The sequence below is a fragment of the Nocardia sp. NPDC059180 genome, from assembly GCF_042754945.1.
In the GTDB taxonomy this organism is placed as follows: domain Bacteria; phylum Actinomycetota; class Actinomycetes; order Mycobacteriales; family Mycobacteriaceae; genus Nocardia.
Genome location: NZ_JBHZBU010000007.1, coordinates 93,002 through 150,672, shown reverse-complemented (window position 1 = coordinate 150,672; position 57,671 = coordinate 93,002). Strand labels below are relative to the sequence as shown.

Here is a 57,671-nt window from a genome sequence, read left to right as displayed (position 1 = left end):
TCGCGATCGGCGGCCGGAACATCGCCCTGTAGACCGGGTTCGGGCATCGAGCCCGGGCCGCAGTCGGCGCGCGGCACCGAGGTGCGGCCGACGTCGAGGAATTCACGGACGCCATTGGCGATATCGGATTGCAGATCGGCCGACGCGCCGGCGGGCAGCATCATCGTGGCGATCAGTGCGACAGCGGCCAAGGCGAACGACCTGGTGCGGCGCAACTTCAACGGACGCCTCATCGCATCCCCCAACTTCCTTCGTCTCCGACTCACGCCGCCCCGGGAGACTCGTGTCCCAGACACCGCGGGCGGCGTTACTGAACGGAGCTTAATAGGGGCCCCTGGAAATTGGGGGTGTTTTCGCGGAATTGTCGTGGGTCACTTCGTTTGCTCGCTATCGAACGGCTCTGACCACCTGAAATGCGGCGAAACGGGGGAGGGTACGGGCTCTGTGGGGTATTGATCGGCGCCGAGTTGATACTCATGAGCTATCAGTGCAGGTGTATGCAGCTGTCTGGGCCGTGAGTCTTTCCGGTCGAGTCTTTCGGTCGTGCTCCGTGCTCAGCGCAGTGGCGCCGAGGCTGCGTCGAGCAACTCCTCGCACGCGTGCAGCAGCCGTGCCCGCAGTGGTGTTGCCCGTTCGGCGAGCGCGGACTGGGCGCGCGCGTACTCGGCGCGACCGGCAGGAGTCTCGATGGCGACCGGTTCGTAGCCATAGTCGGTGAGGTCGTAAGGGCTGGCGCACATGTCGAGTTCGCGTGCGGCGCAGGCGAGTTCGAAGCATACGGTCAGCAGTTCCGAACTGATGAGCGGGACGAGTTTGAAGCCCCACTTGTACAGATCCATGTTCGCGTGCAGGCAGCCCGGTTGTTCACGCAGCGGCTGATCGTCACGGGTGAGGGCCACGGTGTTACGGCCGACGGCCTCAGGGGTGAAGAAGCGGTAGGCGTCGAAATGGGTGCAGCGCAACGCCATCGACTCGACGACCGCGTCGGTCCCCGAACGGCCCAGACGCAGCGGTACCGAATGGCGCACCTCGTCGGAGCGGTACACCATCGCCCATTCGTGCAAGCCGAAGCACGACAGCTGAGCCGGCCGCGCTGCCGTCGCGCGCAAGAGTCGCGCCACGAATTCGATGGTGTCGCGCCGCTTCGCCAGGAAGGCCGGGTCGGCGGTCGCGACGACGAGGCCGTCGGCCACGGTGAGCTGGTGATAACCACGCGCGCCGACATAGCCGGGCGCATCGGCCAGCCCCGCCCCGAAACCGGGATGCCAGCGGCGCAGCTGGGCCGGTTTGTGTCCGTAGTACGTAAACAAAAAATCGATGACCGGATGCGTCGAGCCGGACGCCCGGTGCCGCAGGTATGGGCCGACAAGCTGGTCGATCCGATCACGATGCGCCCGTGCCCGATCCCGCCACTCGACCGGCGGTAGTACCCGCAGGTCAGGGGCGATGTCGAGATCGTCGTGCGTGCTCACCCGGCCATTGTCTCGCACCGGTTCCTTGGGGTCGAACTGTCAGGGTGATCCGAGCTGGAGGTAGCGGGGCAAGGCTTCTGCGAGTGTCATCGGCGGTTCCGGGTCGTGTGTTCACTCATTCGAGCCGAACGGGCAGTCGGAAGCGGATTCGGCTCGCGAATGACGAGCCGAATCCGCGAGGTTCACCAGCCGGAGCCCGAACCACCCGATCCGGTGTTGGCAAGGATGGTGCCGATGATCATCTGCAAGATACCGGCGACAGAGCCTACATATTCCACGGTGTTCCTCCGACTTCTCATCGCCGACTGTCCGGCGTAGCAGGGAATCTAGCCAGGAAAGATGCGAAATGTCGTTGTTTCATAGAAATCGCAGTTTCGGTCGAGGTCACGCGGTTGACCACACGCCGGTGGCCGCCGCTCGTCGGGCCTGGTCGGCAAAATCCGTGTACCAACTGGGCGGGCCGTCCGTCGCCTTCCCATGCGTGGCTAGCGGAAGTACGGGTAGTCCTGGACCCAGTGGAATCCGCGGTTGCGCAAGGTGAAGCTGTTCGGGTCCAGGTGTTCCAGGGTGATCAGCACCGGGCGGTCGTGCAGTTGCCCGCGAAGTATCAGCTGGTCCGGGGTAGGGCGTTCGGCGGACAGCGTCGCGAAGGGCGGCCGGTCCGCGTCGGTCGGGTCCGTCCTCGTGATGAGCTCGAGCTGACCATCGGGGTGGAAAACGGCGCGCGCCGGGACCAGTTCACCGTTCATCCGCTGGTAGGTCGCTGTCCCCGGATCGTCGAAAACGAGCCGCTGCCAACGGTACTCGTCGGTCGTCAGCGGCGGCACCAGCTGGCCGTCGAGGGTGAAATCCCGCACCTCCCAGATTCCGTACAGCGGGGACTTGGGGCTGGCGGCACCATGCTGATCTTGCCAAACCCGCCAGTTGTCCTGGACGCCACTCAGCGCGACCCAGAGAGCGAGGGCCACCTGAATCCACACCGCGATGCGGTTGCTCCTGGCGTCGGTGAACAGCGCGGGCTGCGTCAACGGCTCGCAGGCGCGTCGCCGCACGAATACGTCGACCAGCCGCCGCAGGTGTGGGGCGAGCAGAACCAGGCTTATCAGCAGCAGATGCGAGGAGAGCAGCTTCTCCGGGATGTCGAAGGTCATGTTCATCAGCAGGATTTGAGCCGTGCTCGCCAGACTCAGTGCGGCGCCGAGCACCGCGGTCCTGGGTACGAACAGCAGCAGCCCGGCCACGACTTCGACCGCACCGAGAGCGATCTCGTACGGATGGGAGCTGCCGACCTGCAGCCACATCACCGACATGGGACTGAAGTCGCCGTACGGCTGCAACAGCTGTGCCAGGGTGGGTTCGGGCATCTGGTTGGGGATCAGCTTGGCGAGCCCGAACGACAGCATCTGGCCGCCGAGGCACAGCCGCAGGAACAGCGTGAACCACGCCATCAGCCGGGGATGGGCGATACGACGGTCGAAGGGGGCCGACCACACCGCGGTGGCGATTACCGCGACAACCAGGATGCAGAACACGAGCACCCAGATGGCTGTCTGGTCGCCGGCGCCGGAGTCCGTGCGCAGCAGCGCGTCGACCCCGAAGAACGTTCTGCCCACCCAGCCGGTGACGGGGTCCGCCATGGAGGTGACCCACGGACCGCGATCGACCCAGCGACCGAGGGCGCCGAGCAGCGCGAAGGGAATCGGCGGATTGAGCAGGCAGAACAGGCCGAAATAGATGACGCAGAATCGGAACGCGATCTGCGTCAGCAGGTGCCAGCCTGCCCGCGTGGTGACCTTTCCGGCGTCGGATGGATCGGTATCGATGCGCCGGTCCAATTTCCCATCGGTACTGATCATTTCTGCATCCTCGGGTCCTCGGTGGGGTCGGCATACGGGGCCGGGCAGCCGTGATAGGTAGCTTCGGGGCGCAGTTCGTAGTGCCAGGGCTCGTTGCTGTAGATCTGGCACAGCCCGTAGTCGGCGCCGTAGGTGGACAGCCACGCAGCGGCCTCGGAGGGGCCGATGTCGACCGCGTCTCCCGAGACGTGCGCAGACGTTTCGGCAGTGGCTACCCATCGGGCGGCCTCGGCTTCCGAGCCGTACTTCGAGACCGCCTCGCGCAGTAGTTGGTCCTGGTACTCCGGGGAACGCCGGCCACTGGTGACGATCAACTCGATCCCGTGGTCCGCGGCATCGGTTGCGGCCAGACGCAGGGCATCGAGTAAATCGGGGTCGAGGTCGGACACGGACGGAATTTCGCCATCGAAGGTCGCCGCACCAGGTGGTCCATCTTGATTGCCTAGAAGAGTGTCGACAGCCCCGGCGGCCGACGAGGACAGCGACTCCGGCGACTGATAGACGAGGACACCGATGAGCGGCGCGCCGACGACGACAACGGCAGCGAGGATGGTAGATCGGATACGGCGGGTCGCTGTTCGTGCTGGTTCGCTGTGGCTCATAGCGCCAGTCAAGGCGGCGTGTTGTTGCCGGCATGTATGCGGTTTTCGATACGCCGGCGATATGCCCCGGCTGGGAGGATCGAGGGTCTATGCGCGTATTGATCGTCGAGGACGAACCCTATTTGGCCGAAGCCATCCGTGATGGGCTGCGTCTGGAAGCCATCGCCGCCGATATCGCCGGTGACGGCGACACCGCGCTGGAGCTACTGAGCATCAACGGCTACGACATCGCCGTCCTCGACCGCGACATTCCTGGGCCCTCCGGCGACGTGATCGCCGAACGCATCGTCGCCTCCGGCAGTGGCCTGCCGATCCTGATGCTCACCGCGGCCGACCGGCTCGACGACAAGGCGAGCGGGTTCGGGCTCGGCGCCGATGACTACCTCACCAAGCCGTTCGAACTGCAGGAGCTCGTGCTCCGGCTCAGGGCTCTCGACCGCAGGCGCGCGCACAACAGGCCTCCCGTTCGGGAGATCGCGGGGCTGCGGCTGGATCCGTTCCGCCGCGAGGTCTACCGCGACGGCCGCTACGTCGCGCTGACCCGGAAGCAGTTCGCGGTGCTCGAAGTTCTCGTGGCCGCCGAGGGCGGTGTGATCAGTGCCGAAGAGCTGCTGGAACGGGCGTGGGATGAGAACGCGGACCCGTTCACCAACGCCGTGCGCATCACCGTCTCGGCGCTGCGCAAACGTCTCGGTGAACCGTGGATCATCGCCACCGTCGCCGGCGTCGGGTACCGCATCGACACACCATCGGACACCGGAGGCCTGGACCGTGGATAGAGCCCCCGGATTGAGTGTTCGCCTCAAACTCACCCTCAGCTACGCCGGTTTCCTCATGGTCGCAGGTGCCTTGCTGCTTGCGGCCGTGTTGGTCTTCTACCTGTACTTTTTGCCCGGCGGTTGGATCAACGCCACCGACAGCTTCTGGATCGACCGCTCGCTCCTGCTGCGTGCCTTCCTTCCTTTCATGGCCGTAGTGCTGGGCTTCCTGCTGGTATTCGGCCTGCTGGGCGGGTGGTTTCTCGCCGGCCGGATGCTCTCCCCGCTGACTCGCATCACAGACGCCACCCGCATGGCCGCGAATGGATCACTGTCCCACCGCATCCGGCTGCCGGGCCGCCAAGACGAGCTCCGCGAACTCGCCGATGCCTTCGATACCATGCTCGCGCGGCTCGAAGCGCACGTCGCCGAACAGCAGAGATTCGCGGCAAATGCCTCTCACGAACTGCGCACTCCGCTGGCGATCACGCGGACGCTTCTCGACGTGGCCCGCACCGATCGCGACCACGACACCGGAGAACTGGTCGAGCGCCTGCACGCCGTCAACACCCGAGCGATCGACCTCACCGAAGCATTGCTCGTGCTCAGCCGTGCCGACCAGCGGTCCTTCACCCGAGAACACGTCGATCTGTCCCTACTCGCCGAAGAAGCCGCGGAAACGCTGCTGCCCCTTGCCGAAAGCCACGGCATCACCCTCGAGACCTTCGGTGACGTCACCCCCACCGTCGGCTCGTATGCCCTCCTGCAGCAGATGACGACGAACCTCGTGCACAACGCGATCGTCCACAATCTGCCGGCGCAGGGCGCCGTGTGGACCACGACCGGCGTTCTCCCCGGCAGCGTGGTGCTTACCGTCGAGAACACCGGCGAGCCGCTCGCCCCACATATGGTTGCCACCCTGACCGAGCCGTTTCAGCGCGGTTCCGAACGCATACGCACCCATCACGCAGGCGTCGGTCTCGGCCTCGCGATCGTCGACAGCATCATCCGAGCACACGCCGGAACCCTCACTCTCACACCTCGCCCGGGCGGCGGGCTCCGCGTCACGGTGCAACTACCCGCGCCGCTATGAATGGCGGGCCGGGTGGTGGCATTCAGCGGTCGACGGGCGGGCGAAGGCCGAACCTCGCCGGAACCACGGCGGCGTATGCGCCGCGGCGCGCGGGGATCTCTGCTGCCCTTCTGTCGATCAGCGCTCGCCGATCCGTTTGTGGTCTGGTTCTCGGTTTCCCAGCAGGCTTTCACGCAGGACCGGTATCAGTGCCTTGGCGCTGACCATATGGTCCTGGCCGTGGAGTACCAGGGCGTCCGGCCCCGGTATGGCTTCGGCTACGCGACGGGCGACATCGAGCAGGCCCGCCGGGCTCCGCCCGCCGACAACCACCCGCACGGGCACCTCGATTGCCGTGAGGCGGTCCAGTGGCGGCAGCTCCTCGGTCAAGGCGATGTCGTAGCGGAGTGTGGGGGCAAGAGATTTCATCGTGGTCCACCCGGGAACGAGCGGGAGTAGGTGAACGAACAGGCGTGGCATGCCGATGTCCTGCAGGAATCGCTTTATCGCGCGGCCGTTTTCGCCTCGGTCCAGCAGCGAGCCGACCTGCCGGGACAATGCGGCGTAGGAGTCTCGCTCCTGGGCGTCGTGCACATACGACGCGTCGTAGATGACGACTCGGTCGATCTTGTGTGGCAACCGCAACGCCGCCTCCAGCGCGAGTACCGCTCCGGACGAATGGCCGTAGATGTGTGCCTTCCCGCCGGCGGCGTCGATGATCGCTTCGATGTCCTCTACTTCCCGTGCGACGTCGTAGACGGGTGCGTCTGCGCTGTCTCCCCGGCCACGCCGGTCATAGGTGTACACGGTGAACTCGGCGGCGAATGCCTTCGCATCGGCCACCACGGGACGAAATGTGCGGAAGCAGATCGCGCCGGTGATGTAGATGAGCACGGGACCGTCGCCGCGAACGTCGTATGCCAGCTTCGTGCCGTCCGCCGAAAGTGTGGTCTTCACAGTGCCGTGCCCTTTCCGTTGCTCCGTCGACCGTGCTCGGGCGCGGTCTGTCACCTGTAGACGAGGTGGAAGCACAGGACTCATCGGTTCCCGAACGAACCGACCCAACCTTTTCGGGTTCCGATAGGTCTGTGGGTGTATGAAAGTGAGCCAGTCTCCTACTGCGGCAGGTACACGGCCACGTCGCGATCTTCGGCCGACCCATGGCTTATGGCCTCGCCAACCGACACGGTGCGGGGGCGGATGAGCAGAATCTCCTCCGGATTTCGGTACTCGTTCCACGATTACCTCTGTAGGTACCGATCGGTGCGGCATGAATAGACAATTGAAAGTAGTTGCTGTCAATTTGCGGACCGGATATGTAATGAACATACCCGATCGGTGTCGACCCCGAATGAACAATCCCGAAGCGCTACATATGAGGTGGTATGGAATTCGTTGTCGCCGCTGTCGTCATCCTTGCGGTATTGGCGCTGCTCAACCTGCTGATCAGCTGTGCTGTGGTGCGCCGATTGCGCGATCACGAGGAGCGGCTCGGCGCGCCAGGGAAGTCGCGATCGGAAGGTCGTGACCCCCTGATCGGTCGGCGATTACCGGCCTTCGACGCGCTGTCCACCCGTGGCGAACGTGTGTCGGGGTCGGCCATTACCGGCCCGGATCGTCTGGTCGCGTTCTTCTCCGCAGGCTGCGCTCCATGCCGTGATCAGGCAGCGGAGTTCGCCCGTCATCCGGATGCGGACCGGGTTGCGATCGTGCTGATGGAACCGGCCGCCCAGACTGATCAGGAGGCAATCCTGGCCGCGCTCGGCGACTCGCCGATCGTTGTCGCCGAACCCACCGGGAGTGCGGTCGCGGAGGCCCTCGGCGTGCACAGGTTCCCCCAGCTGGTGCTGTTGGACGAGGCCGGTGTGATCGTCGCGTCGCGGCACTCTCTCGCGGCGCTGACCGCGGGCGCTCGGTGAGGGTGGCGGCGGACGCCTTGCCGGGCGCCCGCGCACTGTCGTCGCGCCTGCGTGCTGCCTGGCGGTTGTGCTGGGAGGCCGGTAAGGCCATCACCATCGTTCACATCGTGTGCACACTCGTCGGTGGAGTGCTGGCTTCGGTGGTGGCGTGGTCCACGAAATTGATGATCGACGCGCTGGTCTCCGGGGAGGCCGGGCCGACGCTGATCGCCGCGGTCGGTGCGCTGGTGGCGGCAGGGTTCATCAGTGCCTGTGAACCACGCGCGTCGGAATACTTCAGGTCGGAGCTGAACCGCCGGGCCTATCTGGTGATGAACGACCGGTTGTTCACCGCGGTCGGTACCTTTCACGGTCTCGGCAGGTTCGAGAGCCCACCGATCCTGGACCACATCCGTTCGGCACAGCAGAGCACGTCCAATGCTGTCGGGCCCGCGACCACCGGCCTGTTCGCCGCGGCCCGCGACGTTGTTTCGCTGATCGGCCTATTGCTCACCGTCGTCGTCATCGCGCCGCCGATGGCGGTGATCATGTTGGTCTCCGCGGTGCCGGTGCTGTTCGCGCAGCTCGCGCTGGCCCGGCGGTTCGCGGACATGCTGAACACCATGTCGGCGTCCAGTCGACGACAGTTCCAATTGAGTGCGCTCAACAGCGATGTCCGAGCGGTCAAAGAGATCCGGCTGCTCGGCCTTGTCGACTTCTTCAAGGGACGTGTGCTCGCCGCGATCGGCACGGCGAATGACGCGCAGCGGGATCTGGACCGTCGACAGCTGCGGACACAGTTGTCGATGGCGATCGTCGGCAGCCTGATCAACGGGGGTGGAATCGCATGGGCGGTATGGGCGGCCGCGCGGGGTCGGCTGACGGTCGGTGACGTTTCGGCGTTCATCGCCGCGGTCGCCGCGTCGCAGGCCGCCATCTCCGGCCTGATCACCCGAATCAGCAGCGCGCACCGTGCGTTGCTCCAGCTCGATCACTACCTTGACGTGCTCGACATGGGTCCCGACCTGCCATCGCCCGCGACACCCGCTGAGCTACCGGCACTGGCATCGGGCATCGAGCTGGTCGATGTGTGGTTCCGCTACGACGCATCGCACCCGTGGGTGTTGCGCGGATTCAGCGCCCGCATCGACCATGGTGAATCGCTGGCGCTGGTCGGTCTCAACGGGGCAGGCAAGAGCACCCTGATCAAGCTCATCTGCCGGTTCTATGACCCGGATCGTGGTGCGATCCTGTGGGATGGGGTCGACATTCGCGACATTCCGGTACCGCAATTGCGCCGCAGGCTGGGAGTTCTGTTCCAGGACTTCATGGAGTACGACCTCACCGCGGCGGAGAACATCGGCGTCGGCGATCTGGCCGCCGGGGACGATGAGCATCGGATCGCCCACGCAGCGGCTGCCGCGGGGGTGGCCGAAAAGATCGAATCGCTGCCCCGTGGCTACGACACCATGCTCAGTCGCATCTTCTTCAAGGAGACGGACAAGGGCGACGCGGAGAAGGGCGTGCTGCTTTCGGGTGGCCAATGGCAACGCATCGCGATCGCGCGGACCCTGATGCGGGCGGACCGGGAGCTGCTGATACTCGACGAACCCAGCTCGGGACTCGATCCGGAGGCCGAGCACCAGATCCACCGGCGGCTGGAAACGCTGCGGGCCGGCCGCACCAGCGTCCTCGTCTCGCACCGGCTCAGTGCCGTGCGAGGCGCCGACCGGATACTCGTCCTGGCGGAGGGCAAGGTGGTCGAGGAAGGGGACCATGAATCGCTGATGGCGCTCGACGGGCAGTACGCGCGTCTATTCAGCAGGCAGGCACAAGGATATCTGGCGGCGCACACGCCGAGCTGACCTGCGATCGGTTCGGCCCGGCGTGCGCGGCGGTGCCTATTCGGTCAGGGGCAGCCCTTTCGGCAGCCGAGGCTGCTGCAGGTGTAGCCGCTGCCGGGGCAGTAACGGCATTCCTGGCAGCAGTACGACATATCGACACTGTCGTTATCGCACCAGCACTCGCGCTCCGGTGCGGTGCACGCCGACGCATCGAGCCGCGGGACGAATTTCGACAGCAGCTCGTCGCCGATTCTTCGTACTGAATTGACCATTTTTGGTTCCCCAAATCTCGCCGGGACATCCGGCGGCAATAAAATGCTAACGGGGAGTTAGCCGGTAAAGAACCGCCATGGCTGAGAACAATTCATGACACCGAGTGATGGGCTCAGGGAGAGAATTCAGGAATGCGCGTGAGTATAATTTCACTATTCGCTGTGGCCGCGCTGGCGGGTGTGGCCGTGGCCGCCCGGCGTGCACTGGTGCTGGTGAGCGTCATCGGGATGAGCATGGAGCCGACGTTGCGCGATGGCGACCGTATTCTGGTGCGCCGGCGACAACCCGCGGACCTTCGGTGCGGCCACATCGTGGTGTTGCGTGCACCCGATGCCGCCCAGGGCGCGGACTGGGAATGCCTGGGCTGGCATATCAAGCGGGTGGCCGGGCTGCCCGGGGACCCGATGCCGACCGGTGTACCCGCCGCCGACGGCACCGGTGTGGTACCCGCCGACTCGGTGGTGGTGCTGGGGGACAACCCGTTCGGCGGCGACTCCCGCAACTGGGGCCCGTACCCGATGGACGGCCTCGTCGGCACGTACGTCTGTCGCACCTGGATCAACGGCGGCGCGCGATGAGTTATGTCGTGCTGGCCTGCCGGTATGTGCTGGTGGGGGTGCTCCTGGTGTCGCTGGTCGGCAAACTTCGTGGTCGAACGGCGTACGCGGAGTTCGTCGCGGCGACCGCTACCTTGCTGGGCGACCGCGATCGCATGGCGAAAGTGCTTGCACCGCTGACGATCATGAGCGAGGTCGCTATTGTCTGTGCGCTGGTGATCGAACCCGCCCGTCGCCTCGGCCTTGTCTCGGCCGTGGTTCTGATGGCCTGCTTCGCGGTCGCTCTCGGGCGCGCTGTGCGGCTCGGTTCGGCGAGATCATGCCGCTGCTTCGGTGCGTCCACCACTCCGATGGGCATCCGGCACGTGGTCCGCAACCTCGTCCTCGCTGCGGCGGCGGTGGTCGGGCTGGCCCTCGATCTCGCCGTCGGCCCCCACCGGTACGAACTTGCCGGCCTCGCCGTCATCGTCCCGGTCGTAGCAGCATGCGTGGTGCTCACCGTGCGACTGGACGACCTGATCGACGTACTGCGATAGTGGCCACTACTCGTCGAACCGGAGCCTACGGCGCCACATCTCGGGTTCGATCCGTCCGTGTCAGAAGGCCGCGATCGTTCTGGGCGCTCGTTCTGATCGGCTTAGTGCGCGCACAACCGCGGGTTGGCCATGCCGCACAACCGCGAGTCGCGTCAGCAGGTCGACCACGGGTTCGAAGACCTGCGGTGGAAACGTCGGCGCCGGGATATCGGCACTGAATGCCAAGTCGTCGGAATGCACGACGATCTCCACCATGCGTGTCAGCAGGAAATCGTCGAGCAGCATCGGCATGCCTGCCATCGCGACAACGCGGGAGCCCGGTTCGTCGGACAGCGTTGTGCGCTGCCGAGAGATCGCCGCTTCGACCTCGCGGATCAGGGCCTTCGCGCCGGCTGCCGCCGCGGCCTCGCCACCCTGGCGAATCCGCACGCTGATTTCCGCATCCACCTCGGCGTCGAACGCCTGCGCGCGGGCGAAGAACTCGGCAACCGACAGCGGCTGCGCATCAGGTACGTCGGCCTCCAGCGCCCGGGTGACGTGGAAGATCTGCGCACCCAGGTGGCCGGCGAGCCCGTGAACGCTGAATTCCTTCAATGCACTGGGCCGGCCCCATGCTGCGGTGAGTGCCGGATCGGCGAGCAACGTCGTCGTTGAAACTGCCGCCTGCAGGTAGGCGTGTCGGATCGCGCTCAATTCCATTGCCTTTCAATCGAATCGTGTCGGTCCATGGTGAATCACACCACGCACGCGCCGCACTTCGTATCGCATGTGATCACCGACACCTGTGCCGAGCGTGGCGGACCAATCGTCGTTCATTACAAGGCCCCAACCTTTCGCGCCCGAGGGCAGTCGTCGTAGATGTGGTCGGCGCGCCCGATCGCCGGACGAGTCCGGCCGACGGCACCCATGTCGTTCCCGCCGAGCGGATTCGCAAGGTTGGCGGCGTGATCGTCGGACGCGTCGGTGGTCGGCAAGGACAGGAGACATCGGATGGATCGGCAGCAGCATTCGCCCGGCCTCGGGCAGGTCGCGGCTCAGTCCGACGACGAGATCGCCGGCCTGGAGCGGCAGATCGCTGCCGAGGTGGTGGTGATCGCTCCGACGGGATGGCAGGCACTGCGGGCCGCGTTCGCGGTGACTGTCGGCGCGGAAGCAATGGAAATCGTCTTCGCGGTGGGCGAGCGGACGGTGCCGGTGGATCCGCCGGAGCCGGTGCTGGCGTCGGTCCGGCGGCACCGCGAGCTGTCGGCGCGGCTGGACCGTGGGCCGTGGTGGCGGTTGCTGCTGTGGTCGGCCGACGATGGCGCACCCGAATTCGGATATGACTTCGGAGACGAGCCGTTTCCGGACCGGCACATATTCGCGCCGGAGGTGTATCGCGCAGATCTTGCGGCGTATCCGCGGTCCTGGTTGCCAGTCTGGCTCGCGGCCTATCTCGGCCACGCCGACAGGCAGACGCGCGGCCCGCGCACGGCCGCTGCCGCGGTGCGTGCCGACCGCGCTGCCCTGGTGTCGCCGGTGCTGATGGACAACGAGCTGCCGGAGCTTCCGGTGCTGTGGGCGAGGTGGGCGGTGCTGTCGGCGACGTTCGTCGCGGTCGGCTCGGATCGTGGACCGCGGATGCTGCCGTCGCTGGCATGGTTCGAAAGTTCCCGGCGGACGGGTTCGACGTTGTATCTGCTGCCGGGTGGTCGAGCGGTGCTCTCGGGCGGCGTGTGGAACCCGCCCGAACTGGACGCGGTGTACAACGAGGGCGCCGAGATGCCGGACTTCTATGCGGGAGCGCCGGATTGGGTGGCCGATCCGGTGCTGAACCCACGGGCTACGGCCGGGCTTCTTTCGTTTTGCTACTGGTGGGATGACGGCCGGTGGTATCGGGGGGACTCACCTGGCGCGCAGCGATCCAGTTCGGCGGTGCCCGGGGTGTGGACCGCAGACAGCGTCGTCGACATCATGTCGAGCCTGATCGCCGATCGGCCGGACCCGCGATGGCGTGCGGCGGCCGATGCGCTGATATCGGCCGCGCAGGTGGGTGTCGTCAGCCGGAACACCGTGACCGATGTATTCGACGACGAGGAACGCTTCGATATCGATGCGGCCCTGTACCAGCTCTCGATCGCGGGTTCGTCGGCACGTCCGCGACTACTCGAGATGTCGGAATTCGATGCCATCGAACGTGTTCGTGCGTACGTCGACGATCGCGGGCTGGACACCACCGGCTATCCGCTGTCGCGGTTGACCGCTGATCGGATCGAGATGGGGTGGATGGTGTACGTGCCGGTGCCGCGTGGCGAAATCGCGATCGGCCGGGCGATCTTCTACGTCGCCGACGACGGCGTCCTCGAACATTCGTCGTCGTCGATCGCGCCGTCGGAGTACGCGGCCGGGTTCGCGCAGCGCTACCGGCAACGCCGGGGTCGGTGAGCCGCAGGACTCGTCATGAATATCTCGGCGCAGCAATTGCTGTCCGAACTGCCGGGGCCGATCCAGGCCCTCGTGTTCGGTCAAGAGATTCCGGGGATGGATACCGAAGCCGGGAGGCGTGTCAGCGCGGCATGGGAGCAGGCCGGTGCGGAACTCGGAACGCTCGTGCAGCGCATCGAGGCGGAGATCTCGGCACTGCCTGCCGCGGCTCGGGAGAATCTCGGCGAGCGGATAGCCGCGAGCGCGCAGTCGCTCGGTGCGGCCACCGCCGGCTCGGGTGAGTTCTGCCGCAGTATCGGCAGGCACGCCGAGCGCAGTACCGCCGATACCGACAAAGAGCTGTACACCATGTACGCCTTCGGCGCGATGACGGTGTATCAGCTGATGCTGGCCGGTGGGTGGCATCCGATCAGGGCACTGCAGGTGCTGTCCGCGGCCAGGGCGAAACACCTGGCCCGGTTCGCGGCCTTCGTTTCCGGGCGGGCCGGTGCAGGTGCTGCCGCGGCGGCCGAGCGTGCGGGGCTGCTTGCCACCCAAGCGGGCGGGTTCGCGCTGCTCACCGCCGGGGTCGACGCGGGCGTGCAGGCCGGTCAGATGATCGGGATTCTGGACGGGCATCGCGAGACGATGGATTGGCGCTCGGTCGCCACGGCCGGTGTGGCCGGTGCCGGAGCGGGACTCGGCGGTGCGCTCGGCGGCCGTCTCGCGCAGGCTGTCCTGCCCGGCTCCGTACCAGAGTTGCTGGGGCGGGCTGTGGTCGCCGGGACAGCGGGCGTATCGGGGGTGGTCGGTGGTGCCGCGGCGGCGGCCGCGATGACCGGGGAATTCCATCTGCCGCTATCGGCGCTGTTCAGCGGCGCGGCCGTCGGAATGGCGAGTGCGCGCGCGAACAGCAGGGCTCATTCCGATAGCGGCTCGCACGCGGAACTGACCGAAGTCGGCAGGTTCCAGGAGATTCCGGGTCCGGATGGGGTGGATCGGCTCGGCCACACCGCGGGGCAGGAGGCCACCGCGCGGTTACGGGATCCGGCCCGCGAATCGGGCTCGCCGGTGGATTTCGTCGGTGCCGAGCAGGGGACCGGCGCCGGAGTCGGCGAGGCAGACGCTGTGGCAGCGCTGCGCACCGGCGAGTCCTCAGGGGCAGGAGGGGGCGAGCCGGTGAATCGGCCGGAGAGCGCCGTGCGGGCCCGTCATCAGGACGGTGGTGCTGCGGAGATACCGTCCGCGCATCCTGGCGAATCGAACCCGGCGGTGCCGGGAGAGGGATCCGGGCCGGTCGCGCACGGTGCGGCTGCCGATAGCGCGGTTGCGCACGGACCGGCTACGGACGGACCGGTTGCGCGCGGACTGGCGGCGGATGGTGCGGTTGCGCATGGACTGGCGGTAGACGGACCACCTGCGCACGGAGTTTCGGCGGACGGGCCGCCTGCGCACGGTGCGGCTGCCGGTGGACCGGCTGCGCACGGTGCGGCTACAGACAGATCGGCGGGAGATGGTGCGGCTGCGGATGGTGCGGCCGGACCCACGCACGGGTCCGGCGGTGGCGATACTGCCGAGACCGCGCTGTATCGACGGATAAATGAGCTGCGTGAGCAGGATCTGGCCGAGACTCGGGCGAGCGCCGGCGGCGAGGCTATGCATTCCGGGTCAGCGCAGGCCGCGAAGCCGGAGACGACGGCATCATTCGGCGATACGTCATCAGTGACCGATGCGGCAGCGCCACATGCAGATGCGGGTGAGATAAATCGGCGCGTGCGGGAACGTGACGAGGCGCGTGCCGAGTTGGCGCAGATGCTGGATGTATCGCCGCAAGAGGTGCGGTGGTGGGGGCGCGACGCGCTGGAACAGGCTCTCGGTGAGGTCGACGCCTGGCTGGGATCGCTGGGTGAACATGGCTGGGCTCGAATGGATCCGGTGGTGCGCGAGGGTGTGCTGTCGGACCTGGGGCCGCGCGTGGCCGAGCGCGCACGGGTGATCGCCGAGGAGAATCGGGCGTCGAGTCCGGTGCGGCAGTGGCTCGGTCCGTCCGGGTCGGCCGGCGCGCGGGCCGAGGTATCCAGTGGACAGCAGTGGACAGCAGTACGGCGGGTGGCCGCCGCCGACGGAGCCACGGAAGTGAGCGGTTTGCTGGATGGCGTGCGCCGGTACGGGGACGCCGATGCGCGGGTCGGAGCGGCGGACCGCCGGGCTGCCGATGGAGTATCGGATCCCGGTCATGCGCGCTATGCGGTGGTCTCGGCCGGCACCGGAGTGCCGCCCGGTGGGGACGTGGACGTCGGCAGTGCGGACAGAAATGCGGTGACGACGCCGATTCCCGGCGACGCGGACCAGCCCATAGTCGCCGCTCGACCCGTCGGTGCATCGTCGCAGTCGACCCCTGAACTCGGCGGGGCAACGCCGCAGCCGACCTCGGAAGCCGGGCGGGCATCATCGCGGCCGACGTCGGAAGTCGGTTCGACCGGCGCGGGTGATTCCGATGCCGCGTTGACGGACCAGACTCGCGATTTCGGCGCGAAGGCGGGTGCGGACGCTGTGGCGAAGGTCCGGAAGATGGAATTCAAAGTCCTGCAACAGGAGTCGGCGCGGGCGCAATCGGACCTCGCCAAGTGGCTGGGGTTGTCGGATACCGAGTTCTTCGGCATGAAGCCGTCGCAGCTGCGGGCGGCAGTTGAGGAATGGGTGGGCCGGGCGGAGCGTATGCCCGCGCAATGGCAGGACGCGGCGCGCCCGCACCTCGGCGCAATGGTGGGTGGTGAGGTGCGCCGCGCGATGGCGGCGGAAGACGCGCTCTCGCCCGATGGCTTGCGTGCTTCGGCGGCTGTGCCTGCGGATTTGCAGGGCCGATTGACAAATGCCGCCGGTGCCGACGCGGCCGGGATCGTGCAGCGTTGGACCCAGGCGCAGACGACCATCGAGCATTTCGTGGCCAACCCACGATTGGTATTGCGGCTCGACCTGAACGACGGCATTACCCCGCATACGGCACCCCGGATGGATGCACTCGACCAGACTCAGGTGCTGCGCGAGCGGGAACTCGCCGAGACGGGGCAGAACGGCGGCGAGTCGGCGTTCACTCCCGAGGTAGCGGATGCGCTCGGGAGAAGTGGACTGGTACTGAGTGATCCGGCGTCGCCGGTGCGGGATAGCGGTGGTGCATCGGCTGATTCGCCGGAGTCGGTGGACGCGGTCGAGCGGGCTCGGGCGCTGCGTGAGCGGGAGTTGGCCGAGATGGGGCAGGGCCGGCGTGGGGGCGAGCCGGCGCTGTCTGCCGAGGTTGCCGATATCTTGACGAGAAGCGGACTGGCACTGAGTGCTCCGGCGGTGTCAGGGCGAGACGGCGTACCTTCACCGATTACCTCGCCGGAGTCGGTGGATCCGATCGAGCGGGCTCGGGTGCTGAGTGAACGGGAGTTGGCCGAGACGGGTCAGGCGCAGCGCACGGGGGAGTCGGCGCTGTCTGCCGAGATCACCGGCATATTGGCCAGAAGTGGTCTGGCATGGGGTGAACCGACCGTGCCTGGGCCCGGGGGGAGTCCGCAGGACGGCCGCGGGGCACCAGGGTCCTTCACCGGGATGCGGGCGAGCGACGAGATTGATGGCTCCGGCAGATATTCGGCTCAGCGTGCGACCGCTGCCCCGCCCGCCGACGATGCGGGCGGGGGGTCATCGAAGGTGGCGGTGGCCGAGCGCGACAGCGTGATCCTACCGGCGGCTGCACCGGATCCGGTGGTCGTGGAAGCGTTGGAACAGTTCCGTGTACTGCGCGAGCGCGATCTGGCCGAGACCCAGCAGGCGCGTTCGGAGAACGATCCCGCCGCTGCGCCCCTTGTCGTTGTTCACGATCCGGCGCTGACGACATCGGCACATGACGCGAGTGTGGCCGAGCCGGGCGACCCGGCGCCGCGGCGAGATTCGGCGGGGGAAGTCTCTGATCCACCCGAACCAGCCGCTTCTACAAATACTTCGGGCGAAAACGCAGGCGGTCATCGTGCCGGACCCGAGGCGCATCCCGCCGACGCGGCTACGGGCCACGGATCCCGGCCTGCGGTAGATCAGGCACGCGACCCCGCACAGGCCCGATCCTCGCCGGGTCGGTCGCCGGCACCGGATGCCGCCGTATCGCTTTCGCCGCACGTCGAGACGGTGGGCTCCATCGCGTCCGAGCCCACCGCCACCGGTACTACCGCGACCGACCCGGCCGCCGATTCGACCACCACCACCGCCACCACCGCAGTCGGTGCGACAGCCGCCGGTGCCGGTTCGGCTGCCACTGCTGCTGGCGCGACCGATACCACCGCTGGTGCGACCGAACCTGGTGCCGGTTCTGCTGCCACCGCCGCCGATGCGTCTACCACCGACGTCAGTTCGGCCGATGCGGACACCGATACGCCCGCCGCTGCTGCCGGCGCGATTGACATGGGTGCCGCTTCGACCCCCGCCGCCGCTGCTGCGACCGATGCGAACGCCACCGCCGCCGGGGCAACCTCCGCTGCAGCGGAGGTTGCTGCTCCACACAATGATTCGTCCGCATCGGGCAACGCCCACGCGTCCGACCCTGTGGCACAACTCGCGGCCCAAACCTCACCGAACAGGAGCGCACCGAATCCCCAGGACCTGGCGCAGCAGCATGCCGCCGCGTCTGCGCAGGCTGCCGAGTTCCTCCACGTGTCGCCGCAGGAGCTGCGGTTGTGGGGGCCGCGGCTGGTGGAACAGGTGATCGACCAGTTCGAAGCGCGGTCGGCTGCGATGGGGCCGGGTTGGTGGGATGGGCTCGACCCTATGGTGCGGGTGGGGCTGCTGGCCGACCTCGGCGAGATGTTCGGCCGACAGCTGCGCGATCTCGCCACGGCGCACCGCGAGGGCGCGGCGGTTATGGGCTGGTTGCGGGACGCGGGATTGGAACCGGACGGCACAGCACCACCTCCCGGCAGTCGGCTGGCGGAACTGCATCGTCTGGCGGCAGCGGAAAACCCGTCGTCTCCGGTGCATCAGCTGATCGATGCACTCGGCCGGTATCTGTCGACCGCTGCCATGGTCGAGGAAATGCCCACGGCACCGGATAGATTGCCACCCCCGGACCTTCCTGATGTGTCAGAGCCGCCACCCGTGAGCCCTCCGAGGCCCGAGGCCGTGCCGCGACAGTCGCTGGGAGAATCCTGGTGGTTCAGCTCCCCGCTGCGTCCGGCATGGATTCGGTTGGGCCTCAGGCGAGGTGAGCTGGCCCGCAAGCTCGCCGGCGAGCACGGCGTATCGGTCGATCCGTGGGCGCTGTGCCCAGATTCCGCCGAGATCAGCCAGTTGCGCACCCGATTCGCCGAGGCAACGGCCGAATTGGCCGGGATGCTCGGTGTACCAACCGACGAGCTGACCACCGGCCGGATCGAGGAGGTCGCGGCGAGACCGGCATCGGACGATGCTGCCGAGCAGCTGATCGGACGCGCTCGGTCGTGGCTGCTCATGGCGGAACTGATCGAGGCCGCAGAAGGTTTCAACGGGTTGTCCGCATTGGCGAGAACGGCCGCCGGGCGAGGTGGTGCGGATCAGGGCTGGCTGGACCGGATAGTCCGGATGAGCCCGAAAGAGCTGAGCAGCCGCTGGCAAGCCCTACGGGCAATTCCGACCGGATCCGCACGGCCGCCGGGTATTTCGTCTCGCACTTCGCTGCCGTTCCAGGTATCGAGGGGCCGAGCCGAGCCGACCGCGGTATCGGCACCGCAGCACCAATTGCCCGTGGGTTTGTGGCAGTCGCCCGAGATCGTCGCGGACGAAGACCGGCGACGGACGGCCCCGCCCCGCCCGCTGGCCCCGGTCGCCGGGCCGGACGGCAGAGGTGACTTCCGCGGTCGGGACGTGCCGCGCGCGCCGGAGCCGATCAACTGCGCGCCCCTGGTCGTGGATTACCTGATCGAGGAGAACGGCAGCGAGGCGGTCGCCCGGGCGGTGGTCGAGAACCCGCTGGTTCCTGACGAAAGCCTCGGCGGGACTGGTCCATTGCCGTTGCAGACTGTGCTCGGCGCTGCTCGATGGGAATCGTTCGCAAGCTGGGACGAGTTGGCCACCCGGCTCTACGCGATGGCACCTGGTGCCGCCGCCTATGTGGTGACCGAGAGCGAGGATGCCCGTCAGGAACTTGGAAAAGGCCATGCGCAGCTGATATTTCACGACCGCGCGCAGCCGGGTGTGATCAAGCGGCGCGACCCATTGGTTGCCGGTGGCGCGAAGCGCCTGGTCTACCGGGCCGAGCTGCCCTCCTCGGTGCGGATATTCGCGGTCATCTACGACGAGCACGGTGTGGTGCAGTCGGTACCTGCTGATTCCCCCACCGCAACTGAAACCGGCCCCGCTGTCCACCAAGCGACTCTGGGCAACGGCGTCGAGCCCATTCCATCCCAAGACAACCTGTTTCCGGATATTACGAGGGTGCTGGATCGGCTCCCGGCAACTCCACGCAAGTATCACGAATTGGTAGATCGGGCTCGACAGCTGGCCGCGGACCATCCCGACGTCTGCGAGTTGAGACCGGTTCTTGACGAGGCCGGCCGGCCGATACTGAGCCGACGGGGCATCCCGATGCAACAGTTCGTTGTCTACCCCCGTGGCGGCCCATCCGCCGCGGCGGCGGATGGTGCGGATGGGTCCTCGGCACCGCATCTCTACTACGGCTTGGTCCATTCAAATGAATTCTGGTCGTCCGGCACGATCGAGGGCCTGATGGATTTCTTCGTCAGCGAGCCCGGACCGAATACCCGGAAGCGGGTATTTCTGCTGGGCCTCGACCCTGATGGTGCGATGCTGGCGGAGCGTCATGCCGCGGTATTTCCGCTGACATTGGAATGGGCCATCCGTACCTTTTATCGGCCGGATGGTGCGGAACAGCCCGAGTACGATTTCGGCTCGACACGGACGATGCCGGAAACTCACGCGCTCATGGCGGTGATCCGGGAGCACCTGCCCGAAGTGATGTTCTCACTGCACAACATGGATATCGCGTCTCCGTGGGTAGGCACCACCAGCGATCTGCCTGGACTGGGCGAGGTGGTGAATGCCGCAAGCCGACTGGTGCGGATACCTTCCGGCGGACCGACCGTCGACGTGGGAGAGGCCACGAAGCTGGCAGAGGGGCTGTATCTATACCCGGAGATCTACCAGTGGCGGAAGATCGCCGACTACGCGCGTGCACACGGTGCCGCCCGGTCGGCCGTTCTCGTGCTCGAGTCGCCGATGTGGCGTGCGGTGCGGTTCCCGGAGATCACGCCGGCCGAGGCTGCCGACATCGCTGAGCGACGCCTCGCCCAGGTCGACGATCTCGCCGCGAAACTACCGCAGACCCCCGCCTCCGAGGTGTACCGGCCGGTGCGCATGTTCATCGAGGACGCCCGGAGGCACGTGGAGTTCTGGCGAGCTGAGCCGGACATGGCCACGGACCCGCTGTGGAGTCGTATTCTCCCGGTCCGTGCGGTCGGCCTGTTGTGGCAGTACGCCAACCAGCTGCTGGTCGACAACCCCGCAGACCCCACCCTGGCGGTGGTCGAACGTGAATTGGACCAGCTCCTGACCTCGTGGGTGCAGGAAGTCGAGCGCATCTATCAAGTCACGCCCGGGTCCTACCGCGATGCGGTCGGCTTCCAGATGAGAGTGTGCTTGGCCGCAGGCAGCGACGACCACCCCGACGTCAACATCTCGCCGGACCCGGTGTCCAACTCCGAACTGGCTGGGCATCTCGTGGCGCGGCGAGACGATCTCGTGCGCCGAGCCCGAGACGCGAGTGGCTGGCTCACACAACAGTTTGCCGTAACCACCGAAGTCCGGAACTGGATCGAGGCGGCCATCACGCGGTCCGTGCAGGAGCTGACCCCCAGCAGCGCAGACGATCCGCCATGGCAACAGCGCGACAACCTCGTCGGCCAGGAACGCGAACTGTGGGACGAGGTAACGGCACTGGGGCCGGCTGCGCCCGACGACTTGATCGTACGGTCCGCCCGGTTCACCAAAGCCCGCGCCGATATCGACCACCGTCAGCAGCTGATCACCCGATCCGCCGATCTGGACCGGCAACTCGGTGAAATCGGCGAACTCATCGACAAACTCGAATACGTATCGGACGAAGACCGGTTCGGCGAACTCGACACGACGGCCCGCGACCTCATCGCCGAACTCGAACGCCGCCGGAAAGCGATCGAAGGTAACCCGGCCGAGGACGACAGCGACCAGACTGATGCTTCCGCCGAAGCTGCCGAAGAAAATGCTGCAGAGCAGCATTCAGCGGATGCAATTGAACTGCGCAGGTGGGCGGCCGGTCTGGACAGCGCGACCGCTCGCGAACGTATGGACGAGCACCAGACCCGCGCGACCGCGCAATTGCAAACCTTCCGGCGCGGCGAGCCGCCACCCATCGGAGAGATGATCAGGACGGGCCGGGCGTTGAATGCGCTCGTCGAGGAGCAGAGTCGCCGGTTCCGCGACGCCATGCCCGAAATGCCGGCGTCTCGGCCCGCGCAAGCGGAACTGGTCGCTACCGTGCAGGCGGCCATGGCCCGTCTGTCGGAGCTGGAGGGGCTCCATGCCGCATCGGGAGTGGTGGTCGAACTCGTCGGGGCACTTCCCGCCGGAGCCGGGATTCGGCCGCTGCCGTTGGAGTCCGGCTACCTGGAATTCTTGCTGTCGTTTCCCAGCCATCTGGCGCGAACGCGGGAGGCGTTGTCCGGGCTGGCCTCGGCCCAGACGTTCGATTCGCTCTGGGACGAGAAGCTGCCGGCGGCATTGCGCCATGTCGCGGATATCTCGCGCTATTTCGAGGCTCGGCTGCTACCCGACGGTACCAATTGGCCGGAGCAGGTCGACAGGTATATGGCCGAGCGGGTGGACAGTGACTTTTCTCCGGCTCTCGTGTCGGCTCTGCGAGCGGCGTCGGCCAGTGCGCAGTCCGGTTCAGACGATGTATTCGCCGCTGAATCCCTGCTACAACAGCTGAGTACCGCAGCGGGCTACTACCTCACGCGTACCCGTGACGTGAAAACGGCACTCGCACTGATCCGCAGACTGGGTGCGGCCCTCGAACCCGCAGCCGACCGGCTCGGTCCGTCACATCCGGCGGTCCAGGCAGCTCGCATCGTCGGTAAGCTACACACCGAACTCACCGATTCCCTTGCGGACAAGCCGGATTACGCGATACCCGAGATCATGCGCGCCCGTGGCCTTGACGCACTGGGCCCGGACCCGGTCGAGCGTTCCGTGATCGATGCCACCGCTCGGAGTCTCCGCCGGCACCACCAGATCGGCGCGTTGGGTGAACTCGGAGCGGATATTTCGGCCGAGTTGCTCAGCGCCGCGACGATGCGGATCGAACGATCGAACGCCGAGTTGCGCCGCCTCGCATCCGCAGTGGGTGTGGAGCCGTCGCGGCTGGCGCCGGGTTCTCCGGAGCTGGCCGAGCAGATCGCCGAATTCGATTCGACTGCAACAGAACTCGTCCGAGTGCTGGCCGACACCGCACGGGGTCCGGACGTCTTATCCGAGAACCCGACATACCGACGAGATCGGCATCAGCTGGAGCTGAGCCTGGCCGGGCTCATCCTGGCACCGGGCGGGCCGATGCGGGTTGCGCGGGTCGTCGATCGTATAGAGCGCGGGCTGCGACTCGTAGATAGCGACGACTGGGGTCGGCTGAACGGGGAGGCGGCAGCCGTCGGCTGGGAATGGCTTCCCGAATGGATCGTGCGGGGTGTGCTTCTCGATGCCGAACCGCAGGCGGACCTCACGGACGATCCGGCGGAGCTGGCCCGAGCAGGTCGACGCACCGCTCATGATGCGGAAGTCGCCGACCTGCTCGGGCTGGCCGATCCGATACCGGAATCCGACGGAGAGTACCGGGTCGGGACCGACCCGCTCGCCGAATTGCGCCTATTGGGGGAGTCGGTTCCGCATTCGACGACCGCTGGTCGGGTGATCGACACCGTGATCAGCTACCTCGAAGCCGGGCAGCTCGTCGGCCTCCCTGGCCGCCTCGTCGGGGATGGGATGGAGGTCGCCCGGTTGCGCGGCGAGGAGATCCGGCGGGAACTCCACAGGTTCGATACCGGGCAGGCCGAGCCGTCGACTCGGCTGGCCGAGCTGGAGGTGGAATACGCGAAGTGCCGCCAGCGGTATCACTGGCTGCTGCTCCAGTCGGTCGCGGCACCGTTCGGCATCGCTGTCGCGCACCTTTCCCCGGCGGAATTGATGAGGCGGGTCGAGGCACTGCGCACCGCGTCGCACCGCCCGCCCGGCGGGCTCGCCGAACTGATCGCGGCCTACGACGATCACGTGGCAGCCTCCGCCGACCTTCAAGCCCTGTCCGGTCCGGCCGGAGTCGCCCCAACGCAGCGGCCGGAAAGTACTTGGCAGGGAGAAGCTTCCGCTACCGGACTGTCCCGGTTCGCAGACGTGCCCGCTACTGGATCGTCCAGGTCCACAGACCTGGTCGACGGGGGCCGCTCGGCCTCCGTCGACCCCAGCGAAACCGCGAAGGCGGACGCTGGTACGCAGGTTGCTGGTCCTCCGGTCGGAATCGGAGAGCACGGCGGGCCACTGGCCGAGCATGGCGTCGTTGTGGGGGCCGCCGCAGTGGAGCAGGCGTTGGGCTCGCGCCCACCGGGTGAGCAGGACATCGTTGAGTTGTCGGTCCCGGCGTGGCTGTACCGGAACCTCGTCGACGAGGGCTGGAACGCGGTATCGGTCGACGAGCAAGATCGTTCCCGCACCTTGTCCGCGGATCGCGAGGTGAGCGACTGGAGCCGTCGTCAGGTGCGGTTTCCGGTCCTGGAGCAGGGGCCGGTGCGGGTCTCGGTGGGATGGCACGGCGTGGTGTCGCACGAGGATCTGCTGCGCCGGTCGTGGCGGCCGTCGCAGGAAGGCGTGCGTTACGCGGGGCTGCCCGACATCTATGCCTGGTCGCAGGAGCGGGATCTGCGCGAGGACGTGGTGTCTACGGAATGGATCAAGGGCTACCTGCTGGACCCGGAGCGTTCGCCGCTGCCGGCGACGGTCATCGCACGCACACGCGACGAGGTGACCGATATTCTGCGCTCGCGGCTGCCCGAGTCTCGGATCGAGGAGCCGCAGGTTCGGCGCGGTATCCGGCTGGCCGCCGAGGCGATATTCATCAGCCGGACGTTATACGGCGATCCGGATATCGGCCGCGCCAACCATCTCTACAACGACGCCTTCGAGAAACGCGAATATTGGATCGCCGCCTTCTATCACAATGGCATCGGCATCACCGATGACCTGAGGGGGATCCTGGACAACGGGCTGAGGCAAGGTGCCGATCTCGGCGAGATCATGCTGGCAATTGTCTCCGATGCCTGGAGTGACGTGGTCTACGGCGGCGGGCGGCGCAGCGACAACCCCCAGGGCTACGACGAGCTGAAATCGGCTGAAATGCTGCACCGCATCGCGTCGCACCCCGTCCATGGCTATGACCAGAGCGCGGCTCGGATCCTGGGATTCGCGGTGAACGGCACCGGGTTCGACGAGCGAACCAGAACCCAGATGATCGCATCGGACGCGTCCGTCGAGGAGATACGAGAGCGCTGGGGAGAGTTCTCCGACAGCGAGTTCGACGTAGCGATACGGGTCGGCGGGTGGGTTGCCGGCGCGGATCTACAGACATTGTCGGAACCCGATGCTCTCGTCCGGACGGTGGAGCTGGCGGTCGAGGACCTGATGTCGGGGCGCTACTCGCCGGAGCGCGTCCTCGGCCGAGTCCTGTCCAAACCGGGCATACGGGTGAGCGACATCGGTGAAGCGTTGCGACTCACGGGTTTGTACGGGCAACTGCAGCCGAGCGGATACTCCCGAGACAGCGATGCGACCGTTCGCGCGGCCTTCATAGATCGACTCCGCCGAGCTATCGGTTTCACTCACCCCGATACCGGATACCGTCCTCCGGACGGGTGGCTGCTCGGCAACCGGGACATGCGCCGGGACCACGCCGAGAAGTTACGGGAAATCGTAGATCGGCTGAACGATGACCCGGGCTATATGCCGCTGGACGCATACCGAGAGGCCCAGTCGCATACGGTCGCAATGCGGGAAAAGTACAACGACTCTCACGCCACCGGCTCGCTGGGTGCGACCGATCACCCGGTGGGCAACGTGGCCGACGACAATGCCGATGCCTCCGATGATCCCGAAACACTGCCCCCGAACGAAGAGGACCAGGCCGCCCGGCTCGATGCCGATGGTGCGGTGGTAGCCGACCTGCGGACCGTGCGGGGCGACGCAGCGGTCAATGCTCGGGCGGCTCACCTTGTGGAGGCAGCGGGCGAAGACGCGACGTTTCACGGTATCGCCTTCGAGGCGGACATACCCGCTACTGGATCGCCCCGGTCTACAGACTTGGACGAGATGCTCAGCATTCTCGATGCGCTGGCGCAGGAGCGCCGTCAGCGCGCCGGATGGGCTCGACTGTGCGCGGTACATCCTGCCGAGCTGCGTTCCGCGACCGCCGGGCTTCGGCATGAATTCGCCGAATTGGAACAGCGATTGGCACCGGAATTGGCGCGGACCGGTGTCATGCCGTCGGGGGCTCGGCTCACCCCGAGTCGAGTGCGGCGAGCCGTCGCGGCATGGGAATCCGAGCAGCGCCGGGTGCCACAAGGACCCTCGGGCGCGGCTCGCCACGCCGAACTGTGGAACTGGCGTGCAGCCGCCGAACGCTATCGCAGGCTCAGTCATCTGTTCGACCGCATCAGGGAATGCGAACGGCTGGACCACCAGTGCGTCGAGCTATTGCGTCGTCTGGCCGATGCCGATGACTCGCCTGTCGCTCAGCGGGAGAAGCTGAACCGGCCCGGTTGGGTTCCGGTAGGGGAGGCGCGTGCCCTTCCGCCGGACAACCATCCCGGTGTCAGGGATCAGAGCCGGCGGATAGCCGCAGCGGCGGATCAGCGCAGGCGGTCCTACCGCGCGGCGGTGCGCGGTGCGGCGCTGATCGGAGTCGACCACCCGGACCGATTGCGCGTGGACCAGTTGGTGGAATCTGTCGCGCGTTTGGTGGACTGGTCCGACGAGTTCCGGGACTCGTCGAATCCGCATCGGAGCGACGACGATCTAGCGCACGCCACCCATATCGTCGATGTAGGGGCCATCACGTTGGCGTATGCGAGAGTGTGTCGTTATGCGGCGGCCGATGAGCGCGCCGCTCGCATCGAGGCGGTGCGTGATATCGCCCGCGAACTACTCGAGAGAGAGATCGTCGAAGGGCACGGTGGCCGGTTCGAGGCGCCGGGTGTGGCGGTAGTGGAAACCGAATCCGGGCCTCCCGAGGTATTCGTCGCCGGTCCGATGGCGGGGCTGGCTGATGCCTTGGCAGCGGTGGCCCCCGACATTCAGGACGACCTCTCCCGCCGGGGGGCCTTTTTCCGCTACCAGCAGATCGTGCTCGATGAGAACGGGCAGGTCTATGTTCGCGAAGTCCGCCCCGCCGACGCAGCCCGGGATCACCCTGCTCAGTCCGAAGTACCCGATCGAGCCGGGCAGGTACGACGCGAAGAGGAAACCGCGGCAACAACATCGCGGCCCGGTGATCCAGCGGCACTCGAGGTCGACATCTCTGATCAGCAGGTACACGAAGCGGCCCGCATCGCCGTTGACCAGCAACTCGAGGAATGGCGCGATCAGGGTCTGCATGGCGAGCGGCTGACCGATTACGTCGCCTTTCTGCCGGTGGGCGACGGTGGAACGCTGGTGATCGCCGCCGCACCGGGCCGCCACCGCAGGGCGCTGCTCGACGTGGCGGCGACCGATCCGAGATTCGCCGGAGCGCTGTGGCGCCCGAGGTTCGCCAAGCAGTATCTCGCGGTAGTGCCGGGCCCGGACGGCCCGACGGCCGAGCAGCGACCGGCATTCGAGGCCGAGGGACCCTATCGCGTACCCACTATCGCCGAGACCGAGGCGATCCTGCTCGACGAGTACCTGCGGTTGCGCCGATTGGGGCTGATCGAATCCGGATTCGGCAGCTGGCTGGCGGGTGTGGGCGACCACGCCTTCTACAACAAAAAGGAGGCGCGCTCCGCAGGACTCGCGGACGCTGTGCCGGGCCGCCTGAAACAGGACGGCACGGTCCAGGCGTTCGGACTGGCGGTCGCCGAGGCCGAATCCGCGGTGGACCCCGATCTGCCGCATCCGACCGCCGTGCTGGTCCGGGCCGTCACTCGGCAGTTTCCGCTGCCGGACCGGAACCTCGAGGATGGCCGGAGCAGCGGCGCGGGCATCGGGCTGCGGACGGCGGTCGACCTCGGTGGCATCTCTATGACAGTCGAGTTCAAGGACACCGGCGCCGGCTGGCGGCTCGTGCCACCGGCCGAACGCGGTCATGCGGGCGATGTGCTGAGCAGATGGTTCCGGGGGATGACCGATCTCGACCCGAACCGATTGCTGCGCCGAATCCAGCAAGCGGTAGATGCCGGAGGTCCACCGGCCGCCGACGGAACCTCATCCGCCGATCCGGGTAGGTCCGTTGACCTGCGCACTCTCTGGCAGATGATTATCTCGCCGGAGCGAGACCTGATTGTCGACATCCGGCGTGACGGCGACGGGTGGCGAGCGGTTCCGGTGCCGGGGACCGACGCGTCCGCACGACGGAGTGATATGCGGGATTCGGATCTCACCCGGTTGGCATGGCGGGTGAACCAGTCCGTCCGAAAGTCGGATTCTATTGATGCCGACGATATTTCGGAAACAATTGAGATCGCTCTGTCGCAGGACGAACTCGATCGTTACGACGACCTGGTGCGCGCGGCGGAGGAGGCTGCCGCGCAAGTGCAGTCCTGGACAGCGACTGAGGCGGCTCTCTTCGACCGACTCGCCGCCGACCACCCCGACCTGCCGGACGACGCGGGCCCGGACGCCTACGAGCGGCTGGCGTCTGTGCTAGGGGAGCCGGTCGCCCTCGATCGCGAGGTCCTCGCCGACGAACTGGGAATTGATCCGCTGGATCTGGAATCGATACCACTGGATGGTGATCCGGCCGCGCGCCGGGCGGATATCCTGCGGCGCGAATCCGATCTGCGCGCGCTCATGGACCTACCCGGTCAGCGTGCGTCGTCGGCTGCGGACATGTCCCGTGCTGTTCGGGCACGCGACGGCTTCCTCACCGGCCGCGTCATCGCGGCGGCACTCGAAGGCAGCAGCGATGGCCGGCAACCGACAGACGCCGTCGGGTACCTGCCAGATGCTTCGGGCGGGCTGCTGATCGTCGCCGCGCCCGACGGTGGGCATATGCGGAGTCTGTCGGAATTGGCGGCGACGGACCCGAAGTTCGCAGGCGCCCTCTGGGCGGACGATCTGGCGAAGCGTTACCTGCGGGTGAGGCTGGCTGACGGCCGGATCGAAGCGGAAGTCGTGGCGGCGCGGGCAGCGGAAGGTCCGAACCGCAGGCACAGCGATACCGAGATCCGGATGCAGCTGCTTGACCACTATCTGACCTATCGCACGGCCGGAGCGATCTATTTCGGATTCCGGACCTGGCTGGAACAGTTGGGGCCGCAAGCGTTTCGCACCGACAAGCACCGAGCCCGGGGCAATGACCGGAGCGGATTGGTTTCCGCACAGCGGAAAACGCCGGCCGACTCCGAATACCTGCTGTGGCACGGTTCCCGGATGGTGCGCGCCGGAGTCGACCTCCCGCGGTTTCATCCCGCCCGTGTGCTGCACCGGCTACGCACCCGGCAGGTGCCGCCGCTGCCCCCGGCCCCGCAGCGGCCCGGGGAGCAGGGAACTCGCCTCGGAAACCCGGTAGTCACACTGGGGGCGATGGCCGCGCGACTGTCGCTCGAACAGCACGATGGGCGCTGGCGGTTGGCCTCGGGCACCGGCGGGCAGATCAACGATGTCCTGGCACGGCACTTCCCGGACCTCGCGGCCAAGTCCGCGCGGCGGTTGGTCGCACGGATCGAAGCACTGGTGGCCGATGGTGCCGGGCCCGATATGCACCACGCGTTGTTGTCGGAGGTGCCGAAAACGTGTTTCGTGGCCGCGGCCGAAGCTGCGGCTGCGGGCCCCGGGCCACGGCCGCGTATCGATATTCCGCAGGACCGCGTGGCAGGGATAAGGCTCGCGGGTGTCGACGGTCGGGACGCAGCCCGGTGGGCCGGCGCGAATTGGCATCCCGGCGGATTCGAGAGCCCGGCAGCAATCGTCGCGCATGTGCGAAGGTCCCGGGGCACCATCGTCGGTGCGGTGGAGTACCGAAGTGCGGGCGCGGAGGAATCAGGAAACATCGGCGCGCACGCGTTTACGGTGAAACTGGACGGCGATGTGGTCGTGCTCGAGGATCAGGTCGCCCGGCTCGATGCCGATGGTGCGGTGGTGACGAATGTACGAACCGTTCGGGGCGACGCAGCGGTGAATGCCTGGGCCGCTGACCTTTTAGAGGTAGCGGGCGAAGAAGCGACGTACCACGGAATCGCCTTCGAGGAGGACGGGAAGCCGGAGCGACGACTGAGTCCGGATGATCAGCCGGTGGGCCTGCCTGGTATCGAGTTTCCGCTCGCGCCGATGGGTGAACGCCGGGTGGGGAGGGACCCGCCCGAGGCGTCGTTCTCGGAGCATCGGAGCGCTGGGCCGGGGGATCGGAGCGGGCCCGGAGAACACGATGTCAGCACGCCGCAGACCGCATCGGGGCAGTGGCACATGAGCGAGGCCGAACGGTCTTTGCAGGGGCTCGGGCAAGGTGCTGAACAGCGGATTCCCGAGGGCGTGAACGAGAGCTTCGTTGTGGATTTCGGCGCGGGCAGAACCGGCGTCTATCGCCCCGGCACCGGGGAATATCGCGGCATGGTCGAGGACGATTACGAAGAAGTATTCCTTGTTCCGCGTTCCGGTCTGGCGGTCCGTGTGGTCGCCACGTCCCGGCTCGACGAAAAGATCGCCGACATCGCGTCCGAGTTCGATCCGAAGCTCCGGTCGCCTCAGATTCCGACGACGACATTGTGGTCCGGTAGTCGAGGTCGGGGTTCACTGAGCATGCATGTACCCGATGTCGGAACCGCTCGGACATTCGATGAATTGGACCGGGTGCAGCGCGATCTCCTGACCGTCCGCGGATACATCCTGGGCGAACGTCACCTGGAAGACGGAAATTATGGCGTGACCGATGACGGAGATACTCTTGTCGTCGTCACGGACGGATACTGCCTGCCGGACAGCAAGTTTTCCTTTTCCACAGCGCAGCGCGAGCTGCCGGGCGGAAGTTTCACACTCTACAACCCGGTCGACCCGGTATTCGTCAGGCGAGGTGCGGCGGGTGATGAGGACCGGGTCCATCCGGTGGCTCTGGCTGTCGTCGAAGCATTGCAGCCTGCCTGGCTGGACAACATGCTGGACGTACTCGGTATCGAGCGTTCGGCGATCGACGGGGCGCTGGACCGCCTCCGAGAATTGAAAGCCCATGGCAGAGTGCTCGGAGCGGCTTGGCCGTATTCGCCGGAGCCGATCGATAGCTTTGAATTGCTGCCCGAACACCGGGCGACCAGTTCGCCGACCGAGGGTGAACGTAGGCGGGCCGAGCGTGTACTGCCCACTCGTGAAGCCTACGAGATGGTGCCGTTGGACACCGATGCCCGTGCCGGCGGTGATATCCCTCGTGGCTCGAGGAGGTCATTCCTGCTCCAGGTAGTGGATGGCACATTTATCGGACCCGATGGGGTTCGGTATACATCCCCATTCTTGGAGAAGCATGGCACCAGGGAATTTGTGAGTCTCGTGATGGGGCCGGTCGCTGGAGATGATTTCCGCGTCGGTTGGAACCACCTCATCGTGTATGACGATTACCCCAAATCGGAGCTCGGTGTGCCGGGCTACGCGGTATGTACGTTCGTCGATGGACAACCGGACGACATCGAGTCATTCGCCAATGCGTTCGGGCATGCCGTCGACGAACGCCTCGGGGCGCGTACGCTCGATCGAAGTAAAGCGATGCGGGCGGCGGCACAGCTGAGATACGAACTCCGCCAGCGCGGTGTCGACCTGTCAGGCGATCGCTTCAAGGGTCTGTATCGCGGGGCCCTGTGGACCGCGTCGACAGCCGGTCCGACCGTCGGTGACCTGATCGATCGCGGTGCGGACGCCGCCGAGGAGTTGCTGCCCGGATTCGGTGCGGACGATTTCTGGGTGGCGATCGAAAGGCTCGAATCCGAATCCGATCGCCTGACAACGACTCTGTCGCTGAATCCGGTACTTTTCGAATCCGGCGACGTCGACGTGGAATGGTCGCGGGTAGCCGGGGAAGTGAGTGCGCGGATCACCCGGGTGAATCTGGGCCAGGATCCGGTGCGGGTCGCCGAGGCGCTGCGCGAGTTGGATGGGGCATTGCGGCGATGGCTGGCGGAATCGGATGTCGAGCTGGTCGGCGCCGCAGGATCGCCGGCCGAGCTGGCAATCAGTGCGTCGAGCGCCGCAGATCCTCTGGTATCCGCAGAAGAAGTCGGTGTCTGGGCCATCGAGCGGCTGCAAGCAGATGGGTGGCACGATACGGCCCTGCTGGAGAGCGCGGCCGCCGTATCCTCGGCGCTGGCCGCTGATTCGCTGGGCCGCAACGATCTCAGAATCGAACTCCAGACCTTCGGTGGGCCAGGGGAGCGCATCGTCCTCGGCCGAACGGTCGAAACCAACGTCGAGATCCCGGAGTCCGCGCGGTCGGCCGCAATGCCGGAGTTCATGTCGAACCTCATGGGAACGGCTCATAGCTTCGGTGTCTCCGAGCTGGCAGCGGGCCGATCGGTGTGGTTCATCTTCGAAGATTCTGCCGGGCATACCCAGGAAGAACACCGATCGACGCCGGTGCGGTCACGGCATCTCGGGGGAGCACTTCCGGCGGACCAGTCGTACACCGAGCCGCAAACGGGGCTTGCCGACGGTCAGTTCGCCGACGGCCCCGAGAAGAGTCTGCCGCCCGAACCTGCCGAGCCGCAGTCGACCCCGTGGAGCCGTTCGTCCACAAGCGCTCTGCCATGGGGATCGGCGCCCCGCCCAACCCGCACCACCGGCCCCGCAACCACGACGCCGTGGTCGATGGGCAGCTCGAAAAACGCTCGGTCCGATAGTTTTCCCGTGCCGGGTGCCGACATGGAACGCACCGCACTGTACGGCGTCGACAGCGAGCGCAACGAGCACGCCTTCCGGGCCGATCAGGTGCAGAGCAAGCAGCTTGCCGACGTCTACGGACGACCTATCGGGGTATCTTTTCCCACCCGGTCGGGCGATATCGAACACGCCAGGATGTGGGCGCGGATGCGGCATCGGTCGAGCGACACCGTGTTCAAACCCGTGCTGAACCTCGGATCCGACGACAAACCAGAGTGGGCTTACGAACCGCCGGTGCAGGCGCCGTGGTCCACGCCGTTATACGCCCAAGCTCATGCTGGCAAGGACCAGTTCATCATCAACGTCGATCTCGGCGGCAATCCCAGAAAACCGCTGTGGACCACCGTGCGGGTCGACGGTCGTACCTATGGGCAGCTACTCGTGGCCAATCTTCATTTCCGCCGGGCGCTCCGGGGTGCGGCACCGGACGGTGATCTCGTCCTGCTGTCGTGCAATGCGGCCGGTCCCGATGGAACTGCGGCAGGCTGGGCAGCCACCTACATTCACGAAGCGGGCATTTCGAGGAAGATCCGCGCCTTCGCCGGCAAGGATATTCGGTATTTCGACAAGAATCAGGAGTGGTCCGAACTCGCTATCGAGATTCTGCTGGACGCCGCGGGCAATCGTCTTCCGCCGATAACGACGATTCTTCCGCCATCCGGGCCCGAAAAGGCTGCCGCCCAAACGAATTCCTCATCGACCGACCCGGTCGACGGTGCCGGTGATCTCGCCGACGCACCCGACTCATCCCTGTCCGGTGCCGACCCGGAAAGTACGCGGGCCGATGCCGCCGCCGGGGACGACGCCGACGGTAGCGCGACCAAGCGCGCGGCTCGTTTCATCGTCACAAGCGGCGATAACGCGAGTGTGGCGCTCGATCGGTCGCCGGACCTGATGAGTCTCGCGCGGACACACGCCGACGAAGTCATTCGCCTGAACGAAGTACTGGGCCTGCGTCCGCAGAGCGTCACTTCCGCTGTGTACAACCGGCTTACCGGCGAGGTCTACTTCGGGGTGAACAACACCCATTATGTCGGCGATCCGCCGGACCGGAAGATCAGAATGGGGGCGCCGAAACCTCTTCACTCGGCACTCGGGGAGCGAATGCCTGCCGAAAGCCTAGAGGAATGGCCCGCCGCGAACTGCGCTGAGGTCCACGGCGCGAACAAGGCGCTGCTGGATGCGTCACTGCCGGAATCATTGTCGATACACCGGCACACTAGACCACTGACCGTGAGTGACCTCGCCTACAGCACCATCCGGACCATGACCGGACAGCCGTACCCGTCGTGCCGAAATTGCCAGGTGCTCCTCGGCGGGGCAGTGGAGATCCTGCGCCCGGGATCGCAACAGGGATTGTTCGTCGGTGCGGGCGCGACTGAAGCGGCACAGCTCTTTCCGGACCCGAAGACGCCCGACTGACGATCGATCAGCCGCGACACGGTGCGGCGCTGTCGGCGCCGATCGGCAGTTTCGCGCGTTCGGCCGGGGTGAAATCGCGGTCGCTGATAGCGCAGAGGCCGGCGAAGGCGTCCCTGCGGTGCGGGGTGATGAAGGCCGGGCCGTCCTGCGAAAACAGGAGCACATTGCCCGCGCTCACGACCACTTGTATCCCGGGCCCCGGCGGGTGGAACTCGAACATGCGCCCGCGACCGGCATCCCAGAATTCGACGGAGTCCGATTTCACCGCGACTATCAGACCCTCGGCGGTGGTGCCACGTGCTGTGGACATGACCGGGACCGGATGGGATGGAGTCGTCAGTTCGCCGGTATCCATGTTCCAGATTTTCGCGTCGATATAGATCTCCGGCTTCCCGACGGGGAACTGCAATGACGGCCATCTGGTGATCGCGTCCCGGCGCCAGGCCCGCAGTTTGCGACCGCCGTGCAGGTCCCAGACCGCAACGCCCTCACCGGAGGTGATGACGACCTGATCGCTACGGTCGGAACGCGGTATCGCACCGCCGACCTCGTGCAGTAGACGCAGGCCCTCGATACCTTCGAATACCGGTATCGGATCGCCCAATGGTGCACCGTCACTGATCCGCCACCGCGTGAGTACTCCCGCGTGGAACACCACCACCTCGTCGTCGAAGACGATGATGTCCTTGCCCGGTGTGACGCTACTTGTGCGGACTTCGGCCGGAACGGGCAGCGTCACGGTACGGATCAGCCGGAGATCCTGAGCCGCGTATACGTGTAACTCGTCGGCCTGACCGATGGCGAAGACGTAGCGGCCATCGTTGCTGAGCGCGAGGGCGATCGCCCCGTTACCGAGGTCGAGCTCGCCCGGCCCGGTGCCGATCATGGCGCGGGATATGCGCGTTTGATCAGGGCGCAACCGCATCACGTCGAGCCGGCGTTTGTCCGCCGCCATCCGATACACACCGAGGGCGTTATCGCCGCCATGAGACCAGACGATCTTGGTAGGAATCGGATCCCGGAACTGATTCACGTCGTCGACGCGGGTCGGCGGTTTGTATCGCAGCAGACCGGTGGAATGGACGGTATAGATCTCGATTCCCTCCGGTGTGGGCCGGACGAAGAAGCCGTTTCTCGGCGTCGCCGGCATCTGCTGGAACTTGAAAGCCTCGCCGGACCGAAGGTCGATCGCATAGGTAAGGCCGAACGCATCACCCGCGTCCAGGTCCGTCATGATCGCGTAGCGTTCGGACCGGTCGGAGGCGACGGTGGCGCAGATGGTGGACGGCACCCTGCGGCGAAAGCGCTCGTCACCGGTCCCCGGATCCGTCACCACGAAGTCGCTGACGGTGTCGGCGTCGGACTCGGTGGTGCAGGCGAAGCTCGCATCGAGCGATGCGGGTTTACCGCCCGGCAACCGGCGCACGACAGCACCGGTCGCGATGTCGCGTACGACATTCGATACCTGAGTGGCGCGCTGCTCGCGGAACCACACCGTCGAACGGTCGACGCGCCTGGGCAGCCAGTCGGACTGCTCCTCGGAGATGAAACCCCCGATACGGGACGGTCGCGTGCCCGAGGTGTCGTATACCTCGATCCGGTCGGGCCGATTCATCCGCGGATCCTCGGCGCGATCGGGGTCGTAGGTGATCACCAGCCGGGATCCGTCATCGGAGAATTGACCCATGGTGGAGAACATGCTGGTCGCACCGTCAGATGCGCGAACCTCGATGGGCCCCTGCCGATGATGCGGAATCCACATCGTGACCTCACCGGCGCTGGTGATCAGCGCGAACCGGCTGCCGTCGGCACTGACGGAGGCGGCCGTGAAATTCGCCGACGGGCGAACCGGCAGCACCCAAGGTTTCGGATTGCCGGACAGTACGTCGGTCCAGATAGTTGCCGATTGATCCTTGCCGACGACCAGGAACTGCGATCCCTCGCGATCGACGGCCAGAATGTTGGGGTCCGCCCATGGCATCGGGGTGAACGAGGCCACCCCTGCCCAGGTGATCTGCTGCCGCAGCAATGCCGCCTCGACCTCGGGCCGCCCCGGCGCGTTGCGTTGCGCGGCCTGGGCGTACTGGAGTGCCACGAGGGGGTCCTGATCGGCGATCCGGATCGACTCCTGCGCCAGGCTGAGCCCCGCCGCCAACCGCAGCTGCCTGGCCCGCTCCTGGCTGCTGCGATAGGCCACGACGGCGGTGGTCGCGGCCACCAGCGCCAGCACCGCGACCACCGCGATCCCGGCGCGCAGGCGCCGCACCTCGCGCCGCCGCAGCCGAATGCTCGCCTTCAGGTACTGGCGGTCGGCCTGTGGAATATCGGCGACCCGGGAGGAGAGCCATTCCTCGGCAGTGGACAGCGCGCTGCCCCGGAGCAGTGCACCGCAATCGCGTTGCTGCGCTTCCCATGACGTTCGCTCTTCTTCGAGTTGCCGCTGCCAGGAACGGAAGTCACGGTCGCGCTCGAGCCGTTCGCGCAGCAACGGCCAGTTGTCGACCAACGCCTGATGCGCCAGCTCGGCGGTTTCCGTACCGTCGGGCGCGCGGCCGACGACGACGAGCCGGTCGAGGGTCAGCCGGCCGGCGATATCCCGCAATTCCGGGAAATCTGACAGCGAGGCGACCGCCCGCACGAATCCGTCACCGGTCGTGGTGGGTGCTGCCAGCATCAGCAGCAGCCGCCACGCCTCCGCCGCGGCGCCGGGATCGGTGAACTGTGCCAGTGCGCGCTCGGCCCGCCGGGTGATCGAACCACCGGCTCGGCCTGCGCGCTCGTAGTCGGTGAGTGTCAGCCTGCCGCCACTGCGCTGCTCCCACAGCTCGGTGAGCATCGATTCCAGCAGCGGCAGCCCACCCGGCTCCGACACTGTGTCTTCGACCAGGCGCTCGACCAGATCCGCGTCGACGTCCACTCCCGGGGCATGCTCGGCCGGGCCGCGAATCACCTCCCGCAGCTGTGCCCGGCCCATCGGTGCCAATGCGACGGTCGCACCGTCGAGCAGCCGGGCCAGCTCGTCGTCCACCAGCTCGTTGAGTGCCTCCCAGCGCAGTGTCAGCACCACTTGTACCCGTTTGCCCGCGCTGTCGGCGGCTTCGGTGAGTTCGACCAACCACCTCAGCAGAGCCCGAGCCCGTTCCGGAGCAGTGGCGGCGAGGTCCTCGAACTGGTCGGGAAAGATCACAAGCCCCTGCGACGGTATGCGATCGACGAGCTCGGCCACCGACCCCGGCGAGGTATCCGGTTGCCGCACAGCGCGTTGGGCGAGTTCGGCTACCAGCTCGGCGTGTGTAGCCGATGCGGGGGCCGGTACCTGCACCGGGCCCTGCGGGGATGAATCACCCGACAGGCGAAATGCCGCGATACGCCGGCCCTGTTCCCGGAGCCGGGGGATCACCCCGGCACTCACCAACGACGATTTTCCGCTGCCGGATCGGCCTGCGACGGCGACGACCGACCGCTGTTCGAGCGCAGCCAGCACTCGGTCGATATCGGCGTCGCGTCCGTAGAACAGGTGCGCATCGTCCTCATCGAAACGTTCCAACCCACGATACGGATTCGGCAACAGCACTGGATCGGCCCCGAGCACCTCGGCGATCGGAATCATGAACGCGGTGCGGGTATAGCGGCGGCGATCCGAGGCCACCGCCATCCCGACCACCGCCGCAGAACTCGAATCCCACACCGCGGCGCCGCTGAACCCGGCCGTGATCGGCTGGCCCCCGGCCGCGGCCTGCAGCTGCAACCAGCCGCTGCCCTGCGGCGCGCGGAACTCGCCCGACACCCAGACGCCGTCGTCGTGCTCCACCGGAAATCCCAGCATCCGGAATTCCCGGCCCCAGGGTTCGTCGGCGCGCCAGAACGGCGGTGTCGCGACGACACCGGCGTTCTGGGTTTCGATGTCGAGCACCGCGATATCGCCGCCACCGGCCGCGTCGATCGGCACCCAGCGCCGTACCCGGGCGGCCAGGTACTCACCCGGGCGCAGCAGCGGGAAATCGAGCCGGATCGCGGTCACCGGTGCCCGGCCGTCCGCGTAATCGGCACCGATCGCATCGGCAATCACGTGCGTGCAGGTCGCGACCAACCCGGGACCGACGACGAACCCCGCCCCGACGACCTCCCCGGAAGTCGAGAACACCCGCACCGTCGTCGCGCCGAGACGACCGACGCCACCGAGCTCAGCGTTCCGCATTACCACCGTCTCTCCTTGCCTCCACCCCGGGGCCCGCGACATATAGGCCGCGCGATAGTACCTGTGCCGGCCTCCCCACGGCTGAGCGTGGGAAGGGCCGGTGTCGTCGTGTTTCCGCTCGACCCAACCTTTTCCGCCCGCAGGCGGTCGTACCCGGGTAGCCGATGACCACATCGGCTGCACAGACTCAACCGGAGGGCAATGACATGTCTCTGTCGCGCACGGCAACTGGCACATTCACTCTGCTGGCGGCGGCCGCACTCGTCGGAGCCGGGGCGGGCTCAGCTCACGCTAGCGCGGATATGTATGGCGCGATCGCTATTTCGTTTCACACCGGCAAAGTGGCCTCGGCCGTGAACTACCCGAGTCCGTCCGAGGCGGGCCGCGCGGCGGACGCCCGCTGCGGCGGCGGGCGCGACTGCTCCGCCTACGTGTACTTCGTCAACGGCTGCGGCGCTGTCGCCCAGGCTCCCGACGGGAGCATCTCCTGGTCGTGGGGCGTGAATCGGGGAGACGCCGAGCAGAGCGCGATCAACGGACTCGGGCTGCGCGCCCCTCGTTTTCCGAGCCTGGGATCGGCCTCACCGAGCGCCGCGCACGTCGTGCTCAGCGATTGCACCGAGATGGGCGGCCCCTCCGCACCCGGCGGCCGCACGCTGCCCAAGCCCTGACCGGACCGATGACACCGGCCCGGCCGGTTCCATAGAGATAGGAATTCAATGAAGACAGTAGTGAAGCTCGTGGTCGGGTTGCTGGTCGGTATCGGCCTCCTGATCGGCGGCGGCGTCACCCTCACCCAAGACGAAGTCACCTGTGGGGGATCGACAATGAGCGCGGGTGACCGGTGTGAGGAGAGCGCGCGAGGCGGGCACATCACTACCCGCGACTATGAGGAACAGCAGTCCGATAACAAGACCGGCGGCTGGATCATGATCGTTATCGGTTCGATCGTGCTCGTGCTGTTCGGTCTCGGGCTGCTCGGCGCGCTGACCCCCGACAAGGAACGGAGCCGGGACCCGGCGTCGGTGTGATCGCCTGGACAGCGGAGGGCATACCGCCGGAAGGCTATTGCCGCACATGAAAAGTCGCTGCTGGTCGGTATTGTGTCCGGGTACCGACAGATCCGTCGCCCCGGCGGCCGCGAACAGCATGGCGAGATGGAATGAACAGCCTCCCCGAGTCAGCTCTGCCCGCCGAGACCGCATTGACGGCACTACTGGGAGCTGTGCTCGCGGACTGCGCCAGGGATCCGCTGTCCTTCCTCGCCGGTGTCGGGCACGGTCCGGCCATTATCCGGATCGGACGCGGCAGCACGCCGACCGAGCGAGCCGATCAGTTCGACGAGCTGTTGCTCGAGGCATTCGATTCGGCCGGCGATATGCTGCTCGCCTGGACCACCCGCCAGGTCGGCAACCCCATCGACGCCGAGGACATCGTGCAGACCGCCATGATGCGGGTGTACGCCGCCAGGCCCGACGTCGACACAGCCGACCAGCTGCGCGCTTATCTGTGGACGGTCGCGAAGAACCTCGTACGCGACGCCTGGCGGCGGGCGGCGACCGATCGTGAACGGTTCGACGCCGACGGTGACGAGCGGATCGCGCTGCTCGCCGACCGCGCTGGACTCAACATGGACGATATCGTCGTCTTACGCCAGGCCCTGATCGGCGCGCTCGAAACCCTGCCGCCGCGTGAGCGGGAAGCGGTCGTGCTCAGAGCCTACGAAGGCAACACCTACGCCGAGACCGCGCGCATCATGGGAGTCGCTACCGGTACGGCAAAAGGCTACGTGCACGACGCCCTGCAACGGGTGCGTCAGCAACTCGACCGGATTGCCTGAAATATCGGCGATCCGGCACACCAAGGAGGCGGCGCATGGTTCGAAAGCCTGTGCCGGGTGCGGTCCGGCAGGACAACTGGTTCGTGTTGCTCGATCCGAAATGGCAGGCGAGTTCGCCGGGGGAAGTGCCGCCCGCGGCGGTCATCGCGGGTGGCTGGCTGCTCGACGAAGCGGGGGAAACCGGTCCGTTCCAACCGAATCCGGACTATGCCCCGAGGGATCCATCGACGCCGACCGACCCGACCGACGCCGTGCTGCGACTGATCGCCGACGGCGAGCAGCTCGGGGAGCAGCTGGTGCAGGCGCTGTGCGATTCGGTGGTGCAGATCGCGTGTGACCGGAACAACGCACCGGTGGTCGGCTCGGCGCCGGATGGTTTGGCGTGTGTGTTCGTGGCTACCGCGATGGCGCATCAGCACGGTGTAAGCGCGGATCGCTGGTGGCCCGTGGTTGGCGCCGAGCTACCCGGCATCGTGCCCGCCGGCGCGGATATCCTGCTCAACCCCGGCGGCCCGGCGGAGTTCCGGCTCGTCACCGACGCCCTGCGCCGGGCCGATTGACGCGGTTTCAGCGGTTTCCCCAACCTTGGCCGCCCCTGGACGGTCTGTAGAGAAATGAAGATGTCAGCGGGGAACATCGAGTGGCGCGCCGGCCGGGTGACAGCGGACGATTTCGTGGGGCGCGAGCACGAGCTGGATGCGATCGTCACGCTATTGCTGCGCGGTACGCGACTGTTGACATTGATCGGCCCCGGCGGCATCGGGAAGACACGGCTGGCCGCGAAGGCGGCACAGCATCTGGCGATGAAGGGTCGCATGCCGGTGCGCTGTGTGCGGCTGGCACGATTGGATCCCGGCAGCGATACGGCAGCGGTCGAGCAGGAGATCGCCCGATCCGTTGTGACGACGGACTATTCGGACCGCTCGACGTGGGATCGCGCCGCCCTGGCCATGGCTGATCCGCGCGGCCGGGTCGTGCTGGTACTCGACAACTGTGAGCATGTGCTCGCAGCTGTCGGCGTGGTGATCGACCGCATGCTGGCGGCGATACCTGGGCTGAGCATCGTGGCAACCAGTCGCGAGGCGATCGGATGGATGGACGAGCAACGGTTCGTGGTCCCACCGTTGCCGCCGCATCACGCGCTGCAATTGTTCCGCGATCGAGCCGAGCTGACCGACCGTCCCATCGGCGGTGCGGATGACACGGCAGTTGCCGATGAGATCTGCAGGCAGATGGATTATCACCCGCTGTTCATCCGCCTGGCGGCAGGTCGGCTCGCGTGCCGGCCGTTGCGGATGATCCTGCGTGAGATCTGCGGGGACCCCACCAACGACCGCAGGCTGACATGGCCTCCGACACCGGTCGTCGGCGGTGAGGAGCGCCACCGCAGCATCAATGACGTCGTCGGCTGGTCCTACGACCAGTGCAGCGCGAAGGAGCAGGTGCTCTTCGGCCGGCTGTCGGTATTCGCCGGGGGCTATGACACCGATCCAGGCCCCGTGGACGCTCCGATGCGGCCGGTCGGAGCCGACCTGGATGCGATTCGGCGCATCTGCGCCGATCCCGGCGTGGACCACACCGACGGCCGGATCAGTATTCCCGGTGAGGAGGTCGAAGACCTGCTGGAGCGGCTGGCGGACCAGTCGCTGGTATCGCGCCACATCACCGCGACCACGGTCCGCTACTCACTGTCGGGAAACCTTCGCGTATACGCCCAACAGCAACTGCGCCGACGGACGAGAGGAGGCGTCGATGCGGCCGTCGAACTCGCCGAGCGTCATAGCCATTACTACCGCGACAAGATCCGGGAGGCGGCGCAGTGCTGTTTCGACCCGACGGAGGAGGGCGGTCTCATCGACTGGGCGAATGCGGCGTGGCACAACATCATCCTCGCGGTGGACCGCGGCCTCGCACCCGGCGGCAACGCGATACACGGCCTGGAAATCTGCGTAGCAATGCTGATGCTGCGACTTGCTGTCGACCGAGGATCGCTGCAGGAGATGCGCCTGCGGACCGAGCGCGCACTCGACGCGACCCGCGAGCTGGACCCGCCGCCGAACGAGCTGCGGATGACCGCGATGGCCCTGCTCGGTCCCGCGACGTACGCCGCCACCGAAATCCGAGGCGCGCAGCTTCGGCTGGTACCGAACGAAGTCCAGCAGCCGACGATGGGTACATCGCACGCAGGCGAGCGTGCGATCCGGACCGGCAGCTCGGATGACACACAGCCGCGGTGGACCACCTTGACCGCAGCCGAGCAGGATGTCGCGGTGCTGGCAGCGGCGGCATGGACCAATTCCGCGATCGCCGCCCGGCGCGGTAGATCGCGCCGCACCGTCGACGCGCAAATCGCAGCGGTTCTGCTGAAGCTACAGATCACCTCGCGTGCCGAGATCGCGCGATTCGTCCCGAATGATCGAGCCGAGCGGCCATGGTGGACCGATAGGCAATCAGATGCCAGGTCATCGGTCTGTAGTCCGACGGTGGTGCGGACGACGGCGGATCGGCACAGAGGTGAGCCGTGAATGACCGGCTGTGGGTCGACCCCGAGAATCTGCGTGCGCGCGGTGCGGCGTTCAGAGAGTTCGGCGACGAGGTCCAGCAGATTACGAAGCGCTTGAACGAGGTGCTTTCCCGAGAAGGCCGGTGGTGGGGCGGCGACGAGTCGGGTGTCGCGTTCGAACAGTCCTACGAGCCCGATGCACGGCGCGTGACGGCCGCGCTTCGGGCTCTCGCGGATGCCCTGCACGGTTTCGGCGGACAGATGGCGGAGACGGCCGGCGAATTGGAGACAGCGGATACGGACGCGGCCAAACACATACGCGATCTGGACGAACTCGCTCCCCATCCATCCCGTGCCGCCGCATCGCCCCGCGCTCCGGCACCGGATGCCGCTACATCGCCTCTCGTTCCGGCACCGGACGGCGCCGCATCGGTCTCCGCTCCGGCACCGAACGCCGACCGCTTCCAGCTCCACCCCGCCCCCGGGTCGCCGGGCCTGCCCGCCTCCGTCGCGGCACCATCAGCAGTCCTCGCAGGCGAGGACCGAGGGACACCGGTCGGAGCACCGATGTCGAGCAGTGGTACCCCATGGGACAGCGCGCCTCCGGATTCGCCGACCGGCGCCTCCTCGGCGGCGGGAGACGGTGCGACCACAGCCAGGAACGAACAACCGCCATCGGGGCCCGCCGGTACGCCGGCCCCGAGCACACCCGGCGGCGGTGATCGTGAACGGCCCGCTCGCCGCGATGGCCCTGCGGTCAAGGAGACCGAACGCAAGCAACCGAACAGCGCCACCTCACCGACTCGCAACGCCGTGCCACCGGCCGTGAGTGCACGGGGCGGCCATAAACGTTCCGGCACACCCTGGTCGGAGGGACGTACCTCACCCGGCCGCCCACAGGTCGCCGCTCCCGACCGCAGGCACCCGGGCAAGTCCGACCGTGTCGGCAAGCCCGCCCAGGATCGGCCGCGATCCGGACGGGACGTCGGTGACCGTAACCGGTCGCGCGGCCCGATGGCCCGGCCGGTGGACGAGAGCATGCTCATGCGGCGGGCCCGGACTCTGGGCGAGCGGCACGGTGCCGAGCCATCCGGTTTCGAGGCGGCCGATCTCGACGAGGCCGCGGTGACCGAATTCCTCGACGCGACCGACGATGTGCTGACGCGATACCCGGTGCTTCCGGTCAGTCGTATCGGAATCGGTGTCACCGGCGGGACCGGCGCGGTGCGCGTTGCGCGGTGCGACGGCGAGAACCTCGCGCCGACGTGGTCGGTGATCCTGAACAGCGATCTGTTCGGTGGGGCCGAACCACCGATCGAGGCCGTCCGGCGGCAGCAGAAGCCGGGCGCGGACCACGAGCGACCGCTGTACTCGGCCACCGTGCGCGAATTCGGCCGCGCCTTCGATCTCGCCGGTGGTTGCCACGCACGCCATCGTGCCCAGCGGGCGCTGATAGCCGAATACCTGCGCGGCGATAAGGGATACCGCGATACCCATCTCGCTCGCGTGGTGGAGGGCTACAAGCGCTGGCGTGATCAGTTGAGCGGCGGCAGTTTCGACAAGGGGCGCTTCGACGCCGCCGAGGCGCTCGCCGACGGGTTCACCGAGGTGCTGCTGCGGCAGGATGCGGCGTGCGAACCGGCGAAGACGCTGTGCCACTTGCTGCTCGAGCACGCCGTCGGCCGAAAATTGGCACGGACAGCGGCCGGGGGTACTGATGTGGCGAGCGGAAAGTGATCGGTGCGGTCCCGGCCGCCGAGGGTGGATCACTTTCCTGAACGGACAGTAGTCTGTAGCTATCTGGCCGAGGCCTCTCGACTCGGCCGCCGCCGATCGTTATTCGATCACCCTGTGGGTACCGTCACGGACGGTGCCGACGAACTCCTCCATCAGATCCTCGAGCGCGACGATGCCGATCGTGTTGCCTCGGTTGTCGACCACCCGGCCGAGATGGCTGTTGGTGCGGCGCAACCGGGCCAGCGCCTCGTAGAGCGGTGTCCCGGCCAGCACTGTCGGCAGCGGCCGGATATCGGTGCGGGGGATCGGGGTCCCCGGGCCTGCGGTCTCGTCGGCGACCAGATCGAGCACATCCTTGACGTGCAGATAGCCGACCAGTGAGCCGTCGTCGGTGCGCACCGGATACCGGGAGAACCCGGTCTCGGCCACCGCGGATTCGATATCGCCGAGGGTGGTGCCGTTGCCCCGCAGCGGCACCGTCCGCGTCGTCTCCAGCGGCACCATCACGTCACCGACCACCCGTTCGGAGGTGCCCAGCGCCTGGGTGAGTCTGCGGTGCTCCTCCTCGTCGAGCAGGCCCTCTGAGCGTGATTCGCCGATCATCTCGGCGAGCTCGACACTGGAGACGGTGGCGTCGAGTTCGTCCTTCGGCTCGATGCGCAGCATCCGCAGCGACAGATTCGCCGCCAAGTTGTAGATGGCGATGAGCGGGCGCGCCAGCCGCAGCCACATGAGGTGGATCGGCACCAGCAGCAGCGCCGATCGCTCCGGACCGGCCAGCGCGATGTTCTTCGGGATCATCTCGCCGAACAGGATGTGCAGGATCACCACGATGGCGAGCGCGACGGTGAAGGCCACCGGATGCAGCAACTGATCGGGCAGCCCGACCAGCTCGAACGGCCCCTCCAGCAGGTGCGCGACCGCGGGCTCACCCACGCGGCCGAGCAGGATGGAGCAGATGGTGATGCCCAGCTGGGCCGCCGCCAGCATCATCGAGAGGTTCTCACCCGCCCGGATGACGGTGTTGGCGTTGCGTTTGCCCTGTGCGGCAAGGGCTTCCAGCCGGTCGCGGCGCGCCGAGATCAGGGCGAACTCGGCACCGACGAAGAAGGCGTTACCGGCGAGCAGCACGACGGTCAGCGCGATTGCGAACAGATCACCCATGGTCGGCCTCCTGCCCGTCGAGCACATCTGCGGTGACCGGGATCAGCCGCACCCGGTCCACCCGCCTGCCGTCCATCCGGTCCACCCGGGCCAGCCACCCGCCCTGACCGTCGCCCGGACGACGCTGTAGCGCATGCGAATCGGGCAGCACGACGGTGTCACCTGCCTCGGGGATCCGGCCGAGACGGATCAGCACCAGACCGCCGAGGGTTTCGTATTCACCTTCCGGCGCTTCGTAACCGGTGGCCCTGGACACCTCGTCGATGCGCAGCAGACCCGAGCAGTCCCAGCCGTCGGAGACCCGGCGTACGTCGCGTTCCTCTTCGTCGTGCTCGTCGCGCACATCGCCGAGGATCTCCTCGATGACGTCTTCCATGGTGACCAGGCCCGCGGTGCCGCCGTATTCGTCGACCACCAGCGCGACCTGCATGCCATCAGCGCGGATGCGTTCGAGCACCTCGTCACCGTCGAGGCTGGCGGGCACGATCGGGACCGGCCGAGCCAGCAGATGCAGGGCGAGCCCACGCCGGGATTCGGCGGGGACGGTGAACGCCTGCTTGACGTGCACCACGCCGAGCGTGTTGTCCAGGTCGCCATCGATGACGGGGAACCGGGAGAAACCGGTCCGGCCCGCGGCGGCGATGAGATCGGGGATGGTGTCGGACTTGTCGAGCGATTCGATCTTCACCCGCGGCGTCATCAGTTCCTCGGCGCTGCGCTCACCGAACTCCAGCGAGCGATCCATCACCTGTGCGGTGCGCTGATCGAGCGCGCCGCGCTTGGCGGAGGTCCGCACCAGCGAACCGAGCTCCTGCGGGGAACGCGCGGAACGCAGTTCCTCGGCCGGTTCCACCCCGAGGCGGCGCACCACCCAGTTGGCGCTGCCGTTGAGGAAATGGATCAGCCATTTGAAGACCACGGAGAACGCGACCATCGGCCCCGCGGTCATCCGCGCGGTGGCCAGCGGGGCGGCGATGGCGATGTTCTTGGGCACCAGTTCGCCGTAGATCATCGACAGCGAGGTGGCCAGCACCAGCGCCAGCACCAGCGAGATTCCGCGAGCGGCGCTCTCGCCGATTCCGGCCGCCGAGAACAGCGGTGTCAGCAACCGGGCCAGGACGGGTTCGGCGATATAGCCGGTGATCAGGGTGGTGATGGTGATGCCGAGCTGCGCGCCCGACAGCTGGAACGACAGCGTGTGGTGGGCCTTGCGGACCATGCGGGCGCGCACGTCGCCATCGCGGGCATGCGCTTCGACGGTGCTGCGTTCGAGTGCGGTGAGGGAGAATTCCGCGGCCACGAACAACGCGGTCCCGGCGGTGAGTGCGATGAAACCGATCAGGCTGAGCACGGTGAGCGCGACGGTCACGGTCAGCACCACCCGGACCGGTGGCTGAAGGACACGGTCGTGCGTGCTGCGGTGAGCTGGACGGCTGCGGGAAGGAGGACGCCGGGTTGGTCACCCGGCTCGATAGAGGAGCCCTCCTGTGCGGCGTCCTCGGACGCGGGTGACAACTGGTTCCTTTCGCATGGGAATGGGTGCCGACGGTGTCGGCAACCCTCATGCTACCGGCCCACGCACGCTGTGGCGTGGGCCGGTCCGGCGTTGATTCACCAACCGCTCGGCAGGGGCCGCCCCTCGGCGAATCCAGCGGCGGACTGCACCCCGAGCACGGCCTTGTCGTGCAATTCGGCCAGCGAGCGGGCACCGGCGTAGGTGCAGGCGCTGCGGACACCGGAGCAGATGTGGTCGATGAGATCCTCGACGCCGGGGCGTTCGGGATCCAGCCGCATCCGTGAACTGGAGATGCCCTCCTCGAACAGCGCCTTGCGGGCACGGTCGAAACCGCTGTCTCCGGCGGTGCGGGCGGCGACGGCGCGTTTGGACGCCATGCCGAAGCTCTCCTTGTAGGCGTTGCCGTCGCGGTCGACGCGCAGGTCACCGGGCGATTCGTAGGTGCCGGCGAACCAGGAGCCGATCATCACGTTCGACGCGCCCGCGGCCAGCGCGAGGGCGACGTCACGTGGGTGGCGGACACCGCCGTCGGCCCAGATGTGCACGCCGATCTCGCGTGCGGCGCTGGCACATTCGGCGACGGCGGAGAACTGCGGCCTGCCCACACCGGTCATCATGCGAGTGGTGCACATGGCGCCGGGGCCGACACCGACCTTGATGATGTCCGCGCCGGCCTCGGCCAGATCGCGGGTGCCCTGGGCGGAGACGGTGTTGCCGGCGACCAGCGGCACGCCAAGGCCCAGATCGCGGATGGCGCGCAGGGTTTCGAGCATTTTGACCTGGTGCCCGTGCGCGGTGTCCACCACCAGGAGGTCGGCGCCCGCGTCGACCAGAGCCTTCGCTTTGGCGGGCACATCGCCGTTGATGCCGACGGCGGCGGCGATGCGCAGCTTGTCGGCCCCATCGACGGCGGGGGTGTAGATGCCGGTGCGGATGGCGCCGGTGCGGGTGAGCACGCCTGCGAGAGTGCCGTCGTCGGCGACCAGCACGGCCAGGGTGGCGTGCGCGGCTTCGAGCAGGTCGTAGATTTCGCGCGGCTCGGCGGTGACGGGTGCGGTGACGAAATCGGTGGCGACGACATCGCGCAGCCGGGCGAACCGGTCGACATCGGCGCAGGCGGCCTCGGTGACCACGCCGACCGGGCGTCCGTGCTCGTCGACCACCACCGCGGCGCCGTGCGCGCGCTTGTGGATCAACGCGACGGCCTCTGACACCGACTGCTCCGGGCGCAGAGTGACGGGAGTATCCGCGGTGAGCGAGCGGCTCTTGACGAAGGCGATGGTCTCGGAGACCGCGTTGTTGGGTAGATCCTGTGGCAGGACCACGATTCCACCGCGGCGGGCCACGGTTTCGGCCATGCGGCGCCCGGCCACGGCGGTCATATTGGCCACGACCAGCGGGATGGTGGTGCCCGACCCATCGGTAGTCGACAGATCGACGTCGAACCGGGACGCCACATCCGTCCGGTTCGGGACGAGGAAGACGTCGTCGTAGGTCAGGTCGTACGGCGGCTGATGTCCAGGGAGAAACTGCACTGCACCGATGGTAATCGCGCAGCGACGAACGTGTGCCGTTCTCGCCACGGTCCCGCCGCAACCTGGGCGCAGATAGTGGACGCCACGCTCGCACTGGTGATTGCGCTCCACAGGCGCATGGGCGATGGTCGATCCGGGCCCATCCCGCCCCTGAGATCCGGGCCCATGTCGCTCTTGATCTGCCCTGCCGGACCCCTGCCCTAGGAAGGGAGTCAACGCCATGGCGTTCACGGAGGAAGAACTCGCCTATCTGGCATCGCAGCCGGTGGCCAGGGTCGCCACCGTTGGCGATGGCGACCAACCCGACGTGGTGCCCCTGTCGTTCGAATTCGACGGAACCTACTTCTGGATCGGCGGCGTCGGCGTCGCGGTCCTGGAGACGCGCAAGTTCCGCAATATCCGGGCAGGTCGCCGGAAGGTGGCGCTGGTGGTCGACGATCTGGTGTCGATGGATCCGTTCATCGCGAGGTCCATTCGGGTGTACGGAATTGCCGGCGAACCCATTGAACGAGTCGGCTTGGTGGGCCCAGGTGTGTACGTCCCGATCACGCCGACGGTGTCGTGGAGCTGGAACATGACGGGAGAACCAGCCGGTGAGACATGGTATCCGGCACGACGAGCAGTGCATCGCCGACAGGAATGACCCGTGGGAGATATCAGTTTGCCCGGCGGTTGCGGCCGGACCGGGAGCGGGTCGAATGCCCGGCGTGGCGCCGTGGTTTCCCGGGCGTGTCGCCGGGTCGTCCTGGTCGGCGGGTCCGCGTCGGTTCCGTTGCCGGGGTGGGCGTTGGCGCCGGAGCCGGGACCGGGGTGCCCGGTGGTTTGCGGGCACCGGTGAGACGGTGCAGGAGGCGATCGCCGGGTGCGATGGTCGCTTCGGCGGCGTCGATCCCGGCACGGCGGGTGAGTTCGGCGACTTCGGTGCGCTGGTCCTCTGTCACGAGGGTGACGACGATGCCGGTGGCACCCGCGCGGGCGGTGCGGCCCGCGCGGTGCACATAGTCCTTCGGATCGGCAGGCGGGTCGACGTGCACGACCAGCGAAACATCGTCGACGTGGATGCCTCGGGCGGCGACATCGGTGGCGACGAGCACCGGAACCGAGCCGTCGGCGAACGCGGCCAGCACGCGGTTGCGGTTGTTCTGGGTCTTGCCGCCATGCAGTGCCTGCGCGAGGATCCCTGCCTCGCGCAACCGCCCGGTCAGCTTGTCGGCGCCGCGCTGGGTGCGCACGAAGAGCAGGGTCCGGCCCTCGCGCGCGGCGATCTCGGCGATCACCTCGCGTTTGTCGGCCTTGCGTAGATGCAGCACGTGGTGCGTAGCGGCGGGGGCGACGATGTCGTTCTCGGGCACCGGGTCGGCGGAGTGGGTGACCGGATCACGCAGGTAGCGGCGCACAACCTCGTCGACGGCGTCGTCGAGGGTGGCCGAGAACAGCAGGTGCTGGGTGTCGCCGGGGACCTGATCGACCAGGGCACGCACCTGGGGCAGGAAGCCGAGTTCGGCGAGATGGTCGGCCTCGTCGATGGCGGTGACGCGCACCGCGTCCAGGGACAGTGCCTGCTGGGCGATCAGATCCGCCAACCTACCGGGTGTGCCGATCACCAGGTCGACGCCGCGGCCGAGCCGTTCGGCCTGGCGCTTGATCGGCAGGCCGCCCACCGCGGTCCCGAGGCGAAGGCCGAGCGCGCGGGCCGCCGGTTCCAACGCGCTCTCGATCTGCACGGCCAGCTCGCGAGTCGGTGCCAGCACCAGTCCGCGCGGCCGCCGAGGCGTCGAGGGCGCACCGGCCAGGCGCACCAGCATCGGCAGTCCGAAGGCGAGGGTTTTGCCCGAGCCGGTGGGGGCGCGGCCTAGGACATCACGTCCGGCGAGCACATCCGGGATGGTCACCGATTGGATCGGGAAAGGGGAGCCGATGCCTTCGCGGCCCAACGCGTGCACGAGCACCACAGGTAGTCCGAGCGCGGCGAATGTAGCCGGGGCAGTAGTTGGTTCAGGCACGGAACAGCCGTGTCAGCTCGACCAGCCACGGAATCGCGACGGCCAGCGTCGGCACCACCAGAATGGCCAGCGAACCCAGATAGGCGGCGGCCGCGATCCGCATATCACCGAGCGGACCGGACAACCGCTGGATTCGGATCAAGGTGCTCGGCCCGCCGACGGCCAGAGCGCCTTGCGGCGCGGAGGACTTCGAACACGCCACCAGCGCCCTGGCCAGTGGCTTGGGCCCGGTCACCTTGACTGCCGAATCGTCGGCGAGCAGTTCGATCAGCAGCTTCACCGAATCCAGCGCGGACTTACTGCGCACGAAACGCGGGAACGCTTCGTGTGCCGCAGTGAACGCCTCCAGCACCAGATCGTGGCGCGCCCGCAGATGCGAACGCTCATGGCTGAGGATCGCGGTGAGCTCACGCTCGTCCAGATTGTCCAGCGTGCCCGCGCTCACCACCACGCGCTGACGCAGACCGGGTAGGCAGTAGGCGATCGGTTCGGACGCGGCCAGCACGCGGATATCGGCCGCCCGGCGTTCGGGCCCGCTCTGATCGAGCAGGTCCACCAGCATCCGATGACGGGCGCGGCGGCGCCGGGTGTGCACGCCGACGCGGATCGAGGCGTAGATCAGGCGCGCGCCGACCATCAGCGTCAGCGCGAATACGAACACATAGGCCAGCCACAGCGGTAGCCCGAGTGCATCGATCTCGTCGGTCGGCGAGGTGGTCGGCCGGCCGTCCGCACCGGGTACCAGCAGCTCACTCGCGATCGCCAGACCGGAACCGAAGGCGCTGAGCACGGCGGCCAGCGCGATGGCCTGCCACAACACCAACGCTGCCCGGGGTGTGCGGTAGGTCCACTTCGACCGGGCGAGCAGGGCTGGGGCAGGCCCCGCGAGAAGCAATGCGAGACCGGCGAAGACCGGCGCGGTTGCGTTCATCGACTCAGCTCACTGCGTTGTGGGGCCAGGGGTCGAAGACACCGCGATCACGGTGACGGTGGTGCGGTGTCCTCATCTGCTTCGAGCTTAGCGAGTGCCTCGCGCAGCGCCGCAGCCTCGTCCTTACCGACCTGCTCCACGAAGTGCACCAGGGCGGCGGCACGGCTGCCCGCTTCCTCGGCCTGCTGCAATGCGTCGACCATCAGGCCGGCCACCAGCTCGTCGCGGGTATGCACCGGAGCGTAGCGGTGCGCACGGTCGTCGCGTCGCTGAACGACGAGGTTCTTCTTCGCCAAACGCTGCAGCACCGTCATCACCGTGGTGTACGCGAGTTCGCGGCGCGCCGACAGCGCTTCGTGTACCTGCCGGACCGTTTGCGGTTCGTCGGTCGACCACAACTGGTCCATGACCGCTTTCTCGAGTTCACCAAGTCCTGCCATTCCACGATTTTACGGACTCAACGACGCTGATGCGTACTACAGGGTGTCGTAACTGGCTGGTAGCGGGTGTGGTATTGGTCATACTCCGTCGACGGGCGCGTCGAGGCGGGCCGGACCGCCCGCCGTACCCAGCACATGGCGGGTGCCGATCGGCACGATCATCGGCCGACCCGACATCGGATCTTCCAGTACGGTGGCCTCGAGTCCGAACACCTCGCGCAGCAGGCCGGCATCGATGATGTCGGCCGGGGCGCCCTTGGCGATGATCCGCCCGTCGCGCATGACGATGAGCTGGTCGCTGTAGCGGATGGCCAGGTTGAGATCGTGCAGCACCATCACCACGGTGCGGCCGAGTTCATCGTGCAACCTGTCGACCAGATCCAGTACCTCGAGCGAATGCGCGAGATCCAGATAAGTGGTCGGCTCGTCGAGCAGCAGAATGTCGGTGCCCTGCGCCAGCGCCATCGAGATCCAGGCCCGCTGACGCTGACCGCCCGACAGCTCGTCGAGCGCGCGATCGGCGAGATCGGCGATACCGGTCTGTTCGAGGGCGGTGAGCACCTCGGTTTCGTCGGTGGCCGACCATTGCCGGATCCACGACTGGTGCGGATGACGCCCGCGCGAGACCAGATCGGCGACGGTCAACCCTTCCGGCGCCACCGGAGTCTGCGGCAGCATGCCGACGATGCGGGCGACGTCCTTGGTCTTCATCGACGAGATGGCCTTGCCGTCGAGCAGGACCTGTCCGTTACTCGGCTTCAGGAGCCGTCCCAGTGATCGCAGCAGGGTGGATTTTCCGCAGCCGTTCGGCCCGATCACGGTGGTGATCACGCCGGGGGCGATATCGAGGCTCAATCCGTCGACGATGACCCGTTCGCCGTAACCGAGGGTGACGCCGTCGGCCGCCAGCCGATGTGAGCCGTTGCGTGGCGCTTCTCCGGTCTTCACAGCGTGGCCTTCCGATTCAAACGTACGAGCAACAACAGCAGGAACGGGCCGCCGATGGCGGCGGTCACGATGCCCACCGGCAGATCCACCGAGAACAGCGTGCGCGAGACGATATCGGCGCCGACTACCAGGATCGCACCGATCACCGCTGAACCGATGAGCGGTTCACCGGGTGTGCGCAGCAGTCGGCGGGCGATCTGCGGCGCACACAACCCGACGAACGCGACCGGCCCGACCGCCGCGGTCGCCACCGACGCACCGACGACCGCGGCACCGATGAGCACTGCCTGCTGGGTCTGGATCCGCACGCCGAGCACCCGGGTGGTGTCGGTGCCCAGGCGCAGCGCGGCCAGCGTTCGGGCTGATCCGACCGCCACCACCAGCACAACCAGCAGCGCGATCACGGCCGGAATCAGTTTGGAATCGTCGGCGGAGTTGAGCGACCCGGTCAGCCACAGCTGGGCGCGGGCGGCGTCTTCGAGGCTGGCGCGGGTGAGCATCCAACTGATCGCCGACAGCAGCAGCGAGTTCACGCCGACCCCGATGAGCACCAGCCGCATCACGGTCACGCCGCTACCGCCGAGCGGATTACGTCCCCAGGCCAGCAGGTAGATCACGGCGGCGGTGCCGAGCCCACCGAACATCGCGGCGATGGGTGTGCCGAGCGAGATGGCCAATCCGGTGGTCGCGCCGCCGGTGCCGACCATCACTGCGACGGCACCGAGCGCGGCGCCGGAGGTGATACCGAGAAAGTCCGGCGCGGCGAGCGGGTTGTGCAGGATCGACTGGGTGATGGCGCCCGCGATGGCGAGTGCCGCGCCGACCACCACCGCGGTCATCGCCCGCGGGAGCCGGGATTCGAACACGATGAAGCGCTGTGAGCGGCTACCGCCACCGGACAGCACGTCGAGCACCTTGCCGAATCCGAGGTGGGTTTCCCCGATGGCGATATCGAGGCAGAACAGGCCGAACAGCGCGACGGCGAGGACCACGATGATCACGACCATGCGCGGGCGCAGTACCAGCGACATCGGGCCGACCCGAACCGCCGTCCGCAAACGCGGCGCGGCGGCCTCGGAGGTCTTGGTCGGCGAGACGGTCATACGCTCACCAGCTTCCGTCGTCGGACCAGGGCGATGAAGAACGGCGCGCCGACGGCGGCCAGCATCACGCCCACTTGCAGCTCGCCCGGCCTGGCGACGACTCGGCCCGCGGTGTCGGCGATCAGTAGCACCAGGGCGCCGAACAATCCCGAGTAGGGAATCAGCCACCGGTTGTCGGGACCGGTGAACACGCGCGCGATATGCGGAACCACCAACCCGATGAAGGCGATCGGCCCGACCGCCGCGGTCGCCGCCCCGCACAGCAGGACCACCGCGGTGAGGCCGAGTGCCCGGCTACGGCCGATGTGCACGCCGAGACCGCGCGCTACATCGTCGCCGAGGCTGAGCAGATTCAGGCCGGGCGCGGCGATCAGGGCCAATACCGCCCCGGCGCCGAGGAACGGCAGCACCTGCCAGAAGACTTCGGCGCCGCGACCGGCGACCTCGCCGACCACCCAGAACCGGTAGCTGTCGAGCGCACTGGTGTCGAGAGTGACGATGGCGTTGGTCAAGGCCTGCAGAAACGCCGTGACCGCTGCGCCGGCCAGCACCAGGCTCAATGGACTGGCCGAACCCGCGCCGATCGAGGATGCGCCGAACACGATCAACCCGGCGAACAGTGTGCCCGCGAACGCGAACCAGATGTACTGCTCCGGCGCGGTGAACGCGAACAGATACATGCTCAGCGCCGCGAAGAAGGCCGCGCCCGCGTTAAGGCCGAGCAGTCCGGCATCAGCCAGCGGATTGCGGGTGTAGCCCTGGATGAGGGCACCGGCCATACCGAGCGCCAGCCCGGTGACCAGGGCGAGAACGGTGCGTGGCAGGCGCAGCCCGCGCACGATCTCCTCCTCGGTGGACAGTGCGGCGCAACTGAACGGTCCGTCCGAACAGGACAGGGCGTGGTCGAGGGCGTCGTAGACGGTGGACGGGGCCAGCGATCGGGTGCCGATCGCGACGCTGGCGACCAGCGTCACCCCCAGCAGCGCGGTCAGCAGCAGGAGACCGGTGATACGACGCCGCCTCATGGTCGCAAGAGCGGTCACGGCGGCGGAAGACTCCTCACTGTGTTCGAGGCAATACTTGCCAGGTCTGGTAAGGCTAACCTATCTTCCGAGTGTTATCGCGACGGAGTCCACCCCGAGGAGGTTCGATGCCCGAACTTGCGACTACTGGCACGTGCCGTACCACCCAGCCGGCCTTCGGGCGCGCCTGTACCCGGCTGCGGGCTTTGCAACCGGAGCACCCGAGAGTGTATGCCGTTGCCGCCATGGCGGATCAAGGTAAACGTCGCTGGTGGCGGCTGGCGGACGGGCTGCGCGAGGGCCGGATCGAGCTGATGTACCGGCGGCATGCCGCGGAGATGATCAGCGCCGATACCGCGGCCGAAGTCGTTGCCACCGCGCTCATTCACGCCGTGCTCGGCCGGGTGGTCGCGCTGCTGGTCGCCGAGGGGCGGGCCTGGGATCCAGGTCTGGAGAACCTCTGGATCCACACCGACAACGACGGCGGCATCGACTGGGCAGGCCTGGTCGACACCACCATCCGCGCGCTCGACGAGGACATGAGCGTGGGGGAGCGGGGTGTGGTCGGTCTACCGTGTGAGGAGGCGATGTTCGTCTGGCTGGCTCACCGCTGCGAGCCCTCGCTGACGCTGATCCAGGAGTGCCTGACCCGGTGTGCGGGTTTGAGTGCGCGGCGGTTCTGGGGTCTGGTCGGTGAATCGGTCTCGGGCGCCGCGACATACGTGCCCGATCTGGCACGCACCGATGCGGCGGTCGGCATGCGCCGAGGCCAGGGCATGCTCATGGCGCTGGAGGAGCGTGGGCTACCGGTGCGGCGCGCGACGGGTGCCCTGGTGAGGTGAGCCCCGAAGCGCGGCGGTAGCGTTCGGCGTCGCCGCCGGTCGACTATCGGGCCGAGGCCGTGCGGTCGAGGTCCGCCGGGCCGACGGCGGCCTGCATCGCGACCCCGTCCACATAGGAATGCTTTTCCTTGACGGCGCCGTTCTCGACCAGCACGAAGTCCGCGAGATCGACCGCCACCGGGTTACCGGTCGCGGATGTCCCGGTCAGATGCCACCGCACCACCCAGAAGTCCTCGCCCACACGCAAGGAGACCAGACCGAAGGTCAGGTCGGGTACCAGCGCGAACGTGCCCGCTGCGGCCTCGCGGATGGCGGCCCGGCCTCGGGCCGGATCCTGCCCCGAATGCAGGTGGAATATCGAATCTTCGGTGTGCAGCTCGACGATGCGGTCGGGGTCGCGGTCGGCCCAGCAGGCGTGATAGCGGTCGAACAGATCACGGGTTGCGGTGCTCATGACGATGAACTCCTGTCGTGGTGCGTTGTGTGGGCGCAGTCCGCTATCGGGTCGGGGAATCGGTTGCCGATCGCCGGAATTCGATGCTGATCGCGGGCATTCAGTGTCTCCGGCGTCGGGTAGCCGTGGCGACGGGCGCACGCCTCGGCTTCGGGCATTTCGTTGTGCGCCTGCACAACGGAAATTAGACTGGCACCGGTGACCCGGGACTCACCTGCCGAGCCCACCCCACTGCTGTGGGGACTGCGTGCGGACTTGGCCGGCATCTCCGAAAAGGTCACCGCCAGAATCAATGACGACGATCAGGACTACAGCGCTGCCGCGTTGGATCAGGACGAACTGACAGCGGTGGTGGCCGACAACCTCGCGTCCATGCTCGACGCCATCGCAGGCGCACCATATTCAGTCGAGCCCGCCCGCCGCACCGGTCGTCTCAAGGCCGAGCGTGGGGTCTCGCTGGACAGCCTGCTGCACGCCTTCCGCCTTGCCGGATTGGCATTCTGGGAGATCATCGTCGAACGGGCCGACCAGGCCGACGACCCCGCGCTGTCGCGGCTGTCCACCGTGGTGTGGGCGACCGTGGACGAGTTCTCGGTCGCGGCGGCCGACGCCTACCGGCACATTGTGGCCGCAGGCGACGAGCGGCCCACACCGCGGATGTTGCGGGCTGTGCTCGATCCCGACCTACCTCCGGTACAGCGAGAGCGCCTGTGCGAACGGATGGGGCTGCCTTCCCGTGGCACGTTCATCATCCTGGTGGGCGATTTCCGGCTCGATGCGTGCGGTGTGACGACCCTCCGGACAGTGGTCGCCGACGGTCCGGTGACCCTGTTCGCCGCGCGATCTCCCGACCAACTCGACAACGCGCTGCGCTGCGTGCGATCTCGGGCGGGTGCCAGTAAGCCGTTCGACGATCTCGCCGCCGCGCCCGTCGCGCTCGACCAAGCACGGCTGGCGTTCCGGTGCTTGGGGCCGGACGACATCGGCATCCATCGGTACGCGTCATCGCCGGCACGTGCCTTGATCGCGGCCCAGCCCGAACTCGCCACCGATGTCCTCTCCGAGACGATTACCGCATTCGACCGGCTCCGTCCCGACGACGCCGATGATCTCGTCCGCACGGTGTCGACATGGTTCGAACTCGGGGGCTCGACCGCGGCGGTCGGCCAGCGGTTGCACCTGCACCGTAATACGGTCCTGCACCGCCTCAAGCGTGTTGAAAGGCTCACCGGTGTCGCACTGGCGGTCCCGGCCGACGCCGCCCTGTTGTACCTGGCCTTGCAGGCCCGGCTGCTGCGGAAACCCGGCGGCCGGTCGCCTTGATTTCCGGACCAACCACGGCGCTGGCGCTTCTCGACGCGACGCGCTGCCAGTCGAGTGTCGCGGTGCGGCTGGGCAACGGGTTGCTCAGTTAGGTAAGCCTGACCTATACTCAATCCCGGCGTACGGATCGAGCGAGAGTCCCGAGGGCTGCGGTGACCCCCGATCCATTGCCGCGGGGGGGGGCGCCGGGGGGGGGGGCGCCCCCCGGTGTTTTGAGTGCGAAAAAGGGGCGTTGCCGGGGCCGCCGGCGCCGGGGTCTTATAAAAAAAAAAC

Annotated in this window: 34 protein-coding genes (1 of these 34 cut by a window edge); 17 read left to right on the top strand and 17 right to left on the bottom strand. The window is 67.2% G+C overall.

The window, feature by feature from the left end; all coding sequences use genetic code 11:
• The 4 genes from ACFXNW_RS21900 to ACFXNW_RS21885 form a co-directional block, all read right to left on the bottom strand.
• On the bottom strand, positions 1-233 hold the start of the coding sequence (locus tag ACFXNW_RS21900; protein ID WP_379419586.1) for an LVIVD repeat-containing protein. 1,342 nt of this gene lie to the left of the window's left edge; the window shows 233 of its 1,575 coding nt (coding positions 1-233); it begins with the start codon at positions 231-233; the stop codon falls past the left edge of the window.
• Between the two features lie 321 nt (positions 234-554).
• Positions 555-1,436, bottom strand: coding sequence for a 3-methyladenine DNA glycosylase (locus ACFXNW_RS21895; RefSeq protein WP_379419765.1), 882 nt, complete (start codon positions 1,434-1,436; stop codon positions 555-557).
• A gap of 521 nt (positions 1,437-1,957) precedes the next feature.
• Positions 1,958-3,328, bottom strand: coding sequence for a DoxX family protein (locus ACFXNW_RS21890; protein WP_379419585.1), 1,371 nt, complete (start codon positions 3,326-3,328; stop codon positions 1,958-1,960).
• Positions 3,325-3,930 (bottom strand): M15 family metallopeptidase, encoded by a 606-nt coding sequence (locus tag ACFXNW_RS21885; RefSeq protein ID WP_379419584.1) that lies wholly within the window; start codon positions 3,928-3,930, stop codon positions 3,325-3,327. Before ACFXNW_RS21885 ends, ACFXNW_RS21890 begins: the two co-directional genes overlap by 4 nt.
• Positions 3,931-4,019: 89 nt before the next feature.
• On the opposite strand from ACFXNW_RS21885, the gene ACFXNW_RS21880 reads away from it, so the two are divergent.
• Complete coding sequence (locus ACFXNW_RS21880; protein WP_379419583.1) at positions 4,020-4,709, top strand: response regulator transcription factor; 690 nt, start codon at positions 4,020-4,022, stop codon at positions 4,707-4,709.
• Positions 4,710-4,719: 10 nt separating this feature from the next.
• On the top strand, positions 4,720-5,781 hold the full coding sequence (locus ACFXNW_RS21875) for a sensor histidine kinase (RefSeq protein WP_379419582.1): 1,062 nt from the start codon (positions 4,720-4,722) through the stop codon (positions 5,779-5,781).
• Between the two features lie 117 nt (positions 5,782-5,898).
• Here ACFXNW_RS21875 and ACFXNW_RS21870 read toward each other — a convergent pair whose 3' ends face one another.
• A complete protein-coding gene (locus ACFXNW_RS21870) occupies positions 5,899-6,717 on the bottom strand; it encodes an alpha/beta fold hydrolase (protein ID WP_379419581.1) in 819 nt (272 codons plus the stop codon).
• 428 nt (positions 6,718-7,145) lie between these two features.
• Between ACFXNW_RS21870 and ACFXNW_RS21865 the strand changes: the two genes are divergently transcribed.
• The 4 genes from ACFXNW_RS21865 (at position 7,146) to ACFXNW_RS21850 (ending at position 10,868) form a co-directional block, all read left to right on the top strand.
• Positions 7,146-7,679, top strand: coding sequence for a TlpA family protein disulfide reductase (locus ACFXNW_RS21865; RefSeq protein WP_379419580.1), 534 nt, complete (start codon positions 7,146-7,148; stop codon positions 7,677-7,679).
• A gap of 2 nt (positions 7,680-7,681) precedes the next feature.
• The gene (locus tag ACFXNW_RS21860) at positions 7,682-9,523 is read left to right on the top strand and encodes an ABC transporter ATP-binding protein (RefSeq protein WP_379419579.1); all 1,842 of its coding nucleotides are present in this window, start codon (positions 7,682-7,684) and stop codon (positions 9,521-9,523) included.
• Between the two features lie 389 nt (positions 9,524-9,912).
• A complete protein-coding gene (locus ACFXNW_RS21855; protein ID WP_379419578.1) occupies positions 9,913-10,353 on the top strand; it encodes a S26 family signal peptidase in 441 nt (146 codons plus the stop codon).
• Complete coding sequence (locus tag ACFXNW_RS21850; protein WP_379419577.1) at positions 10,350-10,868, top strand: MauE/DoxX family redox-associated membrane protein; 519 nt, start codon at positions 10,350-10,352, stop codon at positions 10,866-10,868. The genes ACFXNW_RS21855 and ACFXNW_RS21850 overlap by 4 nt, the downstream gene beginning before the upstream one ends.
• Before the next feature lie 60 nt (positions 10,869-10,928).
• Here the strand turns inward: ACFXNW_RS21850 and ACFXNW_RS21845 are convergent, their stop codons facing one another.
• Positions 10,929-11,567, bottom strand: coding sequence for a maleylpyruvate isomerase N-terminal domain-containing protein (locus ACFXNW_RS21845; RefSeq protein WP_379419576.1), 639 nt, complete (start codon positions 11,565-11,567; stop codon positions 10,929-10,931).
• Between the two features lie 291 nt (positions 11,568-11,858).
• Between ACFXNW_RS21845 and ACFXNW_RS21840 the strand changes: the two genes are divergently transcribed.
• Together ACFXNW_RS21840 and ACFXNW_RS21835 are read left to right on the top strand one after the other, a co-directional pair.
• Positions 11,859-13,292 (top strand): hypothetical protein, encoded by a 1,434-nt coding sequence (locus tag ACFXNW_RS21840; protein WP_379419575.1) that lies wholly within the window; start codon positions 11,859-11,861, stop codon positions 13,290-13,292.
• A gap of 15 nt (positions 13,293-13,307) precedes the next feature.
• A complete protein-coding gene (locus ACFXNW_RS21835; protein ID WP_379419574.1) occupies positions 13,308-33,839 on the top strand; it encodes a hypothetical protein in 20,532 nt (6,843 codons plus the stop codon).
• Between the two features lie 7 nt (positions 33,840-33,846).
• On the opposite strand, the gene ACFXNW_RS21830 is transcribed toward ACFXNW_RS21835, so the two are convergent.
• Complete coding sequence (locus ACFXNW_RS21830) at positions 33,847-38,037, bottom strand: trypsin-like peptidase domain-containing protein (protein ID WP_379419573.1); 4,191 nt, start codon at positions 38,035-38,037, stop codon at positions 33,847-33,849.
• Between the two features lie 164 nt (positions 38,038-38,201).
• Here ACFXNW_RS21830 and ACFXNW_RS21825 point away from each other — a divergent pair, with 164 nt between their 5' ends.
• From ACFXNW_RS21825 to ACFXNW_RS21800, 6 genes are all read left to right on the top strand, one after another.
• On the top strand, positions 38,202-38,708 hold the full coding sequence (locus ACFXNW_RS21825) for a DUF4189 domain-containing protein (RefSeq protein WP_379419572.1): 507 nt from the start codon (positions 38,202-38,204) through the stop codon (positions 38,706-38,708).
• Between the two features lie 48 nt (positions 38,709-38,756).
• Complete coding sequence (locus ACFXNW_RS21820; RefSeq protein ID WP_379419571.1) at positions 38,757-39,068, top strand: hypothetical protein; 312 nt, start codon at positions 38,757-38,759, stop codon at positions 39,066-39,068.
• Between the two features lie 131 nt (positions 39,069-39,199).
• Positions 39,200-39,877, top strand: coding sequence for an RNA polymerase sigma factor (locus tag ACFXNW_RS21815; RefSeq protein ID WP_379419570.1), 678 nt, complete (start codon positions 39,200-39,202; stop codon positions 39,875-39,877).
• A gap of 35 nt (positions 39,878-39,912) precedes the next feature.
• Positions 39,913-40,437, top strand: a complete 525-nt coding sequence (locus ACFXNW_RS21810; protein WP_379419569.1) for a type VII secretion system-associated protein — start codon at positions 39,913-39,915, stop codon at positions 40,435-40,437.
• Between the two features lie 60 nt (positions 40,438-40,497).
• Positions 40,498-42,402, top strand: coding sequence for an ATP-binding protein (locus ACFXNW_RS21805; RefSeq protein ID WP_379419568.1), 1,905 nt, complete (start codon positions 40,498-40,500; stop codon positions 42,400-42,402).
• Positions 42,399-44,117, top strand: a complete 1,719-nt coding sequence (locus tag ACFXNW_RS21800; protein ID WP_379419567.1) for a hypothetical protein — start codon at positions 42,399-42,401, stop codon at positions 44,115-44,117. Before ACFXNW_RS21805 ends, ACFXNW_RS21800 begins: the two co-directional genes overlap by 4 nt.
• A gap of 99 nt (positions 44,118-44,216) precedes the next feature.
• Here ACFXNW_RS21800 and ACFXNW_RS21795 read toward each other — a convergent pair whose 3' ends face one another.
• The 3 genes from ACFXNW_RS21795 to ACFXNW_RS21785 form a co-directional block, all read right to left on the bottom strand.
• On the bottom strand, positions 44,217-45,281 hold the full coding sequence (locus tag ACFXNW_RS21795) for a hemolysin family protein (protein WP_379419566.1): 1,065 nt from the start codon (positions 45,279-45,281) through the stop codon (positions 44,217-44,219).
• Positions 45,274-46,650: a hemolysin family protein gene (locus ACFXNW_RS21790; protein ID WP_379419565.1), complete on the bottom strand. Its 1,377-nt coding sequence runs from the start codon at positions 46,648-46,650 to the stop codon at positions 45,274-45,276. The genes ACFXNW_RS21795 and ACFXNW_RS21790 overlap by 8 nt, the downstream gene beginning before the upstream one ends.
• Positions 46,651-46,892: 242 nt before the next feature.
• Positions 46,893-48,332: a GuaB1 family IMP dehydrogenase-related protein gene (locus ACFXNW_RS21785; RefSeq protein ID WP_379419564.1), complete on the bottom strand. Its 1,440-nt coding sequence runs from the start codon at positions 48,330-48,332 to the stop codon at positions 46,893-46,895.
• Positions 48,333-48,552: 220 nt separating this feature from the next.
• Between ACFXNW_RS21785 and ACFXNW_RS21780 the strand changes: the two genes are divergently transcribed.
• Entirely contained in the window at positions 48,553-48,975 is a 423-nt protein-coding gene (locus ACFXNW_RS21780) for a PPOX class F420-dependent oxidoreductase (RefSeq protein ID WP_379419563.1), read from the top strand.
• Between the two features lie 13 nt (positions 48,976-48,988).
• On the opposite strand, the gene ACFXNW_RS21775 is transcribed toward ACFXNW_RS21780, so the two are convergent.
• The 6 genes from ACFXNW_RS21775 to ACFXNW_RS21750 all read right to left on the bottom strand — a co-directional run bounded on the left by ACFXNW_RS21775 (position 48,989) and on the right by ACFXNW_RS21750 (position 54,800).
• On the bottom strand, positions 48,989-50,335 hold the full coding sequence (locus ACFXNW_RS21775; protein ID WP_379419562.1) for a DEAD/DEAH box helicase: 1,347 nt from the start codon (positions 50,333-50,335) through the stop codon (positions 48,989-48,991).
• Positions 50,328-51,266 (bottom strand): M56 family metallopeptidase, encoded by a 939-nt coding sequence (locus ACFXNW_RS21770; RefSeq protein ID WP_379419561.1) that lies wholly within the window; start codon positions 51,264-51,266, stop codon positions 50,328-50,330. The genes ACFXNW_RS21775 and ACFXNW_RS21770 overlap by 8 nt, the downstream gene beginning before the upstream one ends.
• Positions 51,267-51,313: 47 nt before the next feature.
• Complete coding sequence (locus tag ACFXNW_RS21765) at positions 51,314-51,706, bottom strand: BlaI/MecI/CopY family transcriptional regulator (RefSeq protein ID WP_163821665.1); 393 nt, start codon at positions 51,704-51,706, stop codon at positions 51,314-51,316.
• Positions 51,707-51,784: 78 nt separating this feature from the next.
• The gene (locus tag ACFXNW_RS21760) at positions 51,785-52,654 is read right to left on the bottom strand and encodes an ABC transporter ATP-binding protein (RefSeq protein ID WP_379419560.1); all 870 of its coding nucleotides are present in this window, start codon (positions 52,652-52,654) and stop codon (positions 51,785-51,787) included.
• Entirely contained in the window at positions 52,651-53,757 is a 1,107-nt protein-coding gene (locus ACFXNW_RS21755; RefSeq protein WP_379419559.1) for a FecCD family ABC transporter permease, read from the bottom strand. Before ACFXNW_RS21755 ends, ACFXNW_RS21760 begins: the two co-directional genes overlap by 4 nt.
• On the bottom strand, positions 53,754-54,800 hold the full coding sequence (locus ACFXNW_RS21750) for a FecCD family ABC transporter permease (protein ID WP_379419558.1): 1,047 nt from the start codon (positions 54,798-54,800) through the stop codon (positions 53,754-53,756). The genes ACFXNW_RS21755 and ACFXNW_RS21750 overlap by 4 nt, the downstream gene beginning before the upstream one ends.
• Positions 54,801-55,006: 206 nt before the next feature.
• Here ACFXNW_RS21750 and ACFXNW_RS21745 point away from each other — a divergent pair, with 206 nt between their 5' ends.
• A complete protein-coding gene (locus ACFXNW_RS21745; protein WP_379419557.1) occupies positions 55,007-55,621 on the top strand; it encodes a hypothetical protein in 615 nt (204 codons plus the stop codon).
• Positions 55,622-55,664: 43 nt separating this feature from the next.
• Here ACFXNW_RS21745 and ACFXNW_RS21740 read toward each other — a convergent pair whose 3' ends face one another.
• On the bottom strand, positions 55,665-56,075 hold the full coding sequence (locus ACFXNW_RS21740) for a nuclear transport factor 2 family protein (RefSeq protein ID WP_379419556.1): 411 nt from the start codon (positions 56,073-56,075) through the stop codon (positions 55,665-55,667).
• A 198-nt stretch (positions 56,076-56,273) separates the two neighbouring features.
• On the opposite strand from ACFXNW_RS21740, the gene ACFXNW_RS21735 reads away from it, so the two are divergent.
• Positions 56,274-57,398, top strand: a complete 1,125-nt coding sequence (locus ACFXNW_RS21735) for a PucR family transcriptional regulator (protein ID WP_379419555.1) — start codon at positions 56,274-56,276, stop codon at positions 57,396-57,398.
• The last annotated feature ends 273 nt before the right edge of the window (positions 57,399-57,671 follow it).

What these genes read in the sequence shown, in the direction of transcription:
- ACFXNW_RS21815 (WP_379419570.1), top strand. Translation starts at nt 39,200, where the DNA reads ATGAACAGCCTCCCCGAGTCAGCTCTGCCCGCCGAGACCGCATTGACG.
- ACFXNW_RS21840 (WP_379419575.1), top strand. Translation starts at nt 11,859, where the DNA reads ATGGATCGGCAGCAGCATTCGCCCGGCCTCGGGCAGGTCGCGGCTCAG.
- ACFXNW_RS21890 (WP_379419585.1), bottom strand. Translation starts at nt 3,328, where the DNA reads ATGATCAGTACCGATGGGAAATTGGACCGGCGCATCGATACCGATCCA.
- ACFXNW_RS21755 (WP_379419559.1), bottom strand. Translation starts at nt 53,757, where the DNA reads ATGACCGTCTCGCCGACCAAGACCTCCGAGGCCGCCGCGCCGCGTTTG.
- ACFXNW_RS21865 (WP_379419580.1), top strand. Translation starts at nt 7,146, where the DNA reads ATGGAATTCGTTGTCGCCGCTGTCGTCATCCTTGCGGTATTGGCGCTG.
- ACFXNW_RS21880 (WP_379419583.1), top strand. Translation starts at nt 4,020, where the DNA reads ATGCGCGTATTGATCGTCGAGGACGAACCCTATTTGGCCGAAGCCATC.
- ACFXNW_RS21765 (WP_163821665.1), bottom strand. Translation starts at nt 51,706, where the DNA reads ATGGCAGGACTTGGTGAACTCGAGAAAGCGGTCATGGACCAGTTGTGG.
- ACFXNW_RS21805 (WP_379419568.1), top strand. Translation starts at nt 40,498, where the DNA reads ATGTCAGCGGGGAACATCGAGTGGCGCGCCGGCCGGGTGACAGCGGAC.
- ACFXNW_RS21780 (WP_379419563.1), top strand. Translation starts at nt 48,553, where the DNA reads ATGGCGTTCACGGAGGAAGAACTCGCCTATCTGGCATCGCAGCCGGTG.
- ACFXNW_RS21825 (WP_379419572.1), top strand. Translation starts at nt 38,202, where the DNA reads ATGACCACATCGGCTGCACAGACTCAACCGGAGGGCAATGACATGTCT.
- ACFXNW_RS21845 (WP_379419576.1), bottom strand. Translation starts at nt 11,567, where the DNA reads ATGGAATTGAGCGCGATCCGACACGCCTACCTGCAGGCGGCAGTTTCA.
- ACFXNW_RS21885 (WP_379419584.1), bottom strand. Translation starts at nt 3,930, where the DNA reads ATGAGCCACAGCGAACCAGCACGAACAGCGACCCGCCGTATCCGATCT.
- ACFXNW_RS21820 (WP_379419571.1), top strand. Translation starts at nt 38,757, where the DNA reads ATGAAGACAGTAGTGAAGCTCGTGGTCGGGTTGCTGGTCGGTATCGGC.
- ACFXNW_RS21770 (WP_379419561.1), bottom strand. Translation starts at nt 51,266, where the DNA reads ATGAACGCAACCGCGCCGGTCTTCGCCGGTCTCGCATTGCTTCTCGCG.
- ACFXNW_RS21740 (WP_379419556.1), bottom strand. Translation starts at nt 56,075, where the DNA reads ATGAGCACCGCAACCCGTGATCTGTTCGACCGCTATCACGCCTGCTGG.
- ACFXNW_RS21810 (WP_379419569.1), top strand. Translation starts at nt 39,913, where the DNA reads ATGGTTCGAAAGCCTGTGCCGGGTGCGGTCCGGCAGGACAACTGGTTC.
- ACFXNW_RS21835 (WP_379419574.1), top strand. Translation starts at nt 13,308, where the DNA reads ATGAATATCTCGGCGCAGCAATTGCTGTCCGAACTGCCGGGGCCGATC.
- ACFXNW_RS21830 (WP_379419573.1), bottom strand. Translation starts at nt 38,037, where the DNA reads ATGCGGAACGCTGAGCTCGGTGGCGTCGGTCGTCTCGGCGCGACGACG.
- ACFXNW_RS21795 (WP_379419566.1), bottom strand. Translation starts at nt 45,281, where the DNA reads ATGGGTGATCTGTTCGCAATCGCGCTGACCGTCGTGCTGCTCGCCGGT.
- ACFXNW_RS21850 (WP_379419577.1), top strand. Translation starts at nt 10,350, where the DNA reads ATGAGTTATGTCGTGCTGGCCTGCCGGTATGTGCTGGTGGGGGTGCTC.